Origin of the sequence: Nostoc sp. (genome assembly GCF_036919495.1) — a bacterium.
Lineage (GTDB): Bacteria > Cyanobacteriota > Cyanobacteriia > Cyanobacteriales > Nostocaceae > Nostoc.
Map to the genome: position 1 here is coordinate 1 of NZ_JBALBZ010000132.1, position 57,671 is coordinate 57,671.

Annotated in this window: 48 protein-coding genes, 1 tRNA gene and 1 pseudogene (1 of these 50 running past the window's edge); 30 read left to right on the forward strand and 20 right to left on the reverse strand. The window is 42.4% G+C overall.

What is annotated here, in order from left to right:
• The 3 genes from V7K25_RS18140 to V7K25_RS18150 all read left to right on the forward strand — a co-directional run.
• Nucleotides 1-1,134 (forward strand): eIF2A-related protein (locus V7K25_RS18140; protein ID WP_442948098.1); only part of this gene is annotated, 1,134 nt, incomplete at its 5' end.
• Nucleotides 1,135-1,220: 86 nt separating this feature from the next.
• Nucleotides 1,221-1,805 carry a Uma2 family endonuclease gene (locus V7K25_RS18145; protein ID WP_335159915.1) on the forward strand — a complete coding sequence of 195 codons (585 nt, stop codon included), beginning with the start codon at nt 1,221-1,223 and terminating at the stop codon, nt 1,803-1,805.
• Between the two features lie 115 nt (nt 1,806-1,920).
• Nucleotides 1,921-2,355 (forward strand): hypothetical protein, encoded by a 435-nt coding sequence (locus V7K25_RS18150; protein WP_335159916.1) that lies wholly within the window; start codon nt 1,921-1,923, stop codon nt 2,353-2,355.
• Nucleotides 2,356-2,506: 151 nt separating this feature from the next.
• Here V7K25_RS18150 and V7K25_RS18155 read toward each other — a convergent pair.
• Nucleotides 2,507-2,579 (reverse strand) — tRNA-Val (locus V7K25_RS18155).
• A gap of 119 nt (nt 2,580-2,698) precedes the next feature.
• Here V7K25_RS18155 and V7K25_RS18160 point away from each other — a divergent pair.
• Nucleotides 2,699-3,319: a metal-binding protein gene (locus V7K25_RS18160; protein ID WP_335159917.1), complete on the forward strand. Its 621-nt coding sequence runs from the start codon at nt 2,699-2,701 to the stop codon at nt 3,317-3,319.
• A gap of 3 nt (nt 3,320-3,322) precedes the next feature.
• Nucleotides 3,323-4,150: a nucleoside triphosphate pyrophosphohydrolase gene (mazG, locus tag V7K25_RS18165; RefSeq protein ID WP_335159918.1), complete on the forward strand. Its 828-nt coding sequence runs from the start codon at nt 3,323-3,325 to the stop codon at nt 4,148-4,150.
• Between the two features lie 425 nt (nt 4,151-4,575).
• On the opposite strand, the gene V7K25_RS18170 is transcribed toward mazG, so the two are convergent.
• Together V7K25_RS18170 and V7K25_RS18175 are read right to left on the reverse strand one after the other, a co-directional pair.
• The gene (locus V7K25_RS18170) at nt 4,576-5,772 is read right to left on the reverse strand and encodes a transporter substrate-binding domain-containing protein (protein ID WP_335159919.1); all 1,197 of its coding nucleotides are present in this window, start codon (nt 5,770-5,772) and stop codon (nt 4,576-4,578) included.
• A 147-nt stretch (nt 5,773-5,919) separates the two neighbouring features.
• Nucleotides 5,920-7,389, reverse strand: a complete 1,470-nt coding sequence (locus tag V7K25_RS18175) for an aldehyde dehydrogenase family protein (protein ID WP_335159920.1) — start codon at nt 7,387-7,389, stop codon at nt 5,920-5,922.
• Between the two features lie 286 nt (nt 7,390-7,675).
• On the opposite strand from V7K25_RS18175, the gene V7K25_RS18180 reads away from it, so the two are divergent.
• Both V7K25_RS18180 and V7K25_RS18185 read left to right on the forward strand, forming a co-directional pair.
• A complete protein-coding gene (locus V7K25_RS18180) occupies nt 7,676-9,970 on the forward strand; it encodes a PAS domain-containing hybrid sensor histidine kinase/response regulator (RefSeq protein WP_335159921.1) in 2,295 nt (764 codons plus the stop codon).
• A gap of 15 nt (nt 9,971-9,985) precedes the next feature.
• Nucleotides 9,986-10,399 carry a hypothetical protein gene (locus V7K25_RS18185; RefSeq protein ID WP_335159922.1) on the forward strand — a complete coding sequence of 138 codons (414 nt, stop codon included), beginning with the start codon at nt 9,986-9,988 and terminating at the stop codon, nt 10,397-10,399.
• Nucleotides 10,400-10,710: 311 nt separating this feature from the next.
• Here V7K25_RS18185 and V7K25_RS18190 read toward each other — a convergent pair whose 3' ends face one another.
• Nucleotides 10,711-12,717 carry a zinc metalloprotease HtpX gene (locus tag V7K25_RS18190; RefSeq protein ID WP_335159923.1) on the reverse strand — a complete coding sequence of 669 codons (2,007 nt, stop codon included), beginning with the start codon at nt 12,715-12,717 and terminating at the stop codon, nt 10,711-10,713.
• Nucleotides 12,718-13,124: 407 nt separating this feature from the next.
• Between V7K25_RS18190 and V7K25_RS18195 the strand changes: the two genes are divergently transcribed.
• Nucleotides 13,125-14,432, forward strand: a complete 1,308-nt coding sequence (locus V7K25_RS18195; protein WP_335159924.1) for a glutamate-5-semialdehyde dehydrogenase — start codon at nt 13,125-13,127, stop codon at nt 14,430-14,432.
• A gap of 223 nt (nt 14,433-14,655) precedes the next feature.
• On the opposite strand, the gene V7K25_RS18200 is transcribed toward V7K25_RS18195, so the two are convergent.
• Nucleotides 14,656-16,068, reverse strand: a complete 1,413-nt coding sequence (locus V7K25_RS18200) for an isochorismate synthase (protein WP_335159925.1) — start codon at nt 16,066-16,068, stop codon at nt 14,656-14,658.
• Nucleotides 16,069-16,475: 407 nt separating this feature from the next.
• Between V7K25_RS18200 and menA the strand changes: the two genes are divergently transcribed.
• Genes menA through V7K25_RS18215 form a run of 3 tightly spaced genes read left to right on the forward strand, consistent with a single transcriptional unit; the run spans nt 16,476 to nt 19,847 of the window.
• Nucleotides 16,476-17,372, forward strand: a complete 897-nt coding sequence (gene menA / locus V7K25_RS18205; protein WP_335159926.1) for a 2-carboxy-1,4-naphthoquinone phytyltransferase — start codon at nt 16,476-16,478, stop codon at nt 17,370-17,372.
• A 37-nt stretch (nt 17,373-17,409) separates the two neighbouring features.
• Nucleotides 17,410-18,438 carry an o-succinylbenzoate synthase gene (locus tag V7K25_RS18210; protein ID WP_335159927.1) on the forward strand — a complete coding sequence of 343 codons (1,029 nt, stop codon included), beginning with the start codon at nt 17,410-17,412 and terminating at the stop codon, nt 18,436-18,438.
• Complete coding sequence (locus V7K25_RS18215; RefSeq protein ID WP_335159928.1) at nt 18,423-19,847, forward strand: 2-succinylbenzoate--CoA ligase; 1,425 nt, start codon at nt 18,423-18,425, stop codon at nt 19,845-19,847. The genes V7K25_RS18210 and V7K25_RS18215 overlap by 16 nt, the downstream gene beginning before the upstream one ends.
• Here V7K25_RS18215 and V7K25_RS18220 read toward each other — a convergent pair.
• The 3 genes and pseudogenes from V7K25_RS18220 to V7K25_RS18230 all read right to left on the reverse strand — a co-directional run bounded on the left by V7K25_RS18220 (nt 19,840) and on the right by V7K25_RS18230 (nt 22,000).
• On the reverse strand, nt 19,840-20,277 hold the full coding sequence (locus tag V7K25_RS18220; RefSeq protein WP_335159929.1) for an acyl-CoA thioesterase: 438 nt from the start codon (nt 20,275-20,277) through the stop codon (nt 19,840-19,842). The genes V7K25_RS18215 and V7K25_RS18220 overlap by 8 nt on opposite strands.
• Before the next feature lie 61 nt (nt 20,278-20,338).
• Nucleotides 20,339-20,594, reverse strand: a pseudogene (locus V7K25_RS18225) (cyclic nucleotide-binding domain-containing protein); the annotation flags it as partial.
• An 8-nt stretch (nt 20,595-20,602) separates the two neighbouring features.
• Nucleotides 20,603-22,000, reverse strand: a complete 1,398-nt coding sequence (locus tag V7K25_RS18230) for an amidase (protein WP_335159930.1) — start codon at nt 21,998-22,000, stop codon at nt 20,603-20,605.
• A gap of 208 nt (nt 22,001-22,208) precedes the next feature.
• On the opposite strand from V7K25_RS18230, the gene V7K25_RS18235 reads away from it, so the two are divergent.
• Entirely contained in the window at nt 22,209-23,654 is a 1,446-nt protein-coding gene (locus tag V7K25_RS18235) for a hypothetical protein (protein WP_335159931.1), read from the forward strand.
• Between the two features lie 118 nt (nt 23,655-23,772).
• Here V7K25_RS18235 and map read toward each other — a convergent pair whose 3' ends face one another.
• The 4 genes from map to V7K25_RS18255 all read right to left on the reverse strand — a co-directional run bounded on the left by map (nt 23,773) and on the right by V7K25_RS18255 (nt 29,092).
• A complete protein-coding gene (map, locus tag V7K25_RS18240; RefSeq protein WP_335159932.1) occupies nt 23,773-24,600 on the reverse strand; it encodes a type I methionyl aminopeptidase in 828 nt (275 codons plus the stop codon).
• Between the two features lie 501 nt (nt 24,601-25,101).
• Nucleotides 25,102-27,918, reverse strand: a complete 2,817-nt coding sequence (locus tag V7K25_RS18245) for a M16 family metallopeptidase (protein WP_335159933.1) — start codon at nt 27,916-27,918, stop codon at nt 25,102-25,104.
• Between the two features lie 140 nt (nt 27,919-28,058).
• Nucleotides 28,059-28,502: a VOC family protein gene (locus tag V7K25_RS18250; protein ID WP_335159934.1), complete on the reverse strand. Its 444-nt coding sequence runs from the start codon at nt 28,500-28,502 to the stop codon at nt 28,059-28,061.
• An 80-nt stretch (nt 28,503-28,582) separates the two neighbouring features.
• The gene (locus tag V7K25_RS18255; protein ID WP_442948099.1) at nt 28,583-29,092 is read right to left on the reverse strand and encodes a TIGR02652 family protein; all 510 of its coding nucleotides are present in this window, start codon (nt 29,090-29,092) and stop codon (nt 28,583-28,585) included.
• A 242-nt stretch (nt 29,093-29,334) separates the two neighbouring features.
• Between V7K25_RS18255 and V7K25_RS18260 the strand changes: the two genes are divergently transcribed.
• From V7K25_RS18260 to V7K25_RS18275, 4 genes are all read left to right on the forward strand, one after another.
• The gene (locus V7K25_RS18260; RefSeq protein WP_335159936.1) at nt 29,335-29,862 is read left to right on the forward strand and encodes a gamma carbonic anhydrase family protein; all 528 of its coding nucleotides are present in this window, start codon (nt 29,335-29,337) and stop codon (nt 29,860-29,862) included.
• Nucleotides 29,863-30,059: 197 nt separating this feature from the next.
• Nucleotides 30,060-30,185 (forward strand): photosystem II protein Y, encoded by a 126-nt coding sequence (locus V7K25_RS18265; protein ID WP_012411301.1) that lies wholly within the window; start codon nt 30,060-30,062, stop codon nt 30,183-30,185.
• A gap of 111 nt (nt 30,186-30,296) precedes the next feature.
• A complete protein-coding gene (locus V7K25_RS18270) occupies nt 30,297-31,598 on the forward strand; it encodes a bifunctional folylpolyglutamate synthase/dihydrofolate synthase (RefSeq protein ID WP_335159937.1) in 1,302 nt (433 codons plus the stop codon).
• 621 nt (nt 31,599-32,219) lie between these two features.
• Nucleotides 32,220-32,381 (forward strand): hypothetical protein, encoded by a 162-nt coding sequence (locus tag V7K25_RS18275; protein ID WP_335159938.1) that lies wholly within the window; start codon nt 32,220-32,222, stop codon nt 32,379-32,381.
• A 418-nt stretch (nt 32,382-32,799) separates the two neighbouring features.
• On the opposite strand, the gene V7K25_RS18280 is transcribed toward V7K25_RS18275, so the two are convergent.
• On the reverse strand, nt 32,800-34,098 hold the full coding sequence (locus tag V7K25_RS18280) for an ABC transporter substrate-binding protein (RefSeq protein WP_335159939.1): 1,299 nt from the start codon (nt 34,096-34,098) through the stop codon (nt 32,800-32,802).
• Nucleotides 34,099-34,252: 154 nt separating this feature from the next.
• Here V7K25_RS18280 and pilM point away from each other — a divergent pair, with 154 nt between their 5' ends.
• The 5 genes from pilM to V7K25_RS18305 all read left to right on the forward strand — a co-directional run bounded on the left by pilM (nt 34,253) and on the right by V7K25_RS18305 (nt 40,311).
• A complete protein-coding gene (pilM, locus tag V7K25_RS18285) occupies nt 34,253-35,359 on the forward strand; it encodes a type IV pilus biogenesis protein PilM (RefSeq protein ID WP_335159940.1) in 1,107 nt (368 codons plus the stop codon).
• A 4-nt stretch (nt 35,360-35,363) separates the two neighbouring features.
• Entirely contained in the window at nt 35,364-36,140 is a 777-nt protein-coding gene (locus V7K25_RS18290; protein ID WP_335159941.1) for a PilN domain-containing protein, read from the forward strand.
• Nucleotides 36,137-36,907, forward strand: a complete 771-nt coding sequence (locus tag V7K25_RS18295; RefSeq protein ID WP_335159942.1) for a pilus assembly protein PilO — start codon at nt 36,137-36,139, stop codon at nt 36,905-36,907. Before V7K25_RS18290 ends, V7K25_RS18295 begins: the two co-directional genes overlap by 4 nt.
• A gap of 152 nt (nt 36,908-37,059) precedes the next feature.
• Nucleotides 37,060-39,510, forward strand: a complete 2,451-nt coding sequence (locus tag V7K25_RS18300) for an AMIN domain-containing protein (protein ID WP_335159943.1) — start codon at nt 37,060-37,062, stop codon at nt 39,508-39,510.
• A gap of 225 nt (nt 39,511-39,735) precedes the next feature.
• On the forward strand, nt 39,736-40,311 hold the full coding sequence (locus V7K25_RS18305; RefSeq protein ID WP_335159944.1) for a Uma2 family endonuclease: 576 nt from the start codon (nt 39,736-39,738) through the stop codon (nt 40,309-40,311).
• Between the two features lie 95 nt (nt 40,312-40,406).
• Here the strand turns inward: V7K25_RS18305 and V7K25_RS18310 are convergent, their stop codons facing one another.
• Nucleotides 40,407-41,027: a Uma2 family endonuclease gene (locus V7K25_RS18310; RefSeq protein WP_335159945.1), complete on the reverse strand. Its 621-nt coding sequence runs from the start codon at nt 41,025-41,027 to the stop codon at nt 40,407-40,409.
• Nucleotides 41,028-41,135: 108 nt separating this feature from the next.
• On the opposite strand from V7K25_RS18310, the gene V7K25_RS18315 reads away from it, so the two are divergent.
• The 4 genes from V7K25_RS18315 (at nt 41,136) to V7K25_RS18330 (ending at nt 44,706) form a co-directional block, all read left to right on the forward strand.
• Nucleotides 41,136-41,375, forward strand: a complete 240-nt coding sequence (locus V7K25_RS18315) for a hypothetical protein (RefSeq protein WP_335159946.1) — start codon at nt 41,136-41,138, stop codon at nt 41,373-41,375.
• Between the two features lie 391 nt (nt 41,376-41,766).
• Nucleotides 41,767-42,051, forward strand: coding sequence for an HU family DNA-binding protein (locus tag V7K25_RS18320; protein WP_010998076.1), 285 nt, complete (start codon nt 41,767-41,769; stop codon nt 42,049-42,051).
• Between the two features lie 26 nt (nt 42,052-42,077).
• Complete coding sequence (gene cobD, locus V7K25_RS18325; RefSeq protein ID WP_335159947.1) at nt 42,078-43,172, forward strand: threonine-phosphate decarboxylase CobD; 1,095 nt, start codon at nt 42,078-42,080, stop codon at nt 43,170-43,172.
• Nucleotides 43,173-43,251: 79 nt separating this feature from the next.
• A complete protein-coding gene (locus V7K25_RS18330) occupies nt 43,252-44,706 on the forward strand; it encodes a dihydrolipoyl dehydrogenase family protein (protein ID WP_335159948.1) in 1,455 nt (484 codons plus the stop codon).
• A 789-nt stretch (nt 44,707-45,495) separates the two neighbouring features.
• Here the strand turns inward: V7K25_RS18330 and V7K25_RS18335 are convergent.
• The 3 genes from V7K25_RS18335 to V7K25_RS18345 are packed head-to-tail and all read right to left on the reverse strand — an operon-like array spanning nt 45,496 to nt 48,164.
• Nucleotides 45,496-45,684: a hypothetical protein gene (locus V7K25_RS18335; RefSeq protein ID WP_335159949.1), complete on the reverse strand. Its 189-nt coding sequence runs from the start codon at nt 45,682-45,684 to the stop codon at nt 45,496-45,498.
• Nucleotides 45,660-46,367: a diacylglycerol/polyprenol kinase family protein gene (locus tag V7K25_RS18340; protein ID WP_335159950.1), complete on the reverse strand. Its 708-nt coding sequence runs from the start codon at nt 46,365-46,367 to the stop codon at nt 45,660-45,662. The genes V7K25_RS18335 and V7K25_RS18340 overlap by 25 nt, the downstream gene beginning before the upstream one ends.
• A gap of 45 nt (nt 46,368-46,412) precedes the next feature.
• Nucleotides 46,413-48,164, reverse strand: a complete 1,752-nt coding sequence (locus V7K25_RS18345; RefSeq protein ID WP_335159951.1) for a DUF3685 domain-containing protein — start codon at nt 48,162-48,164, stop codon at nt 46,413-46,415.
• A gap of 143 nt (nt 48,165-48,307) precedes the next feature.
• Here V7K25_RS18345 and V7K25_RS18350 point away from each other — a divergent pair, with 143 nt between their 5' ends.
• Nucleotides 48,308-51,295, forward strand: coding sequence for a pentapeptide repeat-containing protein (locus V7K25_RS18350; protein ID WP_335159952.1), 2,988 nt, complete (start codon nt 48,308-48,310; stop codon nt 51,293-51,295).
• Nucleotides 51,296-51,409: 114 nt separating this feature from the next.
• On the opposite strand, the gene V7K25_RS18355 is transcribed toward V7K25_RS18350, so the two are convergent.
• The gene (locus tag V7K25_RS18355) at nt 51,410-51,856 is read right to left on the reverse strand and encodes a Fur family transcriptional regulator (RefSeq protein WP_335159953.1); all 447 of its coding nucleotides are present in this window, start codon (nt 51,854-51,856) and stop codon (nt 51,410-51,412) included.
• Between the two features lie 646 nt (nt 51,857-52,502).
• Here V7K25_RS18355 and V7K25_RS18360 point away from each other — a divergent pair.
• A complete protein-coding gene (locus tag V7K25_RS18360; RefSeq protein ID WP_335159954.1) occupies nt 52,503-52,988 on the forward strand; it encodes a CRR6 family NdhI maturation factor in 486 nt (161 codons plus the stop codon).
• Nucleotides 52,989-53,252: 264 nt separating this feature from the next.
• Here the strand turns inward: V7K25_RS18360 and V7K25_RS18365 are convergent, their stop codons facing one another.
• Complete coding sequence (locus V7K25_RS18365) at nt 53,253-54,212, reverse strand: glycosyltransferase family 9 protein (RefSeq protein WP_335159955.1); 960 nt, start codon at nt 54,210-54,212, stop codon at nt 53,253-53,255.
• Between the two features lie 69 nt (nt 54,213-54,281).
• Here V7K25_RS18365 and ispD point away from each other — a divergent pair, with 69 nt between their 5' ends.
• The 3 genes from ispD (at nt 54,282) to V7K25_RS18380 (ending at nt 56,323) form a co-directional block, all read left to right on the forward strand.
• A complete protein-coding gene (gene ispD, locus V7K25_RS18370; RefSeq protein WP_335159956.1) occupies nt 54,282-54,965 on the forward strand; it encodes a 2-C-methyl-D-erythritol 4-phosphate cytidylyltransferase in 684 nt (227 codons plus the stop codon).
• Between the two features lie 204 nt (nt 54,966-55,169).
• Complete coding sequence (gene scpB, locus V7K25_RS18375; protein WP_109009187.1) at nt 55,170-55,706, forward strand: SMC-Scp complex subunit ScpB; 537 nt, start codon at nt 55,170-55,172, stop codon at nt 55,704-55,706.
• A gap of 269 nt (nt 55,707-55,975) precedes the next feature.
• Nucleotides 55,976-56,323, forward strand: a complete 348-nt coding sequence (locus V7K25_RS18380) for a DUF760 domain-containing protein (protein WP_118162998.1) — start codon at nt 55,976-55,978, stop codon at nt 56,321-56,323.
• A 245-nt stretch (nt 56,324-56,568) separates the two neighbouring features.
• Here V7K25_RS18380 and V7K25_RS18385 read toward each other — a convergent pair whose 3' ends face one another.
• On the reverse strand, nt 56,569-57,671 hold the 3' portion of the coding sequence (locus V7K25_RS18385; protein WP_335159957.1) for an HhoA/HhoB/HtrA family serine endopeptidase. Its footprint extends 106 nt past the window's final position; only the last 1,103 of its 1,209 coding nucleotides appear in the window; the start codon falls outside the window, past its right edge; it ends in the stop codon at nt 56,569-56,571.

A 57,671-nucleotide genomic window follows, 5' to 3' on the forward strand; every position in this document is an offset into this window, starting at 1 on the left:
GTCTGGGGCGTCGGATTCAGCCCCGATGGCAAGACACTGGCTTCTGGCAGTGATGACAACACGATCAGACTCTGGGATGTCAGCACAGGCAAAGCCATCAAAACCCTGACTGGGCATAGCAATTCGGTCATTAGCGTCGGATTCAGCCCCGATGGCAAGACACTGGCTTCTGGCAGTGGTGACAACACGATCAAACTCTGGGATGTCAGCACAGGCAAAGCCATCAGAACCCTGACTGGGCATAGCAGTTCGGTCAATAGCGTCGGATTCAGCCCCGATGGCAAGACACTGGCTTCTGGCAGTTTTGACAAGACGATCAAACTCTGGGATGTCAGCACGGGCAAAGCCATCAAAACCCTGACTGGGCATAGCAGTTCGGTCATTAGCGTCGGATTCAGCCCCGATGGCAAGACACTGGCTTCTGGCAGTGATGACAAGACTGTGATTTTATGGGATTTGAATTTCGATAATTTATTAAACAGTGGTTGCAACTTGGTCAATAATTACCTGGTTGCCCATCCTGAAGTTTTAGAAGAGTTGCAATCATGCCAAACTCCATCGCAGTTAGCGCAAGGGGCGACAGTGTTAGTCATCCAAGGTGAGAAGTTAGCGCGAAATGATGATATTAATGGCGCTGTTGAAAAGTTTGGCAAAGCCCAGCAGTGGGATAATAAATTAAAGTTTGATTCCCAGGCGACAGCAAAAGAGTTTGTCAACAAAGGCAAGGCTGAACGCTTGATTAGTGAAGGAGAGAGAATTGTCCAAGAAGGCAAGGTAAAGGAAGCACTTGCTGATTATACCAAAGCTCTAAATTTAGATCCAAAAGTTGAAATCTCTACCGAATCTTGGAACTCACTTTGCCGATACGGTAGCTTATACAAACAAGCTACTGATGTCATATTTGCCTGTGAAAAAGCCGTTACACTTGCACCTGAAAATGGCAATATTCGTGATAGTCGTGGGTTGGCTAGGGCGCTAACAGGCAACTATCAAGGAGCAATTGAAGACTTTGAAGCATACATCGCCCAGACTGAAGATAAAGATAGTAAAGCACAACGGCAACGCTGGGTGAAAGATTTACGGGCGGGGAAGAATCCGTTTACAGATGCAGAGATTAAAAAGTTACAGAATTAGGGAATTAGGCATTTAATACTCTTATCCCCTTGTTCTGTATCAATATGAAATAAACGAAATAGATCCAATCCAGGAGTTTCCCCACAATGATCGCAGCTAAAGACAAACCCACAAACTTAACCCCAGAAGAATACTTTGCCTGGGAAGCAACCCAACTGGAAAAGCACGAGTATATCAACGGCGAAGTTTACGCCATGAGCGGCGGCAGCGTCAATCACGGCCGTATCGCCATCCGCTTCACCGCCATGTTCGACAGCCACTTAGAAAATACAGGTTGCATCACCGGAAATTCTGATGTCAAAGTCAATATCTTTGGCAGTAATAACTATACCTACCCAGATGCAAGCGTTACCTGCGACGATCGCGATAAAACCACAACCCAATATATTACCTACCCCTGCCTCATTGTCGAAGTCCTCTCCGCCAGCACCGAAGCCTACGATCGCGGTGGCAAATTCCGAATGTACCGCCAAAACCCAGCCTTAATCGATTATTTACTAGTCAGTTCCACCAGCATCGAAATCGACCTATATCACAAAAACCACGCAGGCGACTGGTTGATTATCAACTATAAAGCAGGCGACATAATCGAACTCAAAAGCATTAACCTTAATTTCCCTATTGAACAAGTCTATCGCGGTTTAACCCTTGAACCAGGGAATGGGGAATAAAATCAAAGCATTACCTATTACCCATTCCCTTCTACCTATTGCCCAATATGCTAACCCTAGAAATAGCCATTCAAAAAATCCAACAACTCCCCCCCCGAACAACAAAATAAAGTCATTGAGTTTATTGAATTCTTGGAATTTCAATCGAGCCGCACCCTTCAGTCGCAAACCAAGAGTATCTCCAAAAATTTTCGACCAATATCAAGTAAGAGATGCTTTATTAGCAATACTTGCAGGTAATAAAGAACCACCACCAACAATGGAAGAAGTTGGAAAGCGTTTAGGTCATCACAATAGAACTATTTCTAGACACTTTCCAGATTTGTGTAGTGCTATTTCTGCTAAATGTCGTAATTACAATAAAGCTTGCTGTCTCAAAAGCATAGAAAAACTTTGCAGCGAAGTTAGAGAGATTTTCCTTAGCCTTAATTCTCAGGGTGTTTATCCCACAGAAGGTCGCGTTTGTGAATTAATGCCAAATCCGGGGTGTTTTAGATATAAACAAGTCCGCGCTGCTTTTAATGATGCACGGCGTGAGTTTGGTTTATAAGCTGTTATGGTTTTACCTATAACAGCCGACAAAACTGGAACCATAACCTTGCCACCCTTTATTGGAAGCATAAGCTTGCCGTTGCGGCAAAGTTATGGGTAAAGTCACAAAAAGCCGCCAAGTGGCGGCTTTTCCGAATATACATTGAGGATGGGCAGTACCAGACTCGAACTGATGACATCCTGCTTGTAAGGCAGGCGCTCTACCAACTGAGCTAACCGCCCGTTTGACTAATCCTTAACTAATATAGCAAAACATTTCCCATTGCGCTACTAGTTTCAAGAAAATCTTTTTTTCTCTTATACTGACTCAGTATTCAGTTACTCAGCACTCAGGATTTAGAATGCCCTCTGGTCGGACGCACGATCGCATTACTATGTATGCTCTGCCGTTCGTGGCGGGCGTTACTTTTTGGCAAACTCGCAGTAGCAATGCGACTTTGTTAGTTGCAGGCGGGTTTATCTTTGGCGGGCTGATGTTTGGCCCCGATTTGGATATTTACTCTGTGCAATTTCAACGCTGGGGTTTCTTGCGCTGGATTTGGCTACCTTATCAAAAAAGTCTGCGGCATCGTTCTTTTTTATCCCACGGGCCGATTATTGGCACGATTTTGCGGATACTTTATCTGGGGTGTTTGCTTGCTATTTTGGCAATTTTCGTTTTGGCAATTGCCCAAAGGCTATGGAATCTAAGCTTTACTTGGCAAGATTTGGGACAAACTGTGGGGCGATCGCTCTTACAATACAATACTGAATATATCGCCCTGTTTTTGGGTTTAGAACTCGGTGCGATGAGTCATTCTCTCAGCGATTGGGGCGGTTCAGCTTATAAGCGCTTTCAAAAACAGGGCATTCGGGGGTTGCTTCCTAGTGGCAAAATTAAGAAGCGGAAAGTTACAACTCGCGGTAGTCGTCGAGCTACAGTTAGCAGAAAGAGCAACGGTAGAACGACAAAGGACAAATGACAAATGACAAATGACAATGTTGATACTTTGGCGGCGTTGCAGGAGTTAATTGAGGTGGTGGCGAAATTGCGATCGCCTGATGGTGGTTGTCCTTGGGATTTGGCTCAAACTCCTGAAACGCTCACACCTTATGTAATTGAGGAAGCTTATGAGGTGGTGGATGCAATTAAGAGTGGAGATAAAGGTGCGATCGCAGAGGAGTTAGGCGATTTATTATTACAGGTGGTATTGCAAGCCCAAATCGCTAGCGAATCTGGGCAATTTTCCCTCAAAGAAATAACTCAGGGAATTTCCCAAAAGTTGATTCGCCGTCATCCCCATGTGTTTGGTGATGTGTCGGTGGCAAGTGTGGATGAGGTGCGGCAAAATTGGGAGCAGATTAAAGCTGCGGAGAAAGGCGAAGCATCTCCAGAGGCGCAAAAACTTAGTGCTAAACTTGCTCGTTATGGGCGCACCCTTCCCCCACTGACGGCGGCAATGAAGATTTCCCAAAAGGCTGCGGCGATCGGATTTGAATGGGAAAATATTCAAGGTGTTTGGGATAAATTTCATGAGGAGTTGGGGGAGTTTCAACAGGCTTTAGCTGAAGAAACACCAGAACGCCAAGAAGCAGAATTAGGCGATTTACTATTTGCAGTGATTCAGCTAGCCCGTTGGCATAATCTTGACCCCAGCGCCGCTTTGCAAGGCACAAATCAACGATTTGTCCAGCGATTAGAAAAAATGGAGGCAGTTGTTGATCGCCCCCTTTCTGATTACAGTTTGAATGAATTAGAAAAGTTATGGCAACAGGCAAAAGCTCAACTTGCTAAAGAGGGGAGTGGGGAGTAGGGAGTGGGGAATGGGGGATTGGTCAATAATTAATAGTTATATTCTTCCCCTGCTTGCTCTGCTCCCACAAGTGTCAACAAAAGCGTAGAAATAGTAGAAATAGTTTAACTGTTAGCTTCTTCGCCCGCCTGGAACTAAAGTTCTTTGGCTTTTAGCTAAAGTCTACTGAAGTAGACTAAAGATTTTTGGCTATATTTTATATCATGTCCGCTTGATTATTTATTAAACCCGAAGAACCCCACCCCGCCAAAGCTGTGCTTTGTCTCCCCTAAGAGCAGGCGGGGAGGGGTTGGGGGTGGGGTTCTTTTATTACGGGTAATTAAGCGGACATGATATTAGTCATCTTTAGATGACTTTCGCTATTAGCAAGGAACTTCAGTTCCTTGCGGGACGCTTACGTTAGACACCACTCCCCACTACCTTCTTCAAGCTTTTTCCGCACCGAACCACTGATCGTATAGCGATTGATAAGTACCATTTTCTTTGAGACTTAGCAGACCCTGATTAATTGGTTTGCGGTAAAGACTGTTGTTAGGCAAAATGATGCCGTAGCTTTCTTCACGCAAGATACTGCCAACAATCTGTACTTTCCCTTTGCCTTCGTTGGCTGCATAGAACAGAAGTACAGGTGCATCAAACACCACAGCATCAGCTTTTTTTGTTTGCAAAGCATTGTAAGCTTGCTCAATTTTGCTAACTTCTAAAACTGAAATCTTATGTTCTCGCAGATATGCAGCGGCTGTGCTACCGGCTGTTGTAGCCACTACTTTGCCGGGTAAATCGTCTATAGTCTTGATATCGCCCTGAAGCTGTTGTACTGTCAATGAGGTAGTAGCGCTGGCTGTAAAGTAGGCAACAAAAAGTACTCCGATAAACATCCAGACAATACCTACTAGCCGTCCTATTACTCCCTTGGGCATTTCATCAGCTTGGGTTGCTAATGTGGCAGCTGCCCACCAACAAGCTTTGAAAATGCCAGGAAAGTATGATTTGGGAATCATCCCATCTTGATGATGGCGCTCAGATAACCAAATAATATGGGCTGCTACGACAATTAACACTAGGGCAACGCCTATTATCTGCAAGAGGCTAGTAGAGAAAAATAATTGCAAAATATTTGGGAAGGCACTGTTGTTGCTTTCTGAGTTTCGTACCATAATTTGCAGCCCCCCAGCCAATATAGGTAATGAGAAATCAAAATTCTGCTGGCGTTCGGCTGTAATGGAGATAGCTGCAATCCCTAAATTAGCTTTGTTGTCTTTAATAGCAGAAAGCAGTTCCGGCACAGAAGAATATTCAATAAATTTAGACTCTACACCTATTTGGTTAGCGATACTGCGCCAGAGGTCGATACTGAATCCCGATAATTTACCTTTGTCTTGTATCACAAAGGGCGGTATAACTCGTGTAGCTACTAATAACGGTTGTTGGAGTTGTGGTTTTTGGGCCAGTCCTGGGGATGTCATTAACAATAATGCCAGAATCCCGCTTACTATTACTAATCCTATGCAGGTATACAGTGCTAAGGAATGCCTGGTTTTGTTTTTACGGTCATATCTGCCTATCGGGCTTTTTCTCCCAGCTATAATTTGGCGAAATTTAGTAGCGATCGCATTCATCATCAGAATTTTCTAGGGGTTGTATGCAAATCTATTTATCATGCCCACCCCATATCAAATATCACGTTCATCATCCCCCTAACAACAATTTTTTCAGGTTTAGGGGAATGAACCCTTGTAGAGACGTAGGAGTGCTACGTCTCTACATTTCTACAATTTGATGGTAACGGTCTTAATTTCGGTATATTGCTGCAAACCATATTCGCCGAGTTCTCGACCAATACCAGATTGCTTGAATCCACCGAAGGGTGCAGCAGCATCGAATACGTCGTAACAGTTTACCCACACTGTACCAGCCCGGAGATTGTTAGCGATCGCATGTACTTTATTAATATCCTGAGTCCATACTGCGGCTGCTAGTCCGTACTTTGTGGCATTCGCTCGTTGAATTACTTCATCAATATCTTTAAACTTGATGATGCTCATCACTGGGCCAAAGATTTCCTCTTGAGCAATTTTCATGTCATCGCGGACATCGGCAAAGACTGTGGGGGCGATAAAATAACCTTTGTCGCCGACTCGATTACCACCACATAGCATTTGGGCCCCTTCGCGCATTCCAGATTCGATATAGCTCATCACTCGCTCAAATTGGTTTTTGTCTACTTGCGGCCCTTGTTCTGTGTTGGCATCGAAAGGATTACCGACAACCCGCGCTTTTGCCCTTTCTACAGTTCTAGCAACGAACTCGTCATAGCATTTTTCTTCGACAAACAACCGCGAACCAGCACAGCAGCATTGCCCTTGGTTAAAGAATATGGCATTGTGAGAACCTGCGATCGCCTTTTCCATATCGGCATCAGCAAAGACGATGTTAGGACTTTTACCACCAAGTTCCAAAGTGACGCGCTTCAGGTTACTTTTAGCGGCTGCTTCCATAATTAGATGACCGACTTCAGTCGAACCAGTAAATGCCACTTTGTCAATATCTCTATGATGAGCGATCGCAGCCCCGGCGGTTGGCCCATATCCTGATAAGATGTTCACCACACCAGGGGGAAAACCAGCTTCAATAATTAATTCACCAACCCGTAACGCTGATAATGGTGTTTGTTCTGCTGTTTTCAAAACTACTGTATTACCAGTTGCCAAAGCCGGTGCTAATTTCCATGCCTGCATCACCAGGGGAAAATTCCACGGGATAATTTGACCAACTACACCCACAGGTTCATGGCGAGTGTAGCAGAAGTATGGGCCGTTAATCGGAATAGTTTTACCTTGTACTTTGTCTGCCCAGCCTGCATAATAACGATAGCAAGCGATGACAAACCCCAAGTCACCGAATGAATCTTGTAATGGCTTACCGTTGTCGAGAGTTTCTAGCCGCGCCAACTCATCGATGTTCTGCTCAATTAAGTCAGCTAGCTTGTAAAGCAACTCGCCGCGACGGGTGGCAGATATCTTTCTCCATTCTCCACTTGTGAAACCAGCACGGGCTGCTTCTACTGCTTTGTCTACATCCGGGGCGTCTGCTTCTGAGACTTCACAGATTACCTCGCCTGTAGCTGGGTTGATGGTTTCAAATCGGCGATCGCTGAGACTATTTACCCACTCATTATTGATCAACAATTGGGTTGGGCCAATTTTAACCTGTTGTCCTGGTACTGCTGCTGTAACCATCAGGCCCTCCTTAAGCTATAAAAAAATTTTCTTAAATCTACCTATTATGTTTGTTGCTGTACAACCCTGTAGGTGGATTTCTTTATGAATTCTTTATCTTAAAATGGTAGTTAGAGGTTGAGACAAAGATATTGTGTCTAACTCACTTTGTAGAACTCGCGTTGTCAAAACAAACCTCTACCTTTTGAGCAATAGTTTTAAGAGCAGTTTTTAGCGTACAGTTGGCCTTATAATTGCTTGATTTTTTCTATGGCGTGCGCGTTTTAGTGTTAGCAAAGTGAGCAACATGAATGTAGACGATTTTAGTCAACAAATAGAGACATTTAGCTCACGGGTGACGGGATTATTGCAAAGTACTGCAAATGAGCCGTACTCGCAACAAGAGCTAACAGCTGAAGCGTTTGAAGAGCTTAAAGTTACTTTGGAAGAACTGAAAATCGCCTCTGAGGAACTACAAGCAACACGAATGGTAGTTGAAAAAGAGCGTCGGCGCTACCAAGAATTATTTGATTTTGCGCCTGATGGTTATTTGGTAACTGATACGAATGGGATTATCCTTGAAGCTAACCGTGCCGCTACCATACACCTCAATGTTTTACAGCGATTTTTGGTTGGCAAACCGCTACTTACTTTCATCGCCAGAGCAGATCATCAACATTTTTTTAATTACCTAATTCAGTTGCAGCATCTCGACCGGGGCGGGGAATGGGAAGTATGTTTACAACCACGAGAAAAAATCTGTTTTGATGTTGCTTTGACAGTAGTTACCGTCCGTAACGAGCAAGGTAAGGCAGTTGCTCTGCGCTGGCTAATGCGCGACATTACCAAGCGTAAGCATTTAGAGTCGGAACGTGAACGATTATTTACCAGTGAACAAGCCGCCCGGATTGCAGCCCAAGAAGCACAGAGGCGTTCTAATTTTTTAGCTGAAGCAAGTCGTGTACTGGCATCTTCTTTAGAGTACCGTACCACTTTAACCAGCGTCGCGCAATTGGCAGTGCCTACCCTAGCCGATTGGTGTATTGTAGATGTCGTTGAAAATAATTTGGCGGTTTTCAATAACCCAGTAATAGCTGCATCTGAACCCCAAAAAGAAGCACTAGTAAGAGAATTGCGACAACGCTATCCAATTCCTGTTAATGCTGATTATGGGCCTGCGAAGGTTTTACGAAGTGGTAAGTCAGAACTGGCTACAAACATTCTTGAGTCTTCATTACAGAGAAATGCATCAAACCAGGAACACCTGAGTCTGCTGCACGAACTCCAACTTAAGTCTCAGATGACTGTGCCTTTGATGGTGCGTGAACGCAAGCTGGGGACAATTATATTTGCATCTGCCCTACCAGGACGGCATTACACTATGGTAGACCTGGCAATGGCTGAAGAACTTGCCCAACGTGCAGCCTCCGCCATTGAAAATGCACAGCTTTATCGCCAAGCCCAGGAAGCTAACCGAATTAAAGACGAATTTTTAGCGATCGTTTCTCACGAACTTCGGACACCTCTCAACTCTATGCTGGGTTGGGTTCAAATAATCCGTAATCGAAAATTGGACGAGGCAAGTACCTTTAAGGCACTGGCAACAATCGAGCGGAATGCTCAACTTCAGAGAAAATTAATTGAAGATATTCTGGATGTTTCCCGCATTATCCAAGGTAAAATCCGCTTAAATCTCCGTAAAGTTGACCTGGTACTTGTAATTAACGCAGCCATTGAAGCTATATATCCCACATCTGAAATTAAGGATATTCAAATTGAATCTAACCTTGATTCCTCAGTTGGTGAGGTTATGGGTGATTCAGAGCGCCTGCAACAAGTGGTCTGGAATTTGCTCTCTAACGCTGTGAAATTTACACCGAGTGGAGGGCGAGTTGAGGTACATCTAAAGCAAGTAAACTCAAATGCCCAAATAACTGTTTCAGATACAGGTAAGGGAATTAGTGCTGACTTTCTACCCTTTATATTTGAGCGCTTTCGTCAAGCTGATAGCACAACTACTAGAGCAGAGGGTGGTTTGGGGCTGGGACTGTCAATTGTGCGCTACATAGTAGAAATGCACTCAGGCACAGTCCACGCAGCTAGCGAAGGGGAAGGACGGGGAGCAACATTTACAGTGTTGTTACCGACTATAGAATTGCTACAAGGGCAGCAAATTAAAGAGAGTGAAGTAAAAACCGATAATCTTTCAGCACTGATAGGTTTGCAAATACTTGTTGTAGATGATAGTCCCGATACTCGTGAGTTAGTTTCCTTTATTCTGCAAAAGTCTGGAGCAGAGGTAACATCGGTTAGCTCAGTAGCTGAAGCTTTAGAAGCGCTGGTAGTATTAAAGCCAGATGTTTTAGTCAGTGATATCGGAATGCCAGATGAAGATGGTTATGCGCTGATTCGCAAAGTGCGAATCAGCGAAGCAGCTCTTGGAAAAAAAATTCCAGCTGTAGCACTGACGGCCTTTGCAAGAGATGAAGAGTCAAAGCTGGCTCTGGAAGCTGGATTCCACATTCATCTATCCAAGCCAATTGAGCCAGATAAGTTGGTGAGAGTGGTGGCGAACTTGGTTAAAAGCAGCCAACAAGTTTAATGCATAAGTAAGTTTTTGGTAGCAAATGCGATCACTGATATAGCAAATGGTGTCGCTGATATAGCAAATGGTGTCGCCGATATAGCAAATGTTGTCGCTGATATAGCAAATGTTGTTGCTGATATAGCAAATGCTGTTGCTGATATAGCAAATGCTGTTGCTGATATAGCAAATGTTGTCGCTGATATAGCAAATGTTGTCGCTGATATAGCAAATGCTGTCGCCGATATAGCAAATGCTGTTGCTGATATAGCAAATGCTGTCGCTGATATAGCAAATGTTGTCGCTGATATAGCAAATGTTGTCGCCGATATAGCAAATGCTGTTGCTGATATAGCAAATGCGATCGCTGATATAGTAAATGCTGTCGCCGATATAGCAAATGCGATCGCTAATCAAACAAATGACCTAACCCCAGTAGGGGCATAGGAATACGGGTCAGATAAGGTTTTTTGATGACATGCCGCTAATCGCCAAGACGCGATAAATCGCCGTCTCTACAAAAGACTGATTATTGTAAAGACGGCGATTTATAGCGTCTCTTGCCTTAACCGAACCGTATTGAGGGGCATGGCAATGAATGCCATTCCCCTACGAAAAATCTATGCGTATCAGGGTATTCGTGAATTGGTTTGATTTATTAAGTTGCATTAAAAAGAGGAGGCAGTTACTAACTACCTCCCGACAAATTAAAGCTTGGATGGACTGAGAAATGCTTTAACAGCAGGCTAGAAACTCAGCTAGCTGCTCAAGAACATAATCAAGACCATTCCCAGGATAATCGATCCACTGCCAAGGATGAATGACCAAAAGCGATGGTAACTGTTAACAATTGTGCCATTTTCACTTTGGAGTTGAATCAAATCCATCCAAGGTGCAACACCCCGACGGAACCAACCCACCGCTCCAACTTGTTCACCAATCAAGCTTTTGACTCGCTTCATGCCAAACAAAAAATTGCCGATAGGGCCAAAACGTGAGGCGTAATGCAGATAAAGCATTCCGCTACGATCCTGAATTTTTAAATCGGAACCAAATTTATAACCAGCATCGCCACGACCAATTAGTTGACCTTTAAGTTTTGCAGGTTGTCCACGCAATGGACTGGCATAAGGGTCTGACATCAGGGTGAGAATATCGGTTTCCGGTGCTTGCTTGTAGTCGGGGAACATTACCAAAGCTTTGATGAGAATTCCGATCCCTAAGCCAATTAGTGGCGCACCCAATACTAAACCTGTGTTTGGCGAACTTGACAATAAAATCACACCTATTACCAAGCCAACTAAGAAACCTATAGTTTCAGCACCATACAGCACAACATCTAAAAAGAAGTTACTGTAAAGCCTACTCTTACTCAGAGTTTTGCCTTCTCCAATAACTCGCCCCATATCGAACTCAGTCGCTAAACCCAACTGTTCTGCATAGGTGCTTAATGCACGAACTCGTTTACCTGTCAATGGATGAGTAGAATTTAATTCCATCCACCAGCCCCAAGGGTTAAACATATCCCACAAAAAGACGCGACCAACTTTTTGAGTATCGGATGCAATGCGGTAAGCGGTTCCTGTGGAAGCGGCGGCTTTATGGTCATAGATACCCAAGGCGCGAGTCCCTTCAATTAAACGGCTGGGTTCTTGTGTCCGTGAACCTTCTTCTAATATCCCGTAGGCAATCTTCACCAAAGCGCGAGATAATCCATTGGGATTACCTGTACTTTCGGCTGCAAAGTGGTCAGCAAAGTATTCTCGTGTGCGAGAGAGGTACAGCAGTAAATAAGTACCAATGACATAAAACACGTAGGCAGCTAAGGCAGCAGTTTGCATAGCATCTTTAATTTTGCTATCGCCACCACGCCCAAATCTTCTAGCTGTGCTGTAAATCAGGTAGCAAATTTGCACTAAGGTAGAAGCTACTGTCATCACTGCAAAGTCCCAGTGGACGATGTGCCCCAATTCATGGGCGTAGACGGTAGCAATTTCGTCGTCATCCAGATAAGTGAAAAGTCCCTGACTGACGACTAAACGGGCGCTGTTAGGCAATGAACCATAAGTAAAAGCTGTGGGGTTTTGGTCGTTAATGATTCCCAAACGGGGCGCTTTCAGCTTTTTCTGTTCACAGACTTGGCGAATAACTTTAGCCGTCTCTGGACTGAGGGTTTCAACTTCTGCTAACTCTACCCAGCGAGTTTGGTAAAGCCAGCTTTGGGTTAAGTCCATGAGAAATGGAGACAAGAAAAAGGCGGCGATATTAAAAACTAGGGTAATACCAATAGCGATCGCTAGCCCTTGCTGGGGATTGTCGCTACCCAAAATAAATACTAAACTCAAACCTAAAGCGAAGACCATGCCAAACAGCAAGGTCATGGTGACACCAGAAGCTAACGCTAAACTACCACCCACACCCCCCATTGTTAATTTCATCCCAGTAGCAACGGCGCGACCAGCTTTTTGGCTGGCGTTAGATGGCGTTTGCCGGAAGGATTGACTAGCTTGTTCTGCCCAACTACGAGTCTGTGGGTCTTCACTCATCATTAACTTTTGACACAGAATCTTGGCTTTTTCGATTTCGCCTGTGGCTTGATAGGCTTTTATTAGCCACATCTGTGCTGAAAGATAATCTGAAGAATCACTTTCGCCGGAGGCGTTGGCGCGGCCATCAACGCAATCGCGGCAAAATTGTTCTAGTAATTCAACCGCTTCTTGATAACGTTTTTGTTTTAAGGCATCTAATCCAGATTGCAATGACATAGAATCTCCTTAGTATAGGAGTGGTATTTGATCCATCAATACTCAATAGATCCAGCGATCGTCATCACAATTTCGTAAAAATTCAAATGCAGTATAAATTATTTACTTAAGGAAAAGGCTAGAGAAACATACATTACGATGTCTTTCTAGCCTCCGGTACGCATAAATCATTTTTAAGACTTTCAAATAATCTCTGTAGTAATACTTAATATAATCTTGTTGCTGTAAGTTTAGTACCTTTAATTTGTCTGTGTTCGATAATCACAGAATAAATGTTTTGAACCAAGTTTTGCTTCACCCGATCAGAGTAATCATTGATTACCCAAATGGTTCACCCGATTGGGGGAAGACGATAAGCAATGATGAACTGACATTGATAAGATAAGGAAAAGGTAAAGATTTGTACTATGACTATTGTTAACATTGTTTCTCCCCTAATTGCGATCGCAGGGCAAACCCGCCAAGCTGCAAGTAAACTAGCGATTCTCTCCACTAAGGCAAAAAATCAGGCGATTGAAGCGATCGCTCAAGCTTTAGAATCAGCTAGAGATGAAATTTTACAAGCAAATATTGCTGATTGTAAAGCTGCTGATGCTGAAGGAATTCCCAAACCACTTTATAAACGCTTGCAGTTGGATGAACATAAATTAAGAGATGCGATCGCAGGGGTACGAGATGTTGGTAAGCTAGCCGATCCTATTGGTAAAGTGCAGATTCACCGGGAAATTGATACTGGTTTAATTCTCAAGCGAATTACTTGTCCTTTAGGTGTTTTGGGAATTATTTTTGAAGCACGTCCAGAGGCGGCGATTCAAATTGTTTCCTTAGCGATTAAATCGGGAAATGGTGTGATTCTCAAATGTGGAAAGGAAGCGGTACGTTCTTGTGAAGCGATAGTTAAGGCAATTAAACAAGGATTATCTCAAACTGCTGTTAACCCTGATGCGGTACACTTATTGACAACTAGAGAAGAAACTCTAGAACTTTTGAAGTTAGATAAATATGTAGATTTAATTATTCCCAGAGGTTCTAATTCCTTTGTGCGCTTTGTGCAAGAAAATACGCGGATTCCTGTATTAGGTCATGCTGATGGGATTTGTCATCTTTATATAGATAAAGCGGCTGATATTTCTAAAGCGGTTCCGATTACAGTAGATGCTAAAGCGCAATATCCTGCTGTTTGTAATGCAATTGAAACTTTGCTAGTTCACCAATCAATTGCTAGAGAGTTTTTACCAAAAGTTGCTGAGGCTTTGCAAGAATGCCATGTAGAATTAAGAGGTGATAAACGCACATTGGAAATTTTGCCTAATATCGTACCTGCAACAAAAATAGATTGGGAAACAGAATACAACGATTTTATTTTGTCTATTAAGATTGTAGACTCTATAGAAGGTGCGATCGCGCATATTAACGAATATGGTTCTCGTCATACTGACGCAATTATTAGTGAAGATTCAACATCAGTGGAAACTTTCTTTGGATTGGTAAATTCAGCCAATATATTCCACAATTGTTCTACTAGATTTGCTGATGGTTTCCGCTATGGTTTCGGTGCAGAAGTAGGAATTAGTACACAACAAATGCCTCCTCGCGGCCCTGTTGGATTAGAAGGATTGGTGACATACAAATATCAAATGACTGGCGATGGACATATTGTAGCTACTTACACTGGGGCGAATGCTAAAGCTTTTACTCATCAGGATTTGGGGTAAAGTAGATAGTAGTACACACAAGTGCTGTCCACATAGGTTTTAACTCAGTTAAACTCTCACACTCACCGACATCCCGCCCAGAACTAAAGTTCAGGGCTATGAGACTCGGAATTCATTCCGAGGCGGGATAGAAGCGTAGTGCGAGATTTATTAATAAAGATATGGCCAAACAAGTTTTAGTGATTGAGTGTTGCAAAATCATCGGTGGCTAATAAATTAACCATTAAACTAATGCTTTCAACAAAGCCTGAAGTTTAAGTTGCACCTCTGCAAATTCTTTATCAGGATCAGAACCTGCAACTATACCAGCACCAGCATACAATCTTGCGCGATCGCCATCAATTAATGCTGAACGAATTCCCACAATAAACTCGCAGTTCCCTTGAGAATCTATCCAACCCAGAGGCGCAGCATACAAACCTCTTTCAAAGTTTTCATAACGCCGAATTTCCGCACAGGCTACATCTCGTGCTGCACCAGCAACGGCTGGTGTAGGATGCAATTGGGCGACAATCTTTAATGGATGTATATTAGCTGGAACTGTAGCACTGATTGGCGTCCATAAATGCTGAATATTCGATAATTGTCGCAGCCGTGGTGCTAATATTTGGGGTAATAAACCTAGCTGGCATAAGCGTTGTGTAATGAAATCAAGCACTAGTGAATGTTCGTGCTTTTCTTTTTCACTATTAAGCAAGCGATTGGCATTAGCTGCATCTTCAGCAGGGGTTTTACCTCGTGGTGCAGAACCAGCTAAAGCATCAGTGATTAACTGCTGATTATTAATACTAATTAATCTTTCTGGACTTGCACCAATAAAGTTTTGTCCTTTGCCATTACTTGTAGAAAAAATATAACAATTAGGATGTATTCGCCTAAGATTATTTAAGGATTTAACTAAGTCAAAGTTGTTGCTTGATTTTACATCTAATATATCTGCAAGAACAATCTTGCTTAAATGACTAGACCTAATTTTTTCCAAAACAGACACTACTGAACGTTTAAACCCAGTAGAATTTGTGACAGATTTCTTGTAAAAGTTTGCTGGAAAACAATCAATATTAGCAGAATAATATTCTAAAGATTGGATAAATTGAATTTTATTTTGCACATTCTCCAATAACCTTTGAATATTTACACTTTCATTGATAATTATATTTGTTACTAATATGCAACGCTGATTTTTTACAGCTACTTGCCAACGGGGAAGAAAGATGGTAGCAGATGGAAATGGATAATCTAATTGGGCATTTTTATCAAAAAAGCTGAAATAACAAAAAAAGTGAGGCCCAGAAAAAGGTTGGTTAGCGTTACCAAAGTTAATTATATTTTTTAGACAAGATTTGATAAAATGTTCAGCTTGAGTAAAACGATCTACACCATCAATTTGTAACTTTGCCACGGCATCAATTGCCGCGATCGCTTCTCCTTTACCTTTGTCCTCAAAGTAAAAATTTATTTCATTTGCTTGTGTTAGTTTATCTAATACAAGTAAAGGGTCAACTAAATCGATCTCCTGAGAGATACTGACAATTTGCCTGCAATTACTTTTGACGCACTTTTCTTGCACTGCTACCAAAAATTGATATAAATCTTTGTGTACAAAGAGGTTGTTACGACATGGTGAAACTGTCATGGATCTATAGTAAATTTTTTTTAAGTTAACTTCCTAAAGTGTAATTAATCGTGGTCGTATTTCTACAGGTAACATATTAAGTTATCATTTCACCAGCGTAGGATTTGCGTTGTTTATGGTGTTCCCAGACTCTGACAAGCCAGTTTCAGCCCAAGCTGAAACGTGAGAGTAGAGTGTTAACAACACAAGGTTAACGAACCACAGTCAAAGTGGCAGTTCTTTTTAGCCCATGAATATCTAGTACAGCACGACCTAAAAAAGCTACCATTCCAACAGTTAAAAAACCGAAATCATAAGTTTTTTGACTTTTAACTTTTGACTTTTGACTTCCGCGTAACGGCGCGTCTCTTTAAATTATAAAATCTCAAGTGTAAGTAATTTTCCGGCAATTTAATTAATCACGACTGATGACAACTAAGCAAATTTTATATCCCAACACTAAGTTATGGATGGCAGCAATTAAACCGCCAATGTACAGTGTTGCCATTATGCCCATTTGGGTAGGAACAGCAGTAGCATTTGCCGAAACTAAAAATTTTAATGGTGCAGTATTTTCTACTTTTGTAGCTGCGGCAATCTTAATTCTCGCCTGGGAAAATATCAGTAATGATGTCTTTGATTCCGAAACAGGTATCGATCAAAATAAGCACCATTCTCTGGTTAACTTAACAGACAATAAGCCATTAATATTTTGGATAGGAAATTTGTGTTTAGGTTTGGGGTTGCTGGGCATACTAGCGATCGCCTTTTGGCAACAAGACCTAACTGTTATCGGCATAATTTTACTATGCTGTGGTTTAGGCTATATGTACCAAGGGCCTCCCTTTCGCTTAGGATATCAGGGTTTAGGCGAGATTCTTTGCTTTTTTGCCTTTGGGCCCTTGGCAGTGGAGGCAGCATACTACAGCCAAACCCAAACTTGGTCAATGACAAGTTTAGCAGTCTCAGTCATTGTCGGGATTGCCACAACCTTAATTTTGTTTTGCTCACACTTTCACCAAGTTAAGGATGACATAGCCGCAGGCAAGCGATCGCCTATTGTGCGTCTAGGAACAGCGAAAGGGGCCCAACTCCTAGTTTGGTTTACTGCTAGTATTTATCCCCTCACCTTGCTATTTGTGCTATTGGGAATTTCTCCAGCTTGGACGTTATTGAGTTGGGTAAGTTTACCGTTTGCTGTCAAATTATGCCGCCATGTCCAAGAAAATCACAACCAGCCAGACGAAGTTAGTAATTGTAAATTCATCGCCGTAGCCGTGCATTTCTGGGCTTGCTTGCTGCTTGGACTGGGATTTATGCTTTAATTGGGCATTGGACATTAGGCATTGGGCCAGAGGGAGAATGACTAATGACTACAGATTTGAATTTCGTCCTTATCAGCGAAGATTTGTGCAAACACTGACTACCAATCATGGTACTTGGGATATTCGTGAAGGTATTATCCTCCGGCTTACCGATGAATCAGGTAAAGTCGGCTGGGGAGAAATTGCCCCCATTAGCTGGTTTGGTTCCGAAACCCTAGAACAAGCCTTAGATTTTTGTCGCCAACTCCCAAGAGAAATCACAGACGAGATAATTTTCTCAATCCCAGATGAGTTACCTGCTTGTCAATTTGGCTTTGAGTCAGGGTGGGAGATGGGGAGTGGGGGGGATAAGGGAGATAATTTTATAACTCTTAATTCCTGTAGAGACGCGATTAATCGCGTCTCTACTTCTAATTCACTCTTTTTCAGTGCTTTATTACCAGCCGGAGAAGCGGCTTTAAATCAATGGGAAACGTTGTGGGAGAAGGGATATCACACATTTAAGTGGAAAATTGGTGTGTATGCGATCGCTGATGAACTAGAAATTTTGGAGTCGCTGATACAAACCTTACCAGCTTTTACCAAACTGCGATTAGATGCTAACGCTGGACTCAGTTATGAAGAGGCTAACTTATGGCTGCGGACTTGCGACAATCTCAAGGCGAATGCAGAATTATCTTTAGAAATTGAATTTATCGAACAACCGTTACCCGTTGAACAATTTCAGGGAATGTTGGAATTGAGTCTGAGTTATCAAACTGCGATCGCTTTAGATGAATCTGTCGCCACACTTAGGCAACTCACCGCCTGTCATCAACAGGGTTGGCGAGGGATTTTTGTGATTAAGCCTGGAATAGTTGGATCGCCATCTCGTCTGAGAAACTTTTGCCACCAGCATAAAATTGATACTGTATTTTCATCAGTATTTGAAACTGCGATCGGTAGACTTGCAGCACTCCGGCTAGCGGCGGAATTATCCCAAAACAATAGGGCAGTTGGTTTTGGCATTGACCATTTTTTTGAACAAGAAGAAACGTGGCTTCAAAGTCTATGGAACAACCTTTAGACTGTCTTAATAACCTGGCTGAAAATGATTGGCTTATCGGTTATAACAGCCGTCAATTTAATCAAATAGCTCAAGAATTATATTTACAACTAACACAATTATCAGCGTATAGAATACCACCAAAAATCATTTTAGCGGAACGCGAACCAGTGCGGTTTTTAGCAAGTTTCATTGCCGCTTGTGCAGCTAATTGTCCAGTTTTTCTTTGTAACCCCGACTGCGGAACACAAGAATGGCAGCAAGTTTTTGATTTAGTAAAACCAGACATTATTTGGGGAATGGAGAATCGGGAATGGGGAATAGGAAATCGGAATTGCAAAGAAATTACTATCATATCTCCCTCATCCCCCCACTCTCCACTCCCTACTCCCCACTCCCCACTCATTCTGATTCCTACAGGTGGTTCATCGGGGCAGATTAAATTTGCCATCCATACTTGGGAAACCCTGATAGCATCTGTAAAAGGATTTACAGAATACTTTCAACTAAAACAAGTCAATTCTTTTTGTGTATTACCGCTTTATCACGTTAGCGGTTTAATGCAATTTATGCGCTCTTTCACCACCGGAGGCAAACTGGCTATTCTGCCATTCAAAGCAGTAGAAACGGGTAAAATATCCAATATTAAAAAATCAGAATTTTTAATATCTTTAGTACCAACGCAGTTACAAAGACTCTTACAAAACTTAGAATTAACTGAATGGCTAACCCAATTTAATACTGTACTTCTGGGAGGTGCGCCAGCATGGAACGAACTACTAGAAAAAGCTAGATTTCATCGCATTCGGTTAGCACCTACTTATGGTATGACAGAAACCGCCTCTCAAATTGCTACCCTCAAACCAGATGATTTTCTCAATGGTAAAATTAGCAGTGGTCAAATTCTTCCCCATGCAAAAGTAACTATTCGCAATCAGCAAGGCGAGATTTTAAATTCCAATCAAATCGGAAATATCACCATTCAGGCTCAATCTTTAGCCCTTGGCTACTATCCTATAACCAGAGAAAATCAAGCTGATTTCCAAGTAGATGATTTAGGCTTTTTAGACGAGCAAGGTCATTTAAATATTGTCGGACGTAACAGCGACAAAATTATTACAGGTGGAGAAAATATTTACCCAGCAGAGATTGAATCGGCTATACAAGCAACTCAAATGGTTGCCGATATTTGTGTCATCGGCATCCCAGATCAACATTGGGGAGAAGCCTTAACAGCAATTTACATTCCCAAAAAACCAAATACCTCTGCCTTAAAAATCCAAACCCTACTCAAAGACAAACTCAGCAAATTTAAAATTCCAAAATATTGGATTCCCCAGCAGAACTTACCTCGCAATTCCCAAGGTAAAATTAACCGCCAACAATTACAACAAATAGCCAGAGAATTCCTGCAAAACCCCATCACATAATCTCTCTAGACTTTCTTCTCTCTGCGTCTGGGCGGTTCGTTTCCAACCACTGAATAATCTCATAAGGTAATTCCTGCTTACTTCTACTACTTGCATCAATACAAACATGCCTAGTAATAGCCTTAGCAACCACCACCTCAGCCACTGTAATTTCGTAAGTAATTTCAAACTTATCACCACCTATTTTTTGAGGAATTAAACTAATTAGCAACTTGTCCCCGCCAAACATAGGGCGCAAAAAATCGACGTTAGCATGAACAATGGGGAAAGCTACAGATGGATTAGTAAAAAAATCTTTGAGATTAATACTTGATGCTTCTAGAGATTCTTCATAAGCTTCATGGCAAATACCCAAAACATTAGCAAAATAAACTATCCCAGCAGCATCAGTATCTTGAAAACGAACCGTGCGTTTATAAGTAAAAGGCATTTTTGAGAATTAATTAAATATTAAAAAAACAGCAGGTTTATCGTCTGTGCAAACAAATTTTTCCCAACAAAGCAGGAGCCGCAAAAATTTCCCCAGCAGCTAAGGCACGGAGAATCGTTTCTTTACCCGTTGTTGCTATTTTGCTAACTTGAATTCCTCCACTAACAACAGCATAGAGTTTTGCGGGTAATACATCGTCCTCATGCAGAATAATCTCACCGTTGCACCTGAGTATGAGGTTGCAAACTTATCTTTTCTGGTGTTTCTAAACCTACAAACACAATTATTTGTGAAAGTTGTTCTAGGGATGCCTGCATGATTAGCCCTATATTACAAAGGCTGGACGATGATGAATCCAAGGCTTAGCTGCTTCTAATTGTGCTGCTAGGCTGATCAGTGTAGCCTCAGCAGCAGGTTTACCAATTAGCTGCACACTCATGGGCAAACCATTACTATCAAAACCTACAGGAATTGCGATCGCAGGTTGTCCAGTTGCATTCGCAGGGGGACAAGGGGCAACCCACTCAATAATATTTTGGAATGTCTCTTCTGGACTCAGAGAAGCCCACTCCCCAACGCGGATAGGTGAATGTAAATAAACTGGCAATACCAGCACATCCACGGTATCAAAAAACGCCACAATTTGCCGTGCCACTACCTGCATTTGAGAAACTGCTTGCAAATACTCAGCGACAGAACCTGTGCGGGCAAATAACCAGCGATTCACTGGCTGCATGGCTTCAACAGGAAGTCCTGATGCAGCTACCCCAGCTTGCCAGACGATTTGAAATGGTTCAACTAAACCACTAAAATCTGGAGATTTCTGTTCAACGTGGTGGCCGAGTTGTTCTAATAACTCAACTGTTTGGCGGACACCTTGCTGACAGTTAGCATCAGCTTCTCCCAAAGGAGAAATACTAGTGTCAAAAGCAATTCGCAAAGCACCAAGTTTTGTCTGAGTGGCGGTGAGAAATGATGGTTCGGGATCTGGCAACCAGTAAGGATCGCCTGTTATATAGCCAGATATAGTATCCAAAAGGGCAGCAGCATCAGCCACAGTCCGGGCGATTGGGCCGTTGACGGCAATTCCAGCGAGGCGTTCACCTACGGGTGCTTTACTCACCCTGCCCCTGGATGGCTTAATTCCCACCAAACCACAACAAGCCGCAGGCCCCCGAATTGAGCCACCGCCATCAGAACCTTGAGCGATCGCACACAATCCCCCTGCTACCGCCGCCGCCGCCCCACCACTGGAACCGCCAGGGGTGTATTCTAAATTCCACGGATTTCTGGCTGGGGGAAAACCCATAGGTTCACTGTATGGAAACGAACCTAATTCGGAAGTGGCTGTTTTACCGAGAATAGTAAACCCAGCTTTCTTAATCCTCGTCACAACCCCATCATCATAATTAGGGATATTGTTCAGTAATGCTGGATTTCCATAAGTACAGGTAACACCTGCTACAGCATTGAGGTCTTTAATGGAAATCGGCACACCAAAAAACGGCGGTAGTTCGGAAGTAGTTGTCAATAATTCTGTTTTGGCTTTGGCATCTGCCTTCGCTAATTCTGCCGTTACCGTAAAATAGCTTCCTAATTGAGGATTTAACTGCCCAATCCGTTCTAAATATATTTCCACTAACTCTAGCGGTGATACTTCCCGGCGACGAATTAATTGCGCCAACTCAAGCGCTGGGGTAAATGCTAAATCAACTTCATTCATAGGTTAGTGAATGGCTAGTTTTGGCTTTCTCTGGGATTTTTAAACTTAAGTTGTTACTTTAGCAGGATTTGCGGGAACTATACGTTTTATAGCTCGTGAGATTTGCCACTCAACTAGGATGCTCAGATGCAACAGGCGTGGTTACGTTCTTACTCAAGCCATTTTAATTGTTTCGCATAAACTTTCAACAAATCCCCAAGGGGTATTTATGGCTAACCTAGAAATACTTGTTAGTGAATTACCAACACTGATTCAGAGCCTAAAACTGACTATTGGCGATTCTAATCAAATCATGGAGCAAATTATCCTGATCAATAATGCTCAGGAACAACTACGGAATATTAAGAAATTAATTGTTCAGGAATTGAAATTTGAGAATATCAAAGGTTCTGCGATCGCTACACTTCCTCGAATAGTTACTGTGGCTAGTTTGTTTCTACCTAGTGTGGAATTAGTAGATCCTGCGATCGCAGGAAAATTTAGCCACTCAAAAACTCAACTTTCATTAACTGAATTACAATTAAAAATTGATGGCTGGATTGAATGGGGTTATTTTTTGCAGGCAATAGCTACTGATATTCTCAGTGATATTCCGTTTGTAAATCAATTGAATTCTGATATTAATCATCTAAGCATACGCACCAAATTTCAGATTATTGCTGATAATTTAAAAAACAACTTACTTTTTGAAAACTTTAATCTTTTAGAGCGTCAAATTCAAAAAATCAGCAGTTATCAAAATGAATTATTAGAACTGCAACAGAAGTTAAATTATGTTTTTAATACAATTAAAAATAGCCGTAGTTTATTAAATATTTTATTAGCTGTATCTGCTTTCTGCGGAAAATCTGGTTTCGCCTTAGAGTGGTTAGATGATGACCACGAATTAATTATATCGAGCGATGGTAAATTTAAAGAATTAACAGATATTCTCAATGATTGTGATTATTTACAAGAACAAATTGCTGCTTTAATTATTCAGGGTGATACTTTAAGAGAACAGGCAGAACAAGCCCTAAAAAAGATTGAACAGGAAAGTAGTAAAGAACCAATTATTAGCCAGCATCTAGAAATAGTACCAAAGTTTTCGACACAAAAAATAGCACGTTCGGCTTTGTTCATAGCCTCAATTTTACTAATCTTGGGTTTTGGTGCTTGGAAAATTAAAGAGCAAAGTCTAAGTTCAGCTCAAGAAGAAAGTGCGATCGCAAAGTTTAAATCTGCTCAAAAACTTGGTATGGAGGCTGCTTCTTTACTTCAAAAACCACCGCATCCTTTAAAAGTTTGGCAACAAGCAGAAAACAAATGGCATCAGGCAATAATCTTGTTAGATAGTATTCCTAATGAAACATCAGTTTCTGATCGAGCAAATAAGAAATTGGCTTACTATCAAATAAACTATAAATCTATCACTCAAAGAGTATTAGTTGAAAAGCAAGCCTCAGCAAACTTAGAATCAGCCCAAAAGCTAGCAATAGAAGCTAATTTATTTGTAAAAAATTCACCTTACTCGCTACTAATTCGGCAGCAAGCACAAAATAAATGGGAGCAAGCAATCAATTTATTAGAAGCGATTCCAGAGAATACGTCTGTCTACATACAAGCTAAAGAAACGCTTCCTATTTATAAAACTAACTATGCGGCGATCAGATAAATATAGCGTTTATCGCTCAGATGAGTGTCAAGTTTCTATTGATGGGCAAGTAAGTTCGTAGTAAGGACTTTAGTTCTTGTTTTCTAAGCACTGAAGTGCTTACTACAAACACTAACAATTACAGCTTAGAACGGTCAGTCAAAATCTCATAACCAGTGTCTGTTACCAAAACTGTATGCTCAAACTGAGCCGACAAAGAATTATCCACAGTGACTGCTGTCCAACGGTCAGATAATGTCCGAGTGTGTCTAGAACCCGCATTTAAAATTGGCTCAATTGCCAGCGTCATCCCCGCCCGGAGTTTAACATTTGGCATCTCGCGAGTACGGTAGTTAAATACTGAAGGTTCTTCGTGTAAGTTACGCCCGACACCGTGTCCAGTGAATTCTTCGACTATACTAAAACCGTTAGATTTCACATGATCTTCAATTGCTCCAGCTAAGTCAAGCAGGTATACACCAGCCTTAACTTGCTCAATCCCCTTATATAAAGCTTCTTCTGCTACGCGAATTAATTTAGCAGCTTCTTGCGTCACTTCACCAACAGCAATTGAAATGCAAGAATCACCATGAAAACCTTGGTAATAAGCACCCGTATCTACTTTTAATACATCCCCCACCCGAATCACTTTCTTAGGACTAGGAATACCATGCACTGCTTCATTGTTAATACTGGAGCAAATAGAACCTGGAAATCCGTGATATCCTTTAAAACTCGGTGTTGCACCCATTTCGCGGATACGTTTTTCTGCATAAGCATCCAAATCAGCCGTGGTCATTCCTGGCTTTACTAGCTCGGAAATTTCTTTTAGAACAGTTGCCACAATTATGGCTGATTGCCGCATGATTTCAATTTCACGCGGCGATTTAATTTCAATTCCTCGGCGTTGCTTTTTCGATGTTCCAGGCTGAGTTGCTTGAGGAAGTAAGTTACTGAAAATGTTCATAGGAAATGAATAATTACTGGTGGCTCTAAGGCTGAAGTATCAATGCTTTCTCTAGATTACTTGAGAAATAATATCTATAATTTAAGTTATTTTAATCCCTGATAGGGATTCTTCCAGTTTAGCCGCTAACGTAGCTAACGTATATAATAACACGTTCGGCTACTCCTAAGCAGCGATGAAATTTAGGCTTATGAATAGCGTTAATATCACGTAGCTGCGCCGTAAAATTTGCAGCAAAATAGAAGCTGGTAAATTAAGAGATGTAATTAAAATTTTGTAAAAATGGTTGTAAATTTTCATCACTAGTTCTCAAAAGGCAATGCTATTAATAGGTAGCGAGAAAACTACTTACCCATTCTTTATATTATCCATGTCTAATGCCCATCTCTACTACTGGTCAAATTTAAATTGATGGGTAAGCAAGTTCGTAGTAAGGACTTTAGTTCTTGTTTTTTAAGCACTAAAATTCTTACTACAAACCCTCATAGCTTGGACATTCTACTACCTAATGCTTTTTTCTGCTAACACAGATGGCCCAGCAGTAACAACTACGATTTGATCTGGGTGGAGTAACTCACGAGCCGCTTGATTAACTTGGGTAAGGCTGACTTTATGGATTTTGTCAGTGAAGGAGTGCAATTCTCCTTTATCTAGTCCATACACCTCATTCATCAGAATTCTATCTGTCAATTCCTCTGGGTTTGCCAGGGAAACATTGTAGTTACTGATGAGGGTGCGTTTAGCTGCTTCTACTTCCAGCGCGGTAACGCCTTGTTGATGGATTTGCTGTAGTATTTGGCGGGTGCTAGCGATCGCTTTTCTGCTATCTTCAGGACTAGTTTGCATTTCTATCAAAAATGTGCCTGCATTCTTCCCGGCTTGGAAGGAGCTATAAATTCCATAGCTCAAACCTTGGCGATCGCGCACTTCTGCACCTAGTCTACTAGATAAGGTATCGCCTCCCAAAATCTGGTTCAATACTAAGGCTGCGTGAAACCGAGGATCGTAACGGTTAATACCTGTGTAACCCATATATGTCACAGCTTGGGCTTTACCTGGTAAAACTGGGTTGACACTGAATATTTTCTGTGGCATTAACACCGGAGGATATTTTAATGTCGGTGCTTGCCCGCTAACTTCCCAGTTACCAAACTCATTTTTAATCAGCGATCGCACTTTGTCTAGATCAAAATCTCCCACCAGCGCCAACACTATGGTATCTGGACGATAATGTTTAGCTTTGAAATCAATCACATCTTGGCGCTGAATCTGCTGTAAACTCTCCTCAGTGGGAAAAGTATGTAAGGGATGTTGTTTCGGGTAAATGGACTGAACAAATATTTTTCGGGCTACTTCTGATGGCTCATCTAATTCATGTTGTAAGTCAGTTAAAGTTTGTTGGCGATGCAGTTCTAACTCTTTGGCTGGAAAGGTACTATTTTTCACAACATCCGCCAATATCTCAAGGAGTATCGGCAAATCAAGAGCTAAACTATCACCTTCGATATGCACACCTTCGCGGTAAGAGTGAAAGTCTAAACTCGCCCCTCGTTCTGCCAAGAGTTTGGCAATAGTTAAGTCATCTTTGCTCTTAGTGCCATTTAGCAAATTGTCTGCCACAAAAGCAGCCAGTCCAGCTTTATTCTCAGAATCAAATTCCGTCCCGGCTTGAATGTGACCGCTCAAGGTAACGGTGGGAGTACTATGATCGGGTAACAGTAATAACCGCAGTCCATTAGTAAATTTGAATTCCTGTGGTAATACTTGGGCGATTGCATCTGTAGCCAAATCGACAGGCGGTAAATACTTCATCACCTCAGAAGGAAGCACAGGTACGCCAGGAGAGAAATTCTCTGTAGTTTGGGCTGAGTCTGGTTTATCACCACCTTCTGTTATCTGCTTCTGGGTTGGTTCAAAAAAGCCTACTGTCCTGGCTTCTTTTTTCAGGTATTTGTTAATTACAGTGACAATATCCGTCGGCTTCACCAGACGGACAGCAGCCAAATAGCGGTCTGTGTAGCGATAATCACCAACAGTTGTCTCATCAGTGCCCAAGCGCATTGCTTGAGAAGTGATATCACGGTTACTCAAAATTACATCTGCTGTTAATTGAGTTTTGGCTCGTTCTACTTCTTCAGAGGTTACGCCTTTTTCTGCTACATTAGCGATCGCGCTACTCAACGCTGAGTCAATTTTTTTCAAATCTTGTTTAGAACCAGCCGTCACTAACACCTCATACCAGCCAGATTCTCGCAAACTGGTAACGGAGGCTGTAACCTCACTAGCTAAACCTGATTCCACCAATGCCTGATAAAGTCTAGAATTCCGTCCCTCAGTCAAGATGTAATCCATCACATCTAGCGCAGGCACATCTGGTTGATTTGCATCCGGTAGCGGATACACAACTTGTAACAGCCGCCCTGCTCCCGGTTCTCGCAATATTATGGGGGATGAGGGGGATGAGGGGGATGAGGGGGATGAGGGAGAAATAACTCCTGCCCCCTGCCTCCTGGGTAGTTTGCCAAATGCCTCTTTAACTATTTCCAGGGTATTGGCAGTTTGAAAATCTCCAACAATTACTAAGACGGCATTATCGGGACTGTAAAAATTGCGGTAATATTTTTCTACCTGCTCAATCTCAAATTTCTCGACATCAGCTTTTGTGCCACCTACAGGCAACCCATAAGCATGATTGGGAAACACCGCCTGCATGACGGCGCGGTTGAGGCGATATTCAGGGCTATTTTCGTAACCCTGCAACTCGGAAATTACTACCCGCTTCTCATTCGCCAATTGTTCTGGCTCAATCTGGGAATTTTGCATCCTGTCTGCTTCCAGCACTAAGAGCGCTTTTAGCTTGTTTCGTTCCACAGTACCGTAATATGCAGTTTGATCGTAGCTGGTGAAAGCATTGGAATCACTACCTAAAGCACTAAACAAACGGCCAAATTGAATTGGACGGTTTAGTGTACCTTTAAACATCATGTGTTCCAACTGATGGGCAATGCCATTCACGCCCGGTTCTTCGTTCCGTGAGCCAACCTTGTACCATACCTGCACCGTCACTACTGGCGCAGTATGCACTTCCTTTGTCAGGACAGTTAGACCATTTTCCAGCACTGTCTTACGGACATTTTGTGTCAGTGTTGAGGGCATTATTCTTTTTACTAGCAAGGTTGATTGATATTTTTCTTTGTTAAATATGGCTGCATGTTGGCCATGAGCAGGTTTATTGCTTAACAAAAAAACCGCTACTAGCCATAAGCTTAAAAATAATAATGGCAAAGGATATTTATAAAATCTGGAAAATCCATACATGTATTTAGCAGATTATGTAAATTAAATTAGATAGTTATTTTGGAAAGTGACGATAAGTTTAATCTGTCCAAAAAATCTGTAGCCTCAGTAACAATACAGAAAAACAATATATTAGCAATAAAGGTGATAAAAAAGCTAAATTATGGGATTTTTGCCAGAATCCGAATGAATTCCAGAGGTAAGCCATCGGTATCGGCGATGAAAGCCACTTCGTAAATGCGATCGCCTATTTGCTGTTGTGTAGGTTCTAAAAGTACTTTCAACGGTTGTAATTCTTCGGGTTGACTCTCAGATGCTAGCAATACACGCTCTTGTAAATTTGTCAACCAGCTAGGTAAATCTGGTGTAATTTCAGTTAAATCGAACGATAGATGATAATACCCCACATAATGCTCGTCAGTAAAGGCATCTGGGGCTGGTTTTGGTTCGGGAATTTGGATCAGTTCAATTCTGCCGCCCAATCCTTCCATCCAACAAGCTAGGGTGTAGCCTGTAGTAAAGCGTTCTGAGATTGTAAACCCTAAGTGTTCGTAGAAGGCGATCGCTCGATGAATATTGGCAGTCCGAATAGAAGCGTGGTGCATAATTAGTCCTTAGTCCTTAGTCATTAGTCATTTGTCATTAGTGAATTAACAAAGGACAAATGACTAATAACAAATGACCATTACTCAAACAACCTGAAATAAGGGTAGCGTACAGGGACGCCAGGTTCTTTTTCCAAGTCAAAATTAATTACTTCCCAACAGGGATCATCTGAGGCGTCGGGACTAAACTCCACAGGTAAGCCGTATAAACGCGTAGCACTAGCTTCTGGTTGTCCAGAACGCCAAGGTGTGCTGCGTTCCAAGTAGCCACTCATTAATTCCTGATAGCGTCGAGCAATAATTACTCTTGTTGCTCGAAAGCCTTGGGTATAGAGCTTATCTAATGCTTCGTGAATTTCAAAGCGAATACCATCGGGATGAGTATGCTGTCTATACCATTCATTATTCCACCTCCGCCAATGACGCCCCGATTGCAAATGGATTAACTCTCCATTTTTAGGATTAGCTTCAAACGCGCCATGACGCGTACACAAATAGGTATCTGTTAATGTCAGCGCCGGAATAGTCTGGCGACAATGGGGACACTGTATTTCAGGCCCAAACATCGGGTACTGCAAGCCTGGATTCATCATGAAGTGCGTACAAACATAATTTTGTCTTCACCAGCACTAGTGTATTGTATTATACACTTTGGCTCCACCACTTTGGGTTACTTGGTCACTGTTGCACAGACACGGAGTTGCAGCAGCAACAATGCTCACTAGTGTTTTCCTCACTGTAGAGGCTTGACGCTGTGATATCCTAGTTGTGCAACCAGCCTCAAAGGTTGGAGTTTCTCCAGTGTTCCTGGGTACCATATTCATATTCTATCGTGTCTACCGCTTCTTACTGGACATCTCCTGATTTTTCTCAAGCTGCCTTCATCGCAGCCAACGCTGCTGTTATGGGTTCGGTAAATATAGCAGCAGGTGTAAGCATTTGGTATGGAGCAGTGGTTAGGGGAGATGTGGAACGCATTGAAATTGGCGAATGCACAAATATTCAGGATGGTGCAATTTTACATGGCGATCCTGGTTTTCCCACAATTTTAGAAGATCATGTCACTGTAGGACATCGCGCTGTGATACATTCCGCTTACATTGAGCGTGGAAGTTTGATTGGCATAGGCGCAGTGATTTTGGACGGGGTAAGAGTGGGCGCTGGTAGCATTATCGGTGCTGGTGCAGTGGTAACTAAAAATATACCGCCTTTGTCCCTAGTTGTCGGTATTCCTGGCAAAATATTACGCCAAGTAACAGAGGCTGAAGCCGCAGAACTGATTGAACACGCTAAACGTTACCAAAAATTAGCTTTAGTTCATGCTGGTAAGGGTACTGATATTGGTTTTAGCAAGGTTTAGGGAATGGGGAGTGGGGGGATGAGGGAGATGAGAGAGCAGGGGAAGCAGGCAAAAAATAACTAATTCCCAATGCCCAATTCCCAATAATTTAATCATTCTTTACATATCTACTTGGAAAAGTTGCCCACTTCAGCTAAAAATAAAAATGAGAGCAGTTGACAAAACTTTAATTTCTACTTAAGAGAGGGGTTCTAGATATGGATATCGATTACCGTATAGCGATCGTTTTAGCACCAGTTGTCATTGCTGCTAGCTGGGCAGTTTTTAATATTGGCGCTGCGGCTTTAAGACAAATTCAAGGCTTTTTGGATAGAGAAGCTTAAATTCATTAATGGGGCATGGGGCATTGGGCATTAGGGATTGGGCATTGGTTATTTCTCCCTTATCTCTCTTATCTCCCTCATCCCCCCACTCCCCACTCCCCACTCCCTTCCTTGAACATCGATTCTGTAATACAACCCCTGCAACGGTTTGGCGTCCATCTGGGACTCGATCGCATCCTCAACCTTTTAGCAAACCTTGGTAATCCTCATCACCAAGTCCCGGTAATTCATGTTGCTGGCACTAATGGTAAAGGTTCAGTCTGTGCCTATCTTTCCTCAGTACTTACTGAGGCTGGTTATCGTACAGGACGTTATACTTCACCCCATTTAGTCGATTGGACAGAACGTATTTGTTTGAATGAACAGCCAATTTCCTCTGAGGAATTAGGGCAATTATTAGAAAAAGTCCAAGCTGCAATTTGCCCTGAAGACGAATCGGCAACTCAGTTTGAAGTAATTACGGCGGCTGCTTGGTTATATTTTGCCCAGCAGCAAGTTGATGTGGCTGTGATAGAAGTCGGACTAGGAGGGCGCTTAGATGCTACTAATGTTTGTCTAGAACCCCTCATTACGATCATCACTTCCATCAGCCGAGAACACTGGCAGCAACTTGGCCCTACTGTTGCTGACATTGCTAGAGAAAAAGCTGGTATCCTCAAACCTGGATGTCCCGTTGTGGTTGGAGCATTGCCACCACAGGCAGAGAAAGTTGTGCGATCGCGTGCTTTAGAATTACAATGCCCGATTTTTCTGCCTCAACCCGCTCGTCAAATCTCTACAGGATGGGCAGAATATCAAAATATTCAAAATTCAAAGTTAATTAAATACCCTTTGCCATTAGCGGGACAAATTCAATTAGCAAATTCAGCTTTGGCAATAGCAGCTTTAGAAATTCTCCAAGAACAGGGTTGGCAGATTTCTGAAGAAGCCATAACTAAGGGTATGGCAAAAACTAAGTGGCCCGGGCGGATGCAATGGGTTACTTGGAAAAACCATAAATTATTACTTGATGGCGCTCATAATACCGCAGCTGCCGAAGTTCTTCGCCAGTATGTCGATAGCTTAGACGCAGTTAACCATGAGCCAGTCAATTGGATTATGGGAATGTTTTCTGATAAGGATCATGCTGATATTTTTACCGCCTTACTGCGGCCAGGCGATCGCCTTTTTTTAGTACCAATACCAATAGAATCTTGGGCAGGTAGAACTTCTGCTGATTTAGACTACTTAGCAAACCTAGCTTACAGCATTTGTCCCGAATTAAGCGATCGCCAAATCCATCCAGATTTATTCACAGCACTAGAGACTGCAACCTCAACCGCTACCACAGACGATTTAATAATTGTGTGTGGTTCCCTTTATTTAGTAGGCGATTTTTTAGCAAAAGCTATATCTATAATTTCACTACAATGATTGTTGCAAAGACTTAAGCCTTTCTTATACATGTAAGAGTATTTGTTACAAAGGTTAAAGTAATTGCAGCAAATGATTATACATTTCTTGCAAAGACTTAAGCCTTTCTTATACATGTAAGAGTATTTGTTACAAAGATTAAAGTAATTGCAGCAAATGATTATATATTTCCTGCAAATACTTAAGCCTTTCTTATATATGTAAGAGCATTTGCAGCAAATGTTCAAAGTTGAGAGACTGATACCATTTATTTTTGAAGATGCGCCTACAGGATTTAGGCGCATCTTCAAGCTGTAGCAGCAATTCATGTAGACGCAAACGCGAGTGCGTTTGGTAGAGAAGCGGCTTAAGACAGGTGTTGGTGTATCATCACTCACACAAGTAATTTAACGTGAATCTGGCAATGATACTCTCATCGGTGGTGCTGGCAATGATACTCTTGTCGGTGGTGCGAGTGCTGACAGCTTCCTTTACAATACCAATGCTGTTGGTGTAGATACCATTACGGACTTCAACAGTTCTGAAGGTGACAAGATTGTACTGGATAAAACTATATTTAGCGCTATTACCTCTGCTGCGGGAAATGGTTTTTGTAACAAGAGTGATTTTGAAGTCACTAATTTGGCAGGGACTAGCACAGCAAAAATTGTCTACGATTCTGTGAATGGGCAGTTGTTCTACAACCAAAAGGGCAGCGCGGCTGGTTTTGGTAGCGGTGGTCTATTTGCGACTCTAACTGGTGCGCCAAACCTCACGGCATCTGATTTTGTGTTGCAAGCATAGTTTGTCCAAGACACCCTTTCGCAATAGACCTCTTGCAAAAGTCCCTAATACCCCACCCTCAACTCCCCTTGCTAAGGCTACGGTGTACACACAAGTAGAATTACCCCCCTTAATCCCCCCGATGTATTGGGAGAAACAGTAAATTTAGTTCCCTCCCCTTTATAAGGCTACGGTGTACACCGTAGCCTTACAGCGCTTCCGGCTATTATGCAATACAGTTTTCCTCTTGCCCCTCCCTCTCCTATCATAGCTTTCAGCTTTGAGGATGTACCTCATAGCCGCCGGAAGTGCTGTATAAAGGGGAGGGTTAGGGTGGGGTAAAACCTTGGTTAATTTATGCAAGAGGTCTAATAAGTCCTACATCCATTTTCCGCCCCAAAATTCTTATATTTAGCTATTTTTCATTTGTCTCCTAACTCTACCTTTGATCCCACTCCTGCGCCGCATCTTCTACAGCTTTATCTACAGTCTTCTGCCCTAACATTGCTGCTTGCAAGTTTTCGTAAACCGCCTTTTGCAGTTTGTTGAAATCCTTCAAGGTAGGTGTTAAGCTTTCTGCGTGTTGCAATTCTTTAGCACTCATAACTCGCGCTTTTTCTATTATTGAAGCATTAGCTGGAACATCTTTAAAGTAACTATCAGATAATGCTTTGATTGTAGAAGGTAAGACATTTGCAGCTTTAGCAAAGGCTAACTGATTTTCGTCATTGGTGACAAATAAAGCAAACTTAACAGAAGCATCCGGTTGTTTGCTATTGCGGGGAATAACCATATTCATCACCGCGACATTTTTTTTCCCTGTGTCACCAGTGAGTTGAGGTGCTATTCCTGTAGCTTCAGAAATTTTCGGGGCATTATTAGCGATCGTTTTCAGAAACTCTGGACCAGAAGCTAGAAACGCAGTCTCTCCAGATTGGTATAAATCGATCGCGTGGCGATGTCCTTGGGTCAAAGCTTCTTTAGGAAGTAAGCCTTTTTTATACAAGTCTACCCAATACTGAAACGCTGCCTTACCTGGTGCTGAATTAAACGCGGCTTTCCCTTGAGCATCTATTAAAGTGACACCCATTTGCACGAAAGATTCCAGCACTTCACCAGAATCTTGCGGTACGAAAGTTACAAAAAAGGCATATTTACCAGTTTTATCTTTAATTTGTTGCGCTGCTTGTGCCAATTCTGCGTAGGTTGCAGGCGGTTTATTGATACCTGCCTGTTTTAATAAATCGGTGTTATAAATGGTTAGCCGTGTGGTGAGATACCAGGGAATCCCAAAACTCTTGCCATTAAGCGTACAAGATTCCCAGATATTCGGTAGATAGGAGGAACGTACATCGTTTGTGACTTTTGCATCTAAATCTAACCAGGCATTTCGCCCGGCAAGTTGGGAAGCAAAACCCGGATTTAGGTTAACTACATCAGGTGGCGTTTTTGCTGAGACAGCTGTTAAAATTTTGTTCTCCATCGCCGCCCAGGGTACATCAACCCAGTTAATCTTTATACCCGGATTTTGCGATTCAAAATTCGCAATTAGGTTTTTGAAGTAGTCGGTAAATTGAGGTTGGAGTTGCATCGTCCAAAACTCAATAGTTGCCGCCCCTGAAGTAGCCTGTTTTGTACCTGTACCAACATTACTTGTGCTGCAACTTACAATCCAACTAGTTAATAGGCCAAGTAGTGCCAAAGCAATAAGTTGTTTAAATTTTCGCAATTGAATCATTTTCCCAGTATTTTTACGCTTGCTCAGTGTGAAAAGCTTAGATCAGAATTGTCGAGATTATAGGCTAAATAAATTACCTGTAGAGACGTAATATATTACACCTCTACCCACAACAAATTTAAATTTTCAATTTAGCAGTCCATCGGGCACAACTGTGGTAAAAAGCTTCAAAAGTCTGTTTGGCAAATCAAAAAAAGGGGTCGGCATTGAACTTGCTCCCGAAAGGGTGAATGTAGTTCAGCTACGCAAGCAGGGTCAAGGCTTGAAGCTAGAAACCTTTACATCGGTAGCAGTTCCAGAAGGCGTAGTTACCGATGGTCAAATCACCGACCCCGCAGCAATGGCGCAATTAATCCAACAGGCGCTAACTGAGAGCAAAATCAAAACTTCTCGCGTTGCCACTGGTGTACCAGGACGAGATTCCATCGTTCGGATCATACCAGTGCCAGCAGAGTTAGATGATAAAGAACTGCGAGAAATGGTTCTCAACCATGAAGCAGGTTTATATTTACCCTATCCTCGTGAAGAGGCTGATGTAGATTATCAGAAACTTGGGTACTTTGTAGATGAAGATGGCATTGAAAAAGTACACGTACTTCTAGTTGCCACCCGTAAGGAGATAACGGATACATATATCAGTACATTCGAGCAGGCAGGATTACAAATCGATGTCTTAGAAATTAACAGTTTTGCTCTGATTCGAACTATTCGTGAGCAATTGCGACAATTTGGGCCGCAAGAAGCAGCAGTACTAGTTGATATAGAGTTCGACAGTACAGAAATCGCCATCATCGTTAACGGAGTGCCGCAATTTTCGCGCACAGTGCCAATTGGGACTTATCAAATGCAAACTGCCTTAGCAAGGGCAATGAGCTTACCCACATCACGAGATATGGAACTGTTACACGGAATGGTGATTCCCCAAACTTCTCTAGATGGAGGGAAAACCGGGGTTACTGAAATCAATCCTGGTATGGCAGGCATATTGAGAGTATTGGGAGAACTAACTGATGAACTGCGCCGTTCCATCGATTTTTACCTCAATCAAAGTGAAAATTTGGAAGTAGCACAGATTATATTAGCTGGCCCAGGAGGTGGACTCCAACAGCTAGATGAATTATTTACCCAACGATTGAGCTTGCCAACTACCCAAATAGATCCAATCGGGGCTTTGTCCTTGGAGGTTGACACTGAGAAATATCCACAGGTGCAACGCTCTGGCTTGGCGATCGCACTTGGTCTAGGAATGCGGGAGGTGTAACAAAATGTACAGCCTAGATGTTAACTTTCTTAAAGATCGCCCAGCATATCAAAAAAAGCCTGAGAGATCGGGAGGAATCTCCCTAAAGTTTCCTACGGGGGATTTGACACTACTGTATGCGGGAGTTGCAGTAGGTGTAGTCCTTCCAGCTTTATTGGGAATTGCTTGGTGGTTGTTGCAAGGGAAGATTGTTGAATTAGATGGTCAAATCGCACAACTAGACCAAGAAAGCAAGAGGTTAGATACAGAAATAGGAAATATTAATAAAATCAAAGACGAGACGAAGGCAGTTAAAGGGGAAACCCAAGCTTTAGTCACTGTATTTGATCAAATTCGACCTTGGTCAGCAATGCTGCAAGATTTGCGCGATCGCATTCCAGCAGCAGTGCAAATTAAGACCATCAGGCAAACCCCACCCATTCCGGCAGAGGCAGGGCAGCCACCAACCAATCCTGCTGGAGGATTACAAATTATCGGATTGGCTCGTTCTTTTAACGATGTCAATGATTTTTTATTGAGTCTACAACAGTCTCAATTCTTAAAGCCCACAGAAAGCAGAATTGTAACGGCAACGTTAGTAGATGCTCCCTTAACTCCAGGTGTGAGTCAACTTGCTACTGGTGTAACAATTAAGCCGCCACAAGTAGTTGAATACACTATCCAATCGAGTATGAATGATGTTCCAGCTTCGGAATTAATCCGCGAGTTAGAGAAAAAAGGCACAGTGGGACTAGTGGCTCGAATTCATAGTATGCAACAAACAGGAGTCATTTCAAAATGACGCTGAGTGATGATTTAAATTTTGCCGAACAAGGTGGGGAATTCGATCAGGAAACGCCAGCATCTCCCGTGCTATTTGGTATTGCCTTCACACCAAAAATTATTGGGATCTTAGTGGGGATAATTGGTTTAGCAGGAGCAGGTTATATATTGTTAAACCTGCTGATGCCAGCTTTGGAAAGCTATCAGCAACAGCAAGCCAAAACCTCTGAATTGCAAGGTCAAATTGAGCAAAAAAAAGCCAGTATAAAAGAAATTGGCAAAGTTAAAGACGAGCTAGCACAAGCAAAACAGCAAAAAGTTCAGGTTTTAGGTTTATTCGCAAACGAAAAAAGCTTAGATACATTGCTGTTGGATATAAACCGCTTAATTGACTCTGGCAATACTCCAACTTCTATGAATGTAGTGAGAGCCAAACTGAAGAAATTTGTGCCAGTTTCGCAAAAACCAGAACCAGTTACCGATGGAACTCTAGGGCTACAGGTTGACGGTAAGCTGCAACGCAGCAATATCAATGCCGAAATTACAGGAACTTATGAGCAAACACAATCGATAATTCGTAACATTGAGCGTTTACAGCCTTTGTTAATAGTTAAAGATTATCAATCAACTTTGGCTCCAGTAGAGTCAAAATCCGAATTGGATAAAACACCGATGCTGGTAGGTCCAGCAGCGATTAATACATCATTCCAGTTACAGGTATTGATGCCACTTACTCCAGAAGAAATAGCAGCAGCAGCCGCAGCTAAAACTGCTCCGAAAAAGTAGTTAGGAGTTAGGAGAGTTAGGAGTTATAAATTGCGAGTTAAGAGTTAAGAATTACAAATCATCATTTATAACTCCTAACTATTCACTCGTAACTGCTTTTTCTCAACTTCTCAGAATTTGTAAACAAGGTTTTATAAGGTGAGGAATGAACTGTGAAACAGCTTCACGGTAATAGTTTTATATTAGGTACTGCCGCTTTTGTATTTTTGGCAGCTCAACCAGTTTGGGCACAAATTAGTCAAATTACTAATGTACAGTTAAATCCAGTTAATGGTGGAATTAATGTTGCCTTGAAAACTTCTTCCGGGTCGCGCCCCCAAGTTTTCACTACAAAAAGAGGCAAGGCTTTAGTCGCAGATATTATAAATACTCAATTACGATTACCACAAGGTAAGAGTTTTCGTCAAGATAGTCCAGCACCAGGAATTGCATCTGTTGAGGTTAATCAGCTTGATGCCAATAGTATCCGGGTGACGGTAATGGGCAGTAACAATACACCTAGCAGTCAACCTGTGGTGCGATCGCAAAATGGAATTACACTCAGCTTTAGCCCATCGTCAGGCACTATAGCATCAGTACCAACGCCAACAGCCCAAACTTTCACAGCACCGCCTGCTACGACTCCAGCCCAACCTGGTCAAAAGCCAGGGGTTCTTGTTCCTAACCCGGAAGTCACCATTGACGGACAACCCGCACAAGCTGCTGGGCCAGGTCAACCTGTGAGTCAGGCTCCACCTTTCTTACCTAGAGCCGTCGCCCCACCAGTGGGAGATATCGCCATTTCTAATACTGATGCTTCTCCTAGCATCATTGACTTAGGAACTCAGGAACGTGTACCCCGTTTAGTATTGCGAGATGCGCCGGTGCGTGAGGTTTTGTCACTGCTTGCCCGTGCCGCTAATTTGAACCTGGCTTACGTGGGAAGTGAGCAAGCTGCTGGAGGTCAGCAAGCTGCTGGAGGTCAGCAAGGTGGCGCTGCACAAGCAACCTCTCAAACAATCTCCCTAGACATAGAAAACGAGCCAGTGCAAGATGTGTTTAACTACGTCTTGCGCTTGAGTGGTCTAGAAGCTAATCGCAGTGGTCGTACAGTTTTTGTAGGGGCTAAACTACCTAATGCAACCCGTGACATGGTTATGCGTAGCCTGCGACTCAATCAGGTAACAGTGGGAGTGGCCCTGAATTTTTTGGTCGGCTTAGGAGCAGAAAGCGCCGTCAGTCGCGAACGACAAGTTACCAGCGTTAATGCTGTGCCTGTTGGGGCTGGATCTCCTCCTATTACCCAAACTCTGACGACAACGGAAAACATAGTTGAACCTCTACGCGTTGATTTTAAAGACTCTAGCCCATTACTGAGAGGTTTACAGGCATTAGGAGATGAGCGCACCAATTCTGTCACCTTAATTGGCTCTCCCCGGCTAGTTGAGGTGGCAATGGCTCAACTAACTCAGCTTGATATCCGCCGTCGTCAAGTAGTAGTCAACGTCAAGATTATAGATGTTAATCTCAATAACATCCAGGACTACAACACTAGCTTTTCTTTTGGGATTGGCAACAACTACTTTAGCAGTGATGGTGGTGCAGCGTCTTTTAATTTCGGCGGTTCCAGACCAGCTACTAGTGCTGAAGCGAGAAACAGTGTGACTCAGACGCCTACTATTACAAATCCCCTTACAGGAACGCCATTCTTGAGCCAAAATGGTACTTTTACAGTTCCAAATGGAGGCTCAGGCGTCAGAGTCATACAAGACGGGGTACTCACACAAAACACACCAGGCGATGCGACTTTCCTGCAACCAATTTCTCCAGCAAACAGCAATCCAACTACCCCTGGTCTTACAACTTTTACTCCAGGAACACCAGACACAGTAACAATTACTACTGATCCTACAACTGGAAGACAAACTGCTAGTTATGCACAAGGCACTCGTGCAACAGCCGGATTCACTTTGCCAAGTCTTTACCAATTCCCCAAACGTCTTCTCACTAGTTTGCAGGCTCAAGTTACAAATGGCAATGCCAAGATTTTGACTGACCCAACCTTAATTGTGCAAGAAGGTCAGCAGGCTCTTATCAACCTGACTCAAGAAGTAGTGGGAAATATAACTCTCCAAACAACGGATACTTCTGGTGGTTCTAGGACAGAAAGAACAATTCAGAAGCAAAACGTTGGCTTAACCTTGAACGTGAAAATTGAGCGGATTGACGATAATGGTTTCGTTTCTCTATCGGTTGCTCCTACTGTCAGCGCTCCTTCAGGCACAACAGATACAGGAAATGGAAGTATTACTTTAGTGTCTCAGCGCTCCCTTACTTCTGGCTTAATTCGCTTACGAGATGGTCAGACACTAATTCTGTCAGGCATCATTCAAGACCAAGACCGGACAAATATCTCCAAGATCCCTATTTTGGGTGATCTCCCCCTTATTGGTGCGCTGTTTAGAAGTACAAACAGATCCAACCAGCGTAATGAGGTGATTGTATTACTCACACCTCAGATTATGGATGACTCTGAGAATTCCTCCTACGGCTATAACTACACTCCCAGCCCAGAAGTGCGGCAAATCCTTGAGCGTCGCGGCTTAAAGCTTCCTGGCAAGTAATAAAGATAATGAGCAGGTAAGTTACCTCTGGCAAAAACTCAGATCCCCGACTTATTAAATAAGTCTGGGATCTTATTTAGTAGGATTAAGTTTAAATGTCATTCTACAATAAAAATACCGAATCACAATAGAAGTAACAGTAGTGGGTAAATGCCGAGAAAGCCCTTGAAATATATGGATATAGGTTTGTAGCCCAGTCAGCTAACAAAAATGGGAAATACTCTTATGACAGCATTTACATTAAACCTCAATTCTGTAATTAAACTGACAAGAGAGCAGTTTTATCAATTGTGTGAAGAAAACCCCGATTTAAAATTAGAACGCAATGCCCAAGGAGAGTTGATTATAATGCCACCTACGGGAGGAGAAACAGGAAAAAGTAATTCTACTATTAACGCTCAAATATGGTTCTGGAACGATCAAAATCAATTGGGCGAAGTTTTTGATTCATCAACTGGATTTACTTTACCTTCAGGGGCTGACCGTTCTCCAGATGTTTCTTGGGTGGAAAAATCTCGTTGGGACGCTTTGACTAAAGAACAAAAAGAAAAATTTATTCCCTTATATCCTGATTTTGTAATTGATATACTTTCGCCTAATGACAGCTTGAAAAAAACTCAGAACAAGATGCAAGAGTATATCGAAAATGGTTGTCGTCTAGGTTGGTTGATCAATCGAAAAAAACAGGAAGTAGAAATTTATCATCTAGGACAAGATGTGGAAGTTTTAAAATTTCCTCAAACTATTTCCGGGGAAAATGTTTTACCTGGTTTTGTACTCAATATACAACAAATTTGGTAAAAGGTTCGGTATGGTTCAAAAATTTTGACTTTTGACTTTTGACGCCTCTTTAACTAACATTTTTTAGTAGGGTAAAACAATAAGTATGGTTGTGGCTACGTTGGTAGACCTCCAGCTTGAAAAATCTGTTCTGCTGTTAAATTTAATTCCGGGAAAGTAGGCGAAACGATGCGATTATTGCCTCTATATTGAGTAACTTGGTATTCACCATCAATTAATTGAAAAATAGATATAGTAGGCTGTTTAGGATTCCCAGTAAACTTTTTAGCGCCTAGACCGAGATAATCTACAACCCAGTATTCAGGAATTCCAATACCCTCATATTTACCCTGTTTTGTGTAGTAGTCATCATCCCAGTTGGTACTAACTACCTCAACTACTAAGGAAATTGATCCTGCAAGGCTTACAGTTGATTCTTTTTTCCATCGCGGCTCATTCACTAAATTAGGGCGATTCAGTAATAGCACATCTGGGGAATAAGCAGATTCCGAATTAGTTGGTTTAATGAGCGCAGTTTTGGGGATTGTATAAGGTAAATTTAACCGGTCAAATTCTACTGTTAGTTTTCTTGCTACAAAACCAATAATATCCTCATGGACTCCTACTGGTTGTGCCATTTCAACAATCACTCCATCATGTAATTCATGTCTTCCACCTTCGGGTCGCCATGCTGCAAAATCTTCAAAGGTTACTAGTTTTGGTATGGCTTGAGTCATAATTTATCACCCGTATTAGTCGTTTCGATCATATTGCTTTCTTACGTTTAGCCTTAACAGTAATATTAAAGGGTACAGTACTCGAAATTTGTTGCAAAGAACTAAACTATGGCGGCAATAACAACATCCGCAGAAAATCGGGTTTTACTCCAAAACATCAGCGAAGAGGCGGGGCAGGGGGAGGGGGCAGGGGGCAGGGGGAGAGAAGAATTAACTAAGAATTCTTTTTCCTCAAGAGCTTCCTTTGGTTATCCGAACCGTATTGAATGGGTAAGCAAGTTCGTAGTCAGGACTGAAGTCCTTGTTTTTTTAAGCACTAAAGTGCTTACTACAAACTATTTTTCATAAAAATTAATTAATCTCAGCAATAACTCTTCACCATCGGTAATTAATCCCAACTAATACCAACCATCTCCTACCTCATCACTATCCTGTTTTCTTGGCAATGGGGATTTGTACTAGGTATTTTTTCCTACTTTTGGGGTGTTTTTGAGTGAAACAACAGCCTAAAATTACAAAAAAACCTGAAATCTATATAAATTAATGGTTTCATCTATCCACATCAGGCTACAACACCTTAGAATGATTCATTGAAAAGTCGAGCCGATGGGATGTACAGGCGTTTTGAGTAAAGCTACTCCCAAAGGATGATTTTTGTACTTTCGCAAACAAAGATTTCAGTACAGATGCATCAGGGTGCATCCGTAAAGAATCTCAAGTAAACCTTCAGGAGTTTGACATGAACAAAGGTGAATTAGTTGATGCCGTAGCTGAAAAAGCTAGTGTTACCAAGAAACAAGCGGATGCAGTCTTAACTGCCGCTTTGGAAACTATCATTGAAGCGGTTTCCTCTGGTGATAAGGTAACATTGGTGGGATTTGGCTCTTTTGAATCACGGGAACGTAAAGCCCGCGAAGGTCGCAACCCGAAAACAAATGAAAAAATGGAAATTCCAGCGACGAGGGTTCCTGCCTTCTCGGCAGGAAAACTGTTTAGAGAAAAGGTAGCACCCCCAAAAGCATAGGTTCTGTCTTCGGGAACCCTTTTTTAATGCGGCAACCTGCACACGGGGGAAATTTAGCCTGGGCAGCAGCACTGGCTGGCTGTCCCCCTGATGCTATTCTGGATTTTTCTGCTAGCATCAGCCCGTTGGGGCCTCCAAATAGCGCGATCGCTGCTATACTGTCCCAAATTGGTAATCTTAAGCACTATCCAGACCCAAACTATAGTGAACTGAGACTAGCTCTCAGTCACTTCCATCAATTGCCGCCTGAGTGGATTCTGCCGGGTAACGGCTCCGCAGAATTACTCACTCTCATAGGTAGGGAATTAGCCCAATTAGCCGCGACAATTTTAATAACTCCAGCCTTTGGCGACTACTACCGAACCCTGAAGGCGTACAACGCTAAAGTGCTGGAGTGTCCTTTGTCATTTGTCACTGGTCATTGGTCATTGGTCATTGGTCATTTGTCATTGACAAAGGACAAAGGGCTATTGCTGAATAATCCCCACAACCCAACCGGAAAATTATTTTCACGGGACTCTATTTTGCCCTACCTGGAGCAATTTGCTTTGGTTGTGGTGGATGAGGCATTTATGGATTTTGTGCTGCCTAATGAGGAACAAAGCCTGATTCCGGTGGTGCAGGAATATAGAAATTTAGTAGTATTGCGATCGCTGACCAAATTTTACAGTCTTCCTGGACTGCGATTAGGATATGCGATCGCACACCCCGACTGCCTAGCTAAATGGCAGCTATGGCGTGACCCTTGGCCCGTAAACACGCTAGCGGCGGCGGCGGCAATTGCGGCACTCCAGGATACGGAGTTTCAGCAGCAAACCTGGGCATGGCTACCACCTGCACGAAACCAACTCTTTGAGGGTTTGGCTGAAATACCAGGATTACAACCCCAAGTAAGTGCTGCTAACTTTTTATTGGTTGAGTCTCAACAGTCTACTTCGCAGTTACAGCAACAATTACTCCAGCATCACCAGATTTTAATCCGCGATTGCCTTAGTTTTAAAGAACTAGGCGATCGCTTTTTCCGGGTTTCTATACGTGAAGAGTCTGATAACCAACGCTTACTAACAGCGTTGAGTGGGAAGTGGGGAGTAGGGGAGGCAGGGGGAGATGAGGGAGAGTAGAGGACTAGGGGACTAGGGAATAATTCTTAACTCCTTAACTCAGCACTCTTAATGCCCAATGACAAATGACAAATGACAAATGACTATTGACTACGATGTTGTAATTATTGGCGGCAGTCTTGCTGCATACTACGCTGCCCTTGCTGCAATCCAACTACGTGCTACAGTTGCCCTGGTGGAACCTAAAGTAGACTACGGGTTTACTAATCATTATGCTCTTACCGAAATCGGTAAACTGGCACAGAAGTTGAATGATGCCGCTAGTTTTGGTATTCATGCCACACACACTGATACCTCAGAAGAATGCCACATATCTATGGCATGGCAAGAAGCAATGCTGTATGCTCAATGCGTCGCCTCAAATCTCAAAGAACAGCATTCTCCAGCCATCCTAGCCGCGTCGGGGGTAGATATCATCGTTGGCAGTGGTCAATTTCAATCTTCACCTCAACTGGCTTTTGCTGTTAACAATCGTTTATTACGCGCCCGTACCTATTTGCTAGCCAGTGGTTCGCGTCCAGAAATTCCAGATATTGAAGGATTGCAAGCTACTGGCTACCTAACCTTATCTAATATTTGGCAATCCTTACAGCGAGGGACATTACCCAAAAATTTGGTAATTATCGGCGGAATTCCCCAAAGCATTGAAATTGCTCAAACTTTAGCGCGGTTTGGTTGCAGTGTGACGCTGGTAGTCAAGCACCCTTATGTTGTAGCCAATATTGACCCTGAGATAGCCATATTGCTTCAGGCACAGTTGGAAGTCGAAGGTGTACGCGTCTTCACTGAAAGACCAGTAACTCAGGTGAGGCTAATTGAGGATAAAAAGTGGATTCAAGCAGGAGATAAAGCTATTGAAACTGATGAGATTTTACTAGCAACTGGACAACAGCCGAATCTTGAATCTCTAAATTTGGCAACAGTAGGTGTGAAATGGCATCAGCGTAGGTTGGTAGTGAATGATAAACTACAAACCACTAACCACCGCATTTACGCTTGTGGTGATGTAATTGGTGGTTACGACTTTGCCAATATCGCTAATTATGAAGCAAAAATTGCTCTGAACAATGCCCTCTTTTTCCCCAGGTTACGAGTAGATTATCGCTTCATACCTTGGGCGATGTTTTCTGTGCCGATGGTGGCACAAGTAGGTTTAACAGAGGCACAGGCAAAACGCCTCTTTAATCGAGATAAAGTTTTAGTTTTGCGACAATACTTTAAAACAGTAGCAGCAGCCCAACTTCGGGACGAAACCACTGGTATATGTAAATTAATTGTGCTAGACAACGGCGAAATTTTAGGAGCTTCGATATTGGGGGCAGAAGCTGGAGAGTTGATTAATTTGATTGCCTTGGCAATGTCCCAAAAAATTAAAGTCAAAGATTTAGCAAATTTATCTCCCGTCTATCCGAGTTTTTCAGAAATTCTGGAACAAGCTGCAAAAGAGTGGAGTAAGCAAAGGTTAAATAGCAATATTGCTTTGCAAGAGTTTTTAGAAGGCTTCTTCCATTTCCGCCGCAATTGGAATTTGTGAATGGGGAGTCAGAGCTATTTCATTAGACCTCTTGCATAAGGGACTTCCAAGAAATAAATTATTCCAAGAAACGAACCACAGAGACAAGGCAGCGCGGTCTTGGGGGTTTCCCCCATGAGCGACTGCCGCGCAGAGAACGCAGAGAGAAGAAATAGAGAGAGTTTTTGCCTCAGTTTTGGAACATTTTTTTATTTGGAAGTCCCTAAATGCTTAAATTCTCACATTGAGCGGAGGAAAACATCTGCTTAAATTCTTCTATCCCTTATATTCCAATACGCTTGGGTTAAGCATTTTTTTGTTCTCTCTGTTCCCTGTGCGCCTCTGCGGTTCGTTAAAAAATTTGACTTTGATAAAGAGTTTTAGCCTTAACTGAACCGTATTGCCTTATATTCCGCTCAAAATGACATTTGTAACTTTTGACTTTTGCAAGAAGTCTATTCTCATCTAGCCCGCCTCAGAATAAATTCTGAGGCTAATAGCAAAACTCGTCTAAAGACGACTAGTGGTCTGTCAAATTCATTTTGACGGTTAGGGAGACGCGATAAATCGCCGTCTCTACTCTTAATCTATCCGTCAATTATTTCTTGACAGACTACTAGAAAGGCTTTTAGTCCACTTTAGTGGACTTGGGCTATAAGAGAGGAACTTTAGTTCTGGGCGGTTTATGTCTAGAACGAAATAGCCCTGAGTGGGGAGTAGGGAGTTAGAAGTTTGGAGTTGAGCCTTTTAACTCGGAAGTTGAACCTTTGAACTCGGACGTTGAGCCTTTGAACTCGGAAGTTGAGCCTTTTAACTCGGAAGTTGAGCCTTTGAACTCGGACATTGAGCCTTTGAACTCGGACGTTGAGCCTTTGAACTCGGACGTTGAGCCTTTGAACTCGGACGTTGAGCCTTTGAACTCGGACGTTGAGCCTTTGAACTCGGACGTTGAGCCTCTGAACTCGGATGTTGGTTTAAAAGCCCTGCATCAAAACCCATACCACTCCTGCCGCTACTAGAGGCACGCTGAGGTTATCAGTACCGTGGGGTGAGACAGCCTCTGCTAGGGTGGCGAAAGTAGCGGTTATTACCGCCGTCAATAAGGCCCATGCCAAACTAAAAGGTTTTGCTAGGGGACTCAGCGAGGAACCCGGTAGCAGCAACAGCACTAAGAAAATCACTACTGTACTCGCTACAAACATTGCTGCTGAACCTTCCCAAGAACGCACAGAATTTCCCACTTGGTATTTATGCTGCCCGAAGCGTCTACCGATTAATGCTGCTAGTGCATCCCCCCAAGTCATCGCCATTATCCCAGCTATGGCGATCGCAACGCTATCTACTGGCCCATCTGGTCGCCATAGTAGCCCGAAAAGCAGCGTCACTGAGATAGCGAAATAAACTGTACCAGGGGAGCTATCCTGCGTATCCATTGCGCCGATGATTCGGTAGCGGTAAAACAGGTAGTTAAGTCCGATAAAGCTAGCAAAAGGTATAATTCCGATTTCCCAATGGTTAAACAGTAGCAGGACACCAAAAACCCACATCCCTGCACCAATATGGATTACTTTGCGCGTCAAATCTGGCTTCACACCAAATAGCCTACGTAGTCCCTCGCCAAGGACAAGCAGACTAGTTGCGTAAATATAAGAAATTGCTAGTCCGATAAAATCATTTGTCATTTGTCAATAATTCTTCTCCCCCTGCTCCCTCTGCCCCTTACTTCTTCACTTAAATCGATCGCTATTTCGTCTCAAGTTCTTTTCTATTAACGAAGCACTACCAATACCTTGAAGAATACCACGACCGATTAAACCTAAACCTCTACCAATTATTTGTGTAAGAATAAAGACTATACCGCTACCTGCAAAAGCTAATAATGATTTTAAACGCGGTGCGATCGCATCACTAAATTCTAAAAGTAATGTTACTACTAAAGGAATATTAGAAAGTTTTACTAACTCCTGATTTCGAGGAGCATAAACTGATGTATTGGCAATACCACGAGGCGCAATTACAAATAGTTCATAACGACTTTCAAAAACGTCTTTTGGCTCATTTATATAATTTCTTAATCTATATTTCCACGACAAATCATTTCTAAATCGTTCAATCTCTCTTGTGGAAATCAATTGCTGTCCATAAAAGTTTTGTTTAATCACCTCTACATCTGCTAGAGAATTTAGCAATGGTTGCACTACCCCATTTGCTACCTGAATCAACAAGTTCTCTAAAATCATTAATGCTTGGGACTTCGCTTCAGCACTGATTACTGGATAGGAGGTATTATCAATATTCAATTCTATTTGAAACATTAGATATGAATACAACTCGTAAACTAACGGAATTTTATTAAGAATATCTCTTTGTACAACTTCTATGCTTGGCAATAAATAATTAACAATTTCTATGTTTTTATTTTCTAATTTTATCCGAGAAAATTTTCCAAAAAACTCCGTAATTGCTGCTTGCCATAAATCACTTAGTAATCTAAATTGGACTTCATATAATTGATTTATATCTATTTGAGAAGCGCGTAATTCATCCAACTGTTCAGCTAGTTTTTGCAGGATAATATAAAGTAATTCTCGTTTTTTATCTTCACGAAATATGTCGATTTCTAAAGGTATATCTGTAACATTTCGTAAAGGAAATTGAAGTTTGGTAACACAAGATGCAAATAATGCAGATTGTAGTGTTCCCGGACTAAGTAAAGGTGACACAGTTTGGCTTTGTTGAATGGCACTACTCAACGAAGGAGTTATAGGCGGCTCATTAGCAACGGGAATATCTTCTTCTTGCTTTTCTTGTGATGAAACCAACAATTGATTTAGCAACCAACGAGCCGCTAGCAGTTCTCGCCTCTGTCCAGCTAGAATTGCTCGATCTAATACTGGTAGTCCGGGAACTTGTAATTGCGCTGTTACTGCGGCTAGGGTAGCTTCAATGTGAGCAATTCCTGACAAATGTAAATCATTTCGGAGTTTAGAAAAAGGGAGTGGGGAGTGGGGAGTGGAGAGTTGGGAGTTAGGAGTCGTGATTGCTTGTGTGTCCTGAAACCAATAGAAACCACCATTTGCAACTTCTTGCATGAAAGCGACTAATTCAGGAAGTGGTGTACCTTTTGGGCAGTAGCCATTAATACCAACAGATTTTGCAGCCAATAGCAGTCCTTGTTCTTGAATAGAACTGAGAAGCAAAATTGGCAGGTTGGGATATAAGGCTCTGAGTTGCCGACAAAATTGTAAACCTAGCTGTTGACTGGTGATAGAGCGACCATTACCGAATTCCAAAACCACCAGATTTACCTGATTTGGGTCTTCTTTGGCAATTTCTGCTAAAATCTGCAAGGCGGCAGTATCAGTTTCTACCACTCCTGTTAGTTCTAGGTTAGGAATTGCTTCCAGAGCTACCCGTAATCCCAGACGAAAAATCGGGTCTTGGTCGATTAACAATAATTTTAGAAGGCGATCGCTCATAGTCTACTCAGTTACACAAGCACTGTTTTTTACCAATCAGAAAACAACTTTGATACAAAACTTTGTCTTCCCCATTGTTACCTGTTTTCGCAAACTGATAAATCGATCATAATTGCCTTATACAGCCGTCACTGTGTAATTAAATGAACTTGAGTATTCGGCACTGGTTGGCAGAACGCTATATCGCAATCAATCAAATCAAAGTATTTTCGGCGGGACAATTGGCAGGTATTGCCTACCGAATTGTTCAGGATATGGAAGTCAAAAGCTTGATGCCTTTTGATATCTGTACCTTGGTAGAGGTCTTAGAACTGCCCTTAGCTATTGTTTGGGAAGAAATCAATTTCATTTCCCAGTTGACAGAAAACCTGTTGCGTAGCCTCAGCCAAAAAAAACCGTTAAAACGTAACGAAGGCACATGGCTAGCGTTTCAAATTGGCTATCTCCAAGCTTTGCAAGCAATTATAGAGCAGGAAGCAAGCCTGCAAAGACCGTGGCTAGACCGGGCAAATATACCCATCTCGAAAGAGGAAGTGGGTAAACTCACCCTCCAAGATCCGCAACTGCAAGGGTTACTAAAAACTCTCAGTCCAGGTAAATTAACTGATACTCAAGCTGAACAAGCACTGTCTTTGGTTGCCGACTCATTACTGGTGCAACAAATAAATAACGCTGCCATAGCTTGGTTAGTTGCCAATGGTGCAGAGGAACCTGAAGCTAAACTCCTAACACAGCGTTTGCTCAACTCACTTCCTGGTCACTTACTGGTAGTCGTTACCGAGAATGCTGCACCTTTAGCTCAACTGCAAAAATTTTTTCGTTTAGGGATTTCATTATCTCCCAGTTTAATCACCCCAGAACTGGGTTCTGAGAAAATTGATTTGCACCGAGAACATTATCGGGCAAGTTTGATTAAAAACCTTAGTATGCCGTTGCTCACAGAATCCTTTGCCCTCAAGGATATCTATGTTGCACAAAAAGGCTTACCAATAGAGGAAAATATTTCTGAGCAAGATAAAAAAACTGTTAAGCCAGTTGATTTAAAAACATGGGCGCAGCAACAGCTAGCTGATTTAGAAACGATCGCTCTCATTGAGTCGGAATCTGGTTATGGAAAAACTAGTTTTTGTCAACTTTGGGCAGCACAGATAGCACAAGAATTTTACCCTAATTGGATGCCTATACTAATTAGGTTACGCGATGTAACTTATGGCAAAACTTTCATCGAAACCCTAAATTCTGCCTTTGGTGTTAATCTTTCAACTTGGTTAAAGCAAGAAAATCTCCCTTGTTTGTTGCTGCTGGATGGTTTGGATGAACTGCCCGCTTCTGCTCATGGGATAAGGGTAAAAGCAATTTTTATTCAACAATTACTAAACTTTCAATCTCAGCATAGACACAAAATTTTCTTAACGAGTCGATCAACGACATTACAAGAAATTGCCCCAGAGATCCCATTGCCATTGAAGCGAATTATCATTCAGCCGTTGAATGCAGAGGAATTAAAACAGTGGTTTCAGCAATGGACAAAAGTACAATCGTTGGCGAGCGCTCAAAATTTCTTTACATTCTTAAAACAGACAGGTTTATTTGCCAGTCAATCAAAGTTAAGAGAATTTTCTACCCTTGTCCGTCAACCCCTAATGCTGCATTTATTGGGCATTTTACACCGCGAGGGACTGCTAGATGATGAACTATTACACTTAGCTGCTAATAATCCAAAGTCTTCTCTGTTATGGGAAATTCATCATCGCCTGAGTCGATGGTTGTTGGGCTATCCGCTAACTGGCGGTATTAAGACGATGCTACTACGCTCAGGATCGGCTCATATCCACCGTACTAACGAAGCGATCGCTAATTTACTTGCTAATCGTCATCCCGAAGATTTACTTGAACAGATGCAAGCGATCGCTCTGAAAATTTTACACTCACAACGTCATCAAATTAATTTGGCTGAGGAAGCAAATACTCTACCAGGGTTTTATTTTAAAATTCGGGATTTAGAAAGCACAGCAAAAACTAGTTTAATTGAGTTTTCGCATATTAAGTTAGGAAAATATCTTTGTGCTGAGGCTATAACTGCCGAGTTGAAATTACTAACTCAGTGCCAAGATGAGGTTTATGGCAGGCTTACTTTTGTGGTTGATTCTCCTCATGATGTAGCCCAGCATATTTACAATTTACTGGGTTACGGGATACTGAGCCAAGAAATTGAGGAATTGGCAATCGCAATTTTACGCCAAGAGCAAAAACACAAGTTTTCCCTTGAAGTTCTGTACCAACGGCTTTTGTCTTTCTGGCGTGCTTACTGTCAAGGCTATTGGTTAGATGAAGGGATAGCCCACAAAGCTTTAAGTCATTTTCACGCACTGCAAAACCCGGTGAATGTTGAGCAGGTGAATGCTGCTGTGGGACTGAATGTGTTTTTATTGCTTTGTGCTTGCTACCGAGAAACAAAAGTTCCCTTTTGGCCTTGTGGGAATTCAGCCAATTTAGCAGAATTCAATCCAGAGGCTTTAAGTGCGTTGATTGCTAGAACAAGTCTTTTACATAAGAATGCCTTCGCAACCCGAATTAAGTCTTTGGCTGGACTCAATTTATCGGGAGCCTCTTTGTTGCAAGTAATGTTAACTGGGGTAAATCTTGAGCAGACAAACTTATCCAATGCGGAGTTAATCGGGGCGAATTTAGCTGGAGCGAATTTGCAACAGGCGAATCTCGCAGGTGCAAACCTGCAACAGGCAAACCTCGCAGGTGCAAACCTTACAGGCGCAAACCTGCAACAGGCAAATCTTACGGAGACAAATCTTAATTCTGCCAATCTCACTAACACCTGCTTATTTGATGCCATTCTCGCTGAGGCTGATAAAAAATTAGCCAGCGATAATAATGCTTCCTTCTCTCAAGAGTCGTTTCAAAGATTAAAGCATTTGCGTAGTTTACCGCCGCAGGCATCGCAAGAGCCTTTCTTAAGTACCGTCAAAATTGCCACAAACACAGATAATAATTGGAACAACCACCCTGCGATCGGACTAATTGAAAGCTCTGAAGGCACAATTTTTCCAGAAGATTTATATGATGATGATGTCGATGATGAGACAATTTTTGGTAATAATTTTATTGGGGAATAGATAATAGGGCAGTGGGAATTGGGCATTGGTTATTAATTCTTGTCCTTCACTCCTTCACTCCCTCATCTCCCCCTGCTCCCTCATCTCCCCCTGCTCCCTCATCTCCCTTGCCCCCTACCCCTCTTGCGGATTACGGTAGCCAACAAAGTTAATGCTGTAATCAGTAATCCGCACTCCTGTTTCTTCTTCAATTTTGCGGATTAACTCTTCTGGGAGTTCTACATGGACATCAAGAATTTGATTTGTATCTATACAGTTTACATGACTGTGAGAATCACTGATATTGCCATACAAACGCCCATCGCAGCGTTCAATACACTCAATAATGCCCTGACTGGATAATGCTTCTAAATTTTGATAAACAGAAGTATGGCCAATATCTTTACCTTGTTGGTTTAAGCGATCGTAAATCTCTCTAGCAGAAAGATGTTCATTTGCTTGCCAAAGTAATTCCAAAATAAAGCGGCGCTGGCGGCTGACGCGCATACCTAAGATTTGGCACTGCTCAAGCGCATCTTCTAGAGAACGAATTGATTTTGTAGAAATTGTTTGTTTTTGCATATTACAGCTTCTTAACTGTTGAGGGAATTTTTCCAGTTAAATGTTTATTGCTTATTTAATATATGCAATGATATTGCATACCACTTTTTCTACCTGTACTTGTGTTTTGGCTTTTGATGCTGCGGAAGTTACAGGTTGCGATAATGATTTTTTGCTTATTGATGGCTACTTTGTCAGACCTTAATCTAAAACAAACTCATTACAACTTTAACTTAAAATTGCTGTAAATGTCCACCTTGGGAAAGGTAACGCCTGCCCCAAGTAGGCTAGTTTTAATGTCATACCATGTTAATCGTGTAGTAATTTTTTAGTTAAAGGTAAGTATTTATAGCTTTTACGAAAGTAATATTTTAACTATATAAATTCAGTGTACATGAGTGGCGTAGGCGTAACCCGCCGCAAGTATCGCTATCTGCTCATATCAAGGCTAGCAACTAGATGTATATTTGTTAAACCAGTGAAAACTAAGCAAAAGTATCAAATAAATTAGAGAAGGTCAGACTTGTGTATAAACCTTGTATAGGTTGACCAATTATTAAGCAAAAAAGTATTAGTAAATACTAATTTATTTCTAAAGTTCAATCTAGCATCAATCCCTGAAAGCTGCTACTGTAGATTGTCGATCCTACAGTTGAGCATCAAGAAAGTGGCTGCTGAATCAAAGACAATCGCGATCGCACTCAATAATGACTTCATTAATAATCTGGATCTGTCGCCTGCGTCAACGGTGATTGAACAACTGCTGCAAGATGGGGCCGCATCCCATGAACAGCAGCTACGCTTTGATATCAATTATGAACTCGAACCTGGCGATCCACGGGAACTCTCAGAAATTCCAGAGGTGCGGCTATGGTTTATACGCCTAGATGCCAAATACCCGTGGTTAGCATTTTTACTAGATTGGAAAGCTGGAGAATTTGCTCGTTATAGCGCCATGCTTGTACCACACCAGTTCAGTTCCAAAGAAGGCATTCAGTACAATCCTGAAGCCTTAGAAATATTTTTGATGCACAAAATCTTTATTTTAGGTGATTGGCTCAAACAACAAAATATCCCTAGTCTCTCACGGCTGAAGTCTATGGCCCAGATGCTGGGTTATGAATTAGAGGATGCTTTTTTTGAGATATTTTAACAAGAAAGAATTCAGGAGTCAGGAGCCAGAATGGGCTAAACCTTAGCTATCCGCTAACATTATTAATTCTGGGCGACTGGCAGATAGAGAAGTGTCTCGTAGGGAGCGTCTTGATTCTGACTTCTGCATTCAAAATTCTGTATTCTTCTTCTGAATAACCGCAAAATCTAGTTGTCACATCCAGGTTTTGCGGTCATTCAACAAAGGCATAACTATATTGGATATCCAATAGACTAATTGCAGAAATTGAGACAAACTGCTGGTTTAGCCGCCCCAAATTTTCTCCAAAACTGCGTTTGGTGACACATCCGCCGTTTTTCCCGTGGGGGATTCAATAGCCAGGAATTTATCGTTTTTCGGCAACAACTTCGCTGGATCAGTGGGCCCAAATAGGGCGATGGTATAGGTTTGGACTGCAACACTCAGTTGTAGTGCCGCACTATCAGTAGACAACATCAGATTTGCTCCGGCGATTATGGCAGCTAACTTACCAATATCATCTGGGGCAGTCACCTTGATCTCTGGAGAAGATCCCAGAAGCGATCGCACAAACTGCTGATCGTCAACTCCCTTAATGACCACCACAGGCAGATCCGGTTGCTTATCTTGGAAGTTTTGAATAATTTGCTGCCACTTCTCGACAGGGTAGATTTTATCCAGTTCTTTAGCCTGCAATAACTGGCCAGAACCGCCATGAATCAAGATATAACCTGTTTCATGAACCCCTAAACGTTTTTGTTCCTTTTCTGCCCACTCAATATCTGTTTTTGGCACATTTACAGCTAATTCTGGGACAGGGGGTTTTATGCTTAATGGTTGCAGCAAATCATGATATACTGCCGCCGCATACTGGGATGGTTTAAATGGCACAGCGTTGGTAAGAAAAACCGCTCCTTTACCTTGGTAGCCAATGCGTGTGGGAATTCCCGTCAACCAGACTAAAAGACCCATCAACCAATTTTGCTTAACAGCAATGGCAACATCGTATTCGCGATCGCGAATTGTCCCCACCAAGTTACCCCAATCTGCCAGACTGTTACGGTCTTGAAAATCAAAGGCCAGTACCTCGTGAACTGACTTGCTCACTCGATAGGCAGCCTTTGACCGGGGTTCAACAACGACATCTATCTGAGCGTTAGGGTAATTGCGCTTGAGGTCATCTAGAGTCGGAAAAAAGAGAATTTGGTCGCCAATTCCGCCAGGTACAAGGGCTACTACTCGCATAATATTTATTGACGCTTACTCGCTCCCTATTTTAGGGGAAAATATATAGCTTAAAGATTGAGGAATTCTGTGTATTTACTAATTCCAGCTGCGGGAACCGGAAAAAGAATGGGTAGTAACCGCAATAAACTCCTGCTAGTCGTGCGATCGCAACCAATTATTGCTTGGACTTTATTAGCCGCAGAAGCCGCCAGTACAATCAGTTGGATCGGAATTATTTCTCAGCCTACCGATTGGCCAGACTTCAACTCAATTCTCGCCGATCTAAAGCTGACTAAACCAGTGGAATTGATTACAGGTGGTTCCACCCGCCAAGAATCTGTTTACAATGGCTTGCAGGCGCTACCAGTAGCCGCAGAACAAGTGTTGATTCATGATGGGGCTAGATGCCTGGCCACCCCAGATTTATTTAACTCTTGTGCCCAAGCCATTCGCCATTGTCCTGGTTTAATTGCTGGTGTACCCGTTAAAGACACCATTAAAGTTGTCGATGAACAAGGCATAATTCAAAAAACACCCGACAGACGGCAATTATGGGCGGCACAAACACCCCAAGGATTTGATGTCAAGTTGTTGAAACAGTGCCACGCTGAAGGTGTCCGTCAAGGTTGGGAAGTAACTGACGACGCGGCTTTATTTGAAAAATGTGGTATTGAAGTGCGAATTGTCGAGGGAGAAGAGACAAATTTAAAAGTGACAACTCCCCAAGATTTAGCGATCGCAGAATTTATTCTCACAACTAGAGGTTTTTGAGGGAGTGGGGGATGAGGGAGCAGGGGGAAAATCCCTCTCCTCTGCCTCTTCCCAATGCCCAATTCCAAATTCCAAATTTGAGATTTTTAAACAATATTTTGACAATTTACGATATAATGCCACACACTTGTTGATTGTTAGTTGTCATGTACTAATGACCAATGACAAATGACTAATGACCAATGACAAATGACTAATAACTAAATGATTACAGCCACAGCGACAAAGATAGAAGCAATTCTGTATTTAAAGGGTAAACCCTTGTCGCTCGGCGAAATTGCCGAGTATGCCGCGTGCGATCGCGCCACTGTCAAAGAAGGCATAATTGAACTAATGGACAACTATGCCCACAGAGATAGCGCCCTAGAGGTAGTAGAAACTCCAGATGGTTACAGTTTGCAACTACGGTCTGATTTTCATGACTTAGTGCAAACTATGATACCAGTGGAATTGGGTGTAGGTGCATTGCGAACTTTAGCTGCGATCGCCCTCAATAGTCCCATACTCCAGAGCGACTTGATTAACCTGCGCGGTTCAGGAGTATATCAGCACGTTCCAGAACTCGTAGAACTTGGTTTCATCCGAAAGCGTCGAGACAGCGATTCTCGCTCCTATTCACTCCAAGTAACCCCAAAATTTCATCAATATTTCCAAATCGAACAACTCCCCCAAATACTTTCTACTAGCCAGAAGGAAGAACAACTAGAACTAGAACTGGAGGGAGTGGGGAGTGGGGAGTAGGGAGGAAGCCGGGAGCAGAGAGCAGGGAGCAAGGGGGAGAGCGCAAGGAAACAAGGAAAATTGGGGACAAGGGGAAAGACTTGTTGCAAGTTCTCACTCAAGTCACTTTGTCGCCCTGCCCCCTGCCCCCTGCCCCCTGCCCCCTGCCCCCTGCCCCTTCTGCCTCTTCTACCCCATTCCCCTCCTCTTGACTTATACCTATGGTGAATGCGCTACCCTTGTACTATGGTTTAAAGTGGAGTTAGCAATTAAGCTAAATAAAACTGCCAATGGTGTTTAATCCTGACTTTTTAAATGACAACTCTGAGGAACACCCTAATCAACTTCTTTCAGACCACTCTGAGCAATACCCCAATCAGCTACTCAAATATCTACAGCATCAGTCTCCTGATGTTTTAGCCAGGATTGCTCAGTCCGCCAGCCCCGAAATTAAACAAATCATCTCGCAAAATGTCCAAGGGCTTGTGGGAATGCTCCCGCCAGAAAATTTCAACGTGCAAATTACAACAGATCGGGAGAATTTAGCTGGGCTTCTAGCGTCGGCCATGATGACAGGGTATTTTCTGCGCCAGATGGAACAAAGAATGCAGTTAGAGCATTTGTCTAATGGTCAATAGTCAGTAGTCAAATATTCTGGAACTATTGACCAAATAATTACTAATTCGTAATTCGTAATTCAAAAGGTTACAGCAGCCCACACTGAATTTTTAATTCAGTGGTTAACAGGAGATTTATGGAGAGTTGCCTCCACTGATAGCCTAGCTGTAGGAAGTGCGCTTACTCCTGCAAAGAAGCAAGCTACGCGCGGCGTCTATTAGAGAGCGTCTTGCAATTACGAATTATCAATTACGAATTATTTTGATTACTTCCTTTCAGGATAAGCTGCTGATTGTACTTTGAAGGTTTGAATTTTACCGCTACGGTTGATTTCGATCGCTAAGATGTCACCAACTGTGCTGGACTCTACAAGCTTCTGGACTTGGGCTGAGGTTTTGACTGGTTTACCGTTAACTTTTTGAATCACGTCTCCAGGAAGCAGTCCTCCACGCTTGGCTGGGGAATCATCTGTGACTCCTTTAATCACAATCCCAGCATCCTGCTGAATATTGATCTGATTTTCTTGATTAATCTGCTGTTTTCTGGTGGGAGAAAGGTCTGCCATTTCAATACCCAAGAAGGGATGTTCCACACGCCCTTTGGTAAAAAGTTCATTAGCGATGCGGGCGGCGGTTTCAATGGGGATAGCGAAACCGAGTCCTTGAGCATCAGCGCGGATGGCAGTGTTAACACCAATCACTTCGCCTTGGGCGTTTAACAAAGGGCCACCAGAATTACCAGGGTTAATTGCGGCATCAGTTTGGATAAAGCTGACTCGCTTATCTGGTACACCAACTTGAGTGCTGGTGCGATCTGTCGCGCTGACGATGCCCATAGTGACAGTATTATCTAAACCAAGAGGATTACCAATAGCGATCGCCCATTGTCCTGGTATTAGGTTTTGCGAATTGCCTAACTTCACTGTCGGTAAATGATCCGCTTTTATTTTTACCACCGCCACATCTGTCACCGAATCAACTCCTACCACCTTCCCTTCTAAACTCCGACCATCTTTGAGGGTGACTTGTACTGTATCTGTATCAGCTACCACATGAGCGTTGGTGAGTAATTCTCCATCTTCGCTCAAAATGAATCCCGATCCTGTACCGCGCTCAATGCGTTCTTCAGGAATTGGTTGCTCATCCTCTCCAAAGAATCGCCGCAAGAGGGGATTTTTCAAGGCGTCAGAGATAGGATTGGCGACTTTGCGAGTAGCATTAATTCGCACCACAGCCGGGCCAACTTTTTGCACTGCCGTCGCAATAAAATTCACATTATCGCCCCCAGTAGCCCCAATCGCTCCGTTAGAAGAATTTGGCACTACAGATTCTGGAGGCGAAGCCATTGTTACATTTCTTAACTGTTGGA

Coding starts and splice junctions, on each gene's coding strand:
- V7K25_RS18145 (WP_335159915.1), top strand. CDS start 1,221: ATGATCGCAGCTAAAGACAAACCCACAAACTTAACCCCAGAAGAATAC.
- V7K25_RS18160 (WP_335159917.1), top strand. CDS start 2,699: ATGCCCTCTGGTCGGACGCACGATCGCATTACTATGTATGCTCTGCCG.
- mazG (WP_335159918.1), top strand. CDS start 3,323: ATGACAAATGACAATGTTGATACTTTGGCGGCGTTGCAGGAGTTAATT.
- V7K25_RS18170 (WP_335159919.1), bottom strand. CDS start 5,772: ATGATGAATGCGATCGCTACTAAATTTCGCCAAATTATAGCTGGGAGA.
- V7K25_RS18175 (WP_335159920.1), bottom strand. CDS start 7,389: ATGGTTACAGCAGCAGTACCAGGACAACAGGTTAAAATTGGCCCAACC.
- V7K25_RS18180 (WP_335159921.1), top strand. CDS start 7,676: ATGAATGTAGACGATTTTAGTCAACAAATAGAGACATTTAGCTCACGG.
- V7K25_RS18190 (WP_335159923.1), bottom strand. CDS start 12,717: ATGTCATTGCAATCTGGATTAGATGCCTTAAAACAAAAACGTTATCAA.
- V7K25_RS18195 (WP_335159924.1), top strand. CDS start 13,125: ATGACTATTGTTAACATTGTTTCTCCCCTAATTGCGATCGCAGGGCAA.
- V7K25_RS18200 (WP_335159925.1), bottom strand. CDS start 16,068: ATGACAGTTTCACCATGTCGTAACAACCTCTTTGTACACAAAGATTTA.
- menA (WP_335159926.1), top strand. CDS start 16,476: ATGACAACTAAGCAAATTTTATATCCCAACACTAAGTTATGGATGGCA.
- V7K25_RS18210 (WP_335159927.1), top strand. CDS start 17,410: ATGACTAATGACTACAGATTTGAATTTCGTCCTTATCAGCGAAGATTT.
- V7K25_RS18215 (WP_335159928.1), top strand. CDS start 18,423: ATGGAACAACCTTTAGACTGTCTTAATAACCTGGCTGAAAATGATTGG.
- V7K25_RS18220 (WP_335159929.1), bottom strand. CDS start 20,277: ATGCCTTTTACTTATAAACGCACGGTTCGTTTTCAAGATACTGATGCT.
- V7K25_RS18230 (WP_335159930.1), bottom strand. CDS start 22,000: ATGAATGAAGTTGATTTAGCATTTACCCCAGCGCTTGAGTTGGCGCAA.
- V7K25_RS18235 (WP_335159931.1), top strand. CDS start 22,209: ATGGCTAACCTAGAAATACTTGTTAGTGAATTACCAACACTGATTCAG.
- map (WP_335159932.1), bottom strand. CDS start 24,600: ATGAACATTTTCAGTAACTTACTTCCTCAAGCAACTCAGCCTGGAACA.
- V7K25_RS18245 (WP_335159933.1), bottom strand. CDS start 27,918: ATGTATGGATTTTCCAGATTTTATAAATATCCTTTGCCATTATTATTT.
- V7K25_RS18250 (WP_335159934.1), bottom strand. CDS start 28,502: ATGCACCACGCTTCTATTCGGACTGCCAATATTCATCGAGCGATCGCC.
- V7K25_RS18255 (WP_442948099.1), bottom strand. CDS start 29,092: ATGAATCCAGGCTTGCAGTACCCGATGTTTGGGCCTGAAATACAGTGT.
- V7K25_RS18265 (WP_012411301.1), top strand. CDS start 30,060: ATGGATATCGATTACCGTATAGCGATCGTTTTAGCACCAGTTGTCATT.
- V7K25_RS18280 (WP_335159939.1), bottom strand. CDS start 34,098: ATGATTCAATTGCGAAAATTTAAACAACTTATTGCTTTGGCACTACTT.
- V7K25_RS18290 (WP_335159941.1), top strand. CDS start 35,364: ATGTACAGCCTAGATGTTAACTTTCTTAAAGATCGCCCAGCATATCAA.
- V7K25_RS18295 (WP_335159942.1), top strand. CDS start 36,137: ATGACGCTGAGTGATGATTTAAATTTTGCCGAACAAGGTGGGGAATTC.
- V7K25_RS18305 (WP_335159944.1), top strand. CDS start 39,736: ATGACAGCATTTACATTAAACCTCAATTCTGTAATTAAACTGACAAGA.
- V7K25_RS18310 (WP_335159945.1), bottom strand. CDS start 41,027: ATGACTCAAGCCATACCAAAACTAGTAACCTTTGAAGATTTTGCAGCA.
- V7K25_RS18315 (WP_335159946.1), top strand. CDS start 41,136: ATGGCGGCAATAACAACATCCGCAGAAAATCGGGTTTTACTCCAAAAC.
- V7K25_RS18320 (WP_010998076.1), top strand. CDS start 41,767: ATGAACAAAGGTGAATTAGTTGATGCCGTAGCTGAAAAAGCTAGTGTT.
- cobD (WP_335159947.1), top strand. CDS start 42,078: ATGCGGCAACCTGCACACGGGGGAAATTTAGCCTGGGCAGCAGCACTG.
- V7K25_RS18330 (WP_335159948.1), top strand. CDS start 43,252: ATGACTATTGACTACGATGTTGTAATTATTGGCGGCAGTCTTGCTGCA.
- V7K25_RS18335 (WP_335159949.1), bottom strand. CDS start 45,684: ATGGGTTTTGATGCAGGGCTTTTAAACCAACATCCGAGTTCAGAGGCT.
- V7K25_RS18340 (WP_335159950.1), bottom strand. CDS start 46,367: ATGACAAATGATTTTATCGGACTAGCAATTTCTTATATTTACGCAACT.
- V7K25_RS18345 (WP_335159951.1), bottom strand. CDS start 48,164: ATGAGCGATCGCCTTCTAAAATTATTGTTAATCGACCAAGACCCGATT.
- V7K25_RS18350 (WP_335159952.1), top strand. CDS start 48,308: ATGAACTTGAGTATTCGGCACTGGTTGGCAGAACGCTATATCGCAATC.
- V7K25_RS18355 (WP_335159953.1), bottom strand. CDS start 51,856: ATGCAAAAACAAACAATTTCTACAAAATCAATTCGTTCTCTAGAAGAT.
- V7K25_RS18365 (WP_335159955.1), bottom strand. CDS start 54,212: ATGCGAGTAGTAGCCCTTGTACCTGGCGGAATTGGCGACCAAATTCTC.
- scpB (WP_109009187.1), top strand. CDS start 55,170: ATGATTACAGCCACAGCGACAAAGATAGAAGCAATTCTGTATTTAAAG.
- V7K25_RS18380 (WP_118162998.1), top strand. CDS start 55,976: ATGGTGTTTAATCCTGACTTTTTAAATGACAACTCTGAGGAACACCCT.